Genomic DNA, 40,565 nt, shown 5'->3' with positions numbered 1-40,565 from the left:
AAACGCTCATCCGTGACTTTTCAAACAGGCTCTTATAAGTTTTGCGGTCATCTGCGTTTTTCCGTGCGTAAAAGTCAGAAGCGCGCTTATTTATGGAAATCTGATCATGAGGCAAATTGCGGTAATTGGCGCAGGGGCATGGGGGACGGCATTGGCCATCCATGCTGCCCGGACAGGTGCTACGGTTTGTCTGTGGGCGCGGGATCCTGCTTCTCGTCTTACGAATGGAGCCATGCCGCGTCTAAGCGCGCATCCTCTTCCTGCGACAGTGCGTGTTACAGATGATGTGAGGATCCGTGCAGATGTGACACTCGTTGCAGTACCCATGCAGCATCTGGCTTCGGTCTTGGAGCAACTGGAAACAACATCCCCGCTTGCCTTGTGTTGCAAAGGGTTAAAGCCAGAAAGTCTTCATTTTCCACTGGATATCTTGGCGGCAGTCAGGCCCGGTCATGTAGGTGCGGTTTTGTCGGGGCCGAATTTTGCCCATGAAGTTGCGGCAGGCCTTCCTGCGGCGGCAGTTATTGCCGCAAAAGAGCAAGGGCACGCGCGTGCTCTGGCAGATATGCTCGGGACTCCTGCTTTCCGGCTGTATGACAGTACAGATATCATCGGGGTACAACTTGGCGGGGCAGCCAAAAATGTTATCGCGATAGCGGCCGGGGTCACGATTGGGGCAGGGTTGGGGGAAAACGCCCGTGCTGCTCTTGTGACGCGCGGGTTGGGGGAAATCAGTCGTCTTGCTCTGGCACTCGGTGGCGAGGCGGCGACAGTATCCGGGTTGTCTGGGTTGGGGGACTTGCTTTTGACATGCACCGGCACATCTTCCCGAAATTTCCGTGTTGGCCGGGCGTTAGGGGAGGGGGCTTCGGTTGGAGAGGCGGCTGTCATTGCAGGTGGTGTTGCTGAAGGCGTAGTGACATCCCTCGCTCTTACCGAGTTGGCGTGCCGCTATCATGTGAGTGTGCCAATTATGGAAGCTGTAGCGGCACTTGTGACTGGGAGCGCTTCTGTACAAGACCTGATGGAACAGCTTTTGATGCGGCCTGTAGGCGCGGAAGCGTAAACTGTAACATTATACGCCATGCGTCGGAGTGGTTTTGAGGGCGCCTTAGACGTAAAACCACTCCGTCCGCATCTCCTCCAGATTATTGCTTAATCTGAACGTCAGCCAGCGCAGTGTTCAGCAGATAGGCCAGACGGACGCCTGCTTTCATAAGTTGGCGCGATACAACCGTTTGGGCCGCGGCATCATACCCGGCGGGGAGTTCAACCGGGGCACTGTCCGGGTCGCAGCCTGCTTTAACAGTGGTCAGATGATAAGCGTAGTCTCGGGCCAGACCAAAGCTTTCCTGCGCCCAGTCCGAGGGGGTGCCAGCCTGCCATGCCTGTTTGTCATCATACGTAATGTGCATGAACAGTGTGTCAGATAGGCTTTTGGCGTCGGGGTCCAGTTCAGAGACCAGTACAGTATCCCAGTAAGAATGCAGGTTGACCGTACGGGGACCGCCCAGCGCCAGCCGAACGCAGTTGCCGCCTTTGTCGTGGTTGTCCGCTGCATGAAGCGGCTGGTGCAGGTCACCTACAAAATGCACCAGATATTTCAGCGCCAGCGCACGTTCAGCAGGGGTGGTTTGCGGCGCACCTAGTTCCTTAGCAAATTCGGGAATTTTGTTAACAATGCAGTCTTTTGCCGGGCCTGTGCTTGCGGGGCCGTTCTGTGCGGGAAAGTTGTAGCAGGCTTGGGGAAGGTCAGGGTGGTCAAGCTCAATATCAACAAAGTGCCATTCCGCCGTTTCCTTGTGTCCTGCGGCGCGCCATGCATCAGCCCAGCTAGAGCGCGAGAGCAGGTCGGGCGGGGTGAGGGTGTCTTTATCCTGCTTTAGCAGCAGATCAATCTTATGCCGGACGTCCGGGGTCAGGTAGTCCCACGCCAGTGCAGCGATAACCTGATGTCCTTCACGCCCCCATGCCAGAGCCTGTGTATTGGTGGTGGCAAGGCCAAGCAGCATGCAGCCTGCTGCCGTAAGATTTTTTAAATACGCGCGCATGGAAAACACTTTCGAAAAATTCCAATTAACTTTGAGACGTATCGTTCTTTCAAAAAAATGTATCTATGCAAAAATGTAATATTTTTTTGTCCAACACTCTCTGTGCAGAGGCTCCAAAATCGGTTTTGTCTTAATCAAGGTGCTTGCCCATGGATTGGGACCAGTCTTAACGAAGGCGAGCGGAACGGTCAGCACAAAAGTGGTGCGACCCTTTGAAATCAAGAGGGCATGTATGTCGGTTATCGGACGCCGGGGACTTCTAAAGGGCGGAAGTGGGCTTGTAACGGCGGGCCTCCTCTCCTCCATTAACCGTGCGCTGGCTATTCCAGCGGAGCGTCGGACTGGCACGCTGGAAGACGTTGAGCACATTGTTGTGCTGATGCAGGAAAACCGGTCTTTTGATCACTATTTCGGCCATCTGAACGGTGTGCGCGGGGTGGGGGACCGTCATCCTGTCCGGTCCCCCGATGGCACGCCGGTCTGGTCCCAGCAGCGGGCAAAAGCGGGTGAGGGCAGGGTTCTGCCCTTTCAGCTCCGCACGCATGTGACAAGTGCGGAATGCGTGCTCGACCTCGATCATAATTGGATACCGACCCATGCGGCCATCAATGCCGGATGGAACGACCAGTGGCCCCGGCACAAGACCGACATGACCATGGGATATTACACGCGCGAGGATGTGCCCTACCACTACGCACTGGCCGATGCCTTTACGGTTTGTGACCATTATTTTTGCTCCACTCCAACGCAGACACACCCCAACCGTTTTTATCTGATGACCGGCACGGTGGACGGAGAGGGCGTGGGTGGAGGCCCGGTTCTGGATAATGTGGACTGGGTTGATCGGGCGTTTTACCCCAAGGTTCCGGGCCCATTTAATTGGACAACCTACCCGGAGCGGCTGGAAGCAGCGGGGGTTAGCTGGCAGGTTTACCAGCAAGGTCTTTCCCCCTCAGATGTGGAAAACGGAAATTTTGGCACAAACGTGCTGATGAACTTCCGCAACTATGTGGATGCCCCTGAAGGCTCTCCGCTGTTTCAGCGTGCCATGGTCAAGCGGACGCTGGATACGTTGCGGCAGGATGTTCTGGCGGATCGCCTGCCTCAGGTCTCATGGCTGTTGCCGCCTGCGGCTTATTCCGAACATCCGCGTTGGACGCCCGGCTACGGCGCAACGTACATTGCCCGTGTGCTGAATGCGCTAACCGCGAACCCGGATGTATGGGCAAAAACTGTTCTGCTCATCATGTATGATGAAAATGACGGATATTTTGACCATGTTCCGCCTCCGCAGCCGCCTACGCCTGTTCTGCCGGGAAAAAGCACGGTGGATACGCGCGGCGAGATTCATGATCGCCTTACTCCGTATGAGCCGACCCGCTACAAGGCTGATATGCTGCCGTATGGACTTGGACCGCGCGTGCCCATGCTTGCTTTGTCTCCATGGAGCACGGGCGGGTTTGTATGTTCAGAGGTCTTTGACCATACCTCTGTGCTGCGGTTTATTGAGGCACGGTTTGGGGTCCGTGAGAGCAATATCACGCCTTGGCGGCGTTCAGTGTGTGGGGATCTGACCAGCGCGTTTGATTTCTCGCGCAAGCTGGGGCTGAAAGGGAATCTGCCGGATACGGCGGACTATAAGAGTAAAACGGATCAATCCTGCAAGCTGCCGAACCCGGCTGTTCCGGTACAGAGCGCGTCGTCCGACATTGGAGAACAGGAAAAAGGCATAAGACCGACAAGGCCTTTGCCGTATGTGCTTGCTGTCAATGACGTGCATGGTCCGGCTGGTGCCTGCACGCTTCAGTTTGATAATCAGGGCACAACGGGTGCCTGCTTTTATGTGTATCAGGAACACTCTGAAGAAAAGCCGCGCCGTTATACGGTTGGTGCGGGTGCGTCTTTGCAGGACCAATGGCTAATATCGGAAGGGCAGACGCTCAAGCTGATGGTGCTCGGCCCGAATGGGTTTGCGCGCTACATCCATCGTCAGCGTCGGGCAGATGTGGGTGTTTCTGTGGTTGATCATGCCTCGTCAGGGGCTGTGCTCGTTAAACTGACAAACCATACCAACCGACCGCAAACCGTGTATGTGCATGACAATGCCTATGGGCAGAAAAAGCGCACAGTGGCACTGGCTCCGCATGGCGTCCGGCAAGAGCGGATTATGTTGGAACAGAGCGGCTATTGGTATGATCTGACGGTGTCTGTTGAATCTGAGCCTGAAAGCACAAGTCGCTTTGCAGGACATGTCGAAACCGGCAGACCCAGCGTGACTGACCCGGCACTCGGGAAACCCATCCTCTCTTAAAAGCAAATACCAGCCGCCTGCATGACATAGAGTTGTCATGCAGGCTAAGACTGCCGGGGTAGGAAAATAGGCCTGTTGTGCGACGGTTTTTTGCTTTTTCAGGCTTTTCTGACAATAAAAAATATAAAATTAAACAATGATAATTTTACGCATGCAGAAATTAAAATGCGTCAGTGACTGTCAAAACGTTCATAATGTGAATTTGCAAAGAGAATGACATTATTTTTAGAAAGAAGATTACAAAAAAGTATTGTTCCGATTTTGCGTTGTTGCAAAATAACATCAGACATTTTGTTTTTGCATGGCTGTCATAAAACTTTAAAATAAATTGGTTTTTACCAATGTTAGGGGAGGGCTGCGCTCAACATTATTTCTAACGGAACAGACTGAAAAATGCAGAAACTTTTGGCCACTTCCGCGTTGATTGGCTTTGCCACGCTCCCGTTCTCGGTGGCTTTTGCCGCAGCAGAACCTGACACGACGGAAAAGAGCGGCGGGCACAGGCACGCTGTTTCATCATCAAAAGTTTCCTCTGATCAGCCGTCAATGATGGGCTCGACCGCTCCGACGGATCAGGGGCCTGAAAAGGTTGAAGTGAAAGGCTCTCGTCACCGGCAGGTGGGTGGTGGTCTGATGGTTAAGGAAGATGCACCCAAGTCCCGCTCTACCATTACGTCAGAATACATCCAAAAACAGGCGACCGGCCTGACACCCATGCAGTTGATTGAAATGCTGCCCGGCGTGAATACCACCTCCACAGACCCGATGGGTCTGACCGGTGGCCACATGACCATGCGTGGCCTGACGGAAAGCCAGATCGGCTTTACCCTTGAAGGGTTTCCGCTCAACGATATCGGCAGTTATGCTGTCTATCCGGGGGAAATTGTGGACGCGGAAAACCTGCGTACCATCAATGTGGAGCAGGGCTCCGCGGATCTGGACAGCCCGCATATCAGCGCCACCGGCGGCGCCGTGAACATGTATCTTCTGAACCCGAAGGATCATCTGGGCGGCAAACTTGTTGCGTCTTACGGGAACTATAACGCTCGCCGTATCTTCGGGCGTCTGGATACCGGCTATGTCGGGAATACCAACGTGAAAGGCTATGTGTCCTTTTCCGATGCCGCTGAGCAGTCATGGCGCGGGCCGGGCGGCCAGACCAAAATGCATGGGGAAACCAAATGGATGAGCGAATGGGGGAAAGGCAACGTTGTGTCTTTCTCGCTGGTTGGTAACCAGTTGACCGGTGTTCTGTTCCCCACGACAAATATGGCGACATGGCAGCAGAAAAAAATTTACAACACTTATGAAAGTAAGTGGGACCCTAAACATCCAAGCGGCAACTATTATGAGCTGCACCGGAACCCGTTTACCAATATTTATGCCAGTGCGCCGTCCACCTTTACGCTGACTGATAACCTGACGCTGACTGAAACACCGTATTTCTGGTACGGTAATGGGAACGGCGGCGGTGCGTATAACGAAAGTCTGACTAGCCAGCAGTATGGTGAGCACACGGTATCTGGGTCCATCGGGCCATATAATCCGTCCAACACCAAATCTCTGCTTCTGTATAATCCGTCCAACACCGTGACCTATCGCCCCGGTGCCGTGACCAAGCTGACCCTGCATACAGGCATCAACCGCTTGACGGTTGGATACTGGTACGAATATTCAAAGCAGACCCAGACGGCGCCGTTCAGCCTGATTAATTATGACACGGGCAAGCCTGATGACCTGTTGGGCGGTGGCCCGAACATGGTCTATTCCAACGGTGTGACGGCTGAGTATCGTCATCAGCTGACGCAGACCCGTATTCACACCATGTTCATTGTGGACAGTCTGTCCCTGCTGAACAACCGCCTCATTCTTGAAGCTGGCCTGAAATATGCCGTGGTGAATCGCGACGGCCATAATTTCATGCCCGATACCTCCACCGGGCCTTACATTAAAGGGTCATGGCAGCAGCCGCTGCCTGCTGTGTCTATTCGTTACAAAATTAACGATGAAAACCAGCTTTTTGCATCTTCAACCACCAATTTCCGCATTCCCATGAATTATACTCTGTATGATTCAGGAGCCTACAAGCCAAAACAGGGCTACGGGACCAAAGGTAATCCCAACATGAACCCGGAAATTTCTATTTCCGAAGAATTTGGCTGGCGTTATCAGGGCCCGCTCGTTATGAGCTCCATCTCTTATTTCCACTATAACTTTACCAACCGTCTCTATACGCAGACTGTGATGACGGATGGCGGTTACTACTATAACCGGAGCATCAACGGCGGCGGGTCTCACGCTGATGGCGTTGATATGGAAGTCGGCACACGGCCTATTCTCTATCACCTGCGCCCGTATTTCTCAGCGGAATATATTAACGCTCGCACGGACAGCAATGTTGCCGCTGGCGGCACGAATGCCTACGTGTTCAGTAAAGGTAAATTTGCGCCGCAGACGCCAAAATATCAGATCGGCTTCAACCTTGATTATGATGATGGACATCTGTTTGGCGGTTATAGTCTGAAATATGTCGCCAAACAGTATTCAACATTTGTGAACGACGAGCATATCCCCGGTTATATGACGATGAACGTCACCGCTGGTTATCGCTTTAAGGACTGGGGCGTTATGAAGTCCCCCACTCTGCGTCTGAACCTGCGGAATATCACAAATCGTCAATATCTTGGTTTTGTGAATGGCACCGCTCCGAATGCGCAGACAACAACCGGGGTGGATGGTTCCAAGATCAAGGGAAGTAGCACGAATTTCAACGTTGCCTCACCGTTCATGGTGATGGGAACGGCCAGCGTCGATTTCTAAAAATTTGAAAATATCTAGTGTGGCAGAGGCAGTTTGTCTGTCTCTGCCACACCTGTTTTAAATCTTAGTGGCTGGATTTTGCCGGAGCCTTGCCGTTAGCGGGCATTTCGGTTTCCGCAAAGTTTTCAGAGACAAACACCAGACTGTTGAGAATCTCGTCAAGGGCTGCAACAGCATCGGTCGCCTGCTTGCCTTCGGTAAAGACCGTCGCGCGGTTTAGAGCGCCTTGCGTCTGGGCAAGTGGTGCCAGAGCGAGAATGAAATCAGCATCGTCGCCCACAACCTGCATTGTCTGGGCGGCCTGATCCGTCTGACCTGCCTTAAGCTGACCGTTTGCCGTGGCAACAGCCGCTTTCTTTTCAGGAGCGAGTGTTTCCGTCTCAATAAACTCGCCGCCAACCGGAATCCATGTGGTCGGAGCGGTTACTGCTGTGTGAGACGGAGAGACCGGGTGCTGCGGCGCAGGCTGGAGCTGGTTTTCCGCCGCATCAAATTTCTTTGCGGCCTTGCCCGCCGCCGTCAGGCGTTTCTGGGCATCGTACAGGGCCGGGATCGCGGCATCGGTCTTGCCAGCAGCAAGCGTATCACGCGCCTTCAAAATATCGACCAGAGCGCGCTGGCCGTCAGCGGAAAGATGGTGCAGGGCGCGACCAGCCTTGAACTGCTCCCATTTGGTGTGGAGGCTGCTGGCATGAGCCATGACCGGTGTTGCCGTTAACACAGCCAGAGCGGCCAGAGAGGCTTTTGTATTCAAACGCATTGGTGCGATCCGTTTCTTCTATAAGTAAGGGCGGTAATCAGGGATGCCCTTTTCTATCGCCTATATTGGGTGTGTTGTAGCATCCGACAACTCTCACTAGAAAAAATGACGCAGGGATGTGCGGACGAAACGAGTCGGTCCATCTGCTCCTCTGTGGGGTCAGAAAATGAACCAGTCAGCGAAGACGTTTTGCCGTCGCACTGCGGGAAGCGCTTGCTGATAGCGGATGCGACGGTTCAGAGCTGGGTCCTCATATGGTCGCGTAAAGTGTTGCAGCGTTTGGCGTATTGGGACGCTTTGGAGGCTGTGATAAAATTGATAAGAAACGCTGCTATCAGAGAGAAGAAAGACAGAACAGTGAGAAGCTCACCGGTAAAAGAGATGTCGTCATTATAATGCAGGGCAGAATACCAGAGTAAAGTAATGCTCAGAACAGCGCCCAAAAAACCAAACACTCCGGTCGATTTTATCAGGGAGTCCTCAATGCTTTCAAAGGCAGAGGTTTCTCGCCAGAGGTCGAAAAGTTTACGGTCCACCTCATCAATAGCATTGGCGTGGCTTACTTTTTGCGCCTCCGTACGCATATGGGGGTTTTTGCGGTGGATCTCCAGTTCCTGTCGCGCCTTGCTGAACACCCGACGCCGTTCCTTGATAGCTGGCAGGCTGATGTCAACAAAACTCAGAATAGCGACATTCAGGCCAGCAGAAAGCTGGACGACAGCCTGAAAGTCACCCCACGATATACTCATATTTGGCGGCCTTGTTTCTCAGCATCTTTAAAGACTGTGTCCTACTGAGAACCGCATCGGACACCAAGTGCTCTCAGGCATGTCAGCTATTCAGGAAGGGGGGCGCGTTATTCGGACTGACCGTCGCGTTCTGCCCCGTTCATGTCCCAGTACATTGCGAGAACAAAAGGAAGGGGCCACAGAAAAGGCAGGCTGCTTCTTAAGCTTAGCGCCATAGATGCCGCTGCGGCTCCCGCCAAAAAAGCGACCCAAGACAGGCCGGGAAGAAAAATAGCGGCAAGGGCTGGGCGAGCAATTTTGTGACCCGGCCAGAAAGAGAGCAGCCAGTTTGCAATCGCTGCGGCGCATTTCAGCAGATTGCTGGTCATGACAACGGGTTGAATCGCATTGCCGGAAAAACGCGAAAGCGTTTGTCCCTGTATGGCCATCAGGGCGGGCAGGATAACGCATTCAGACTGCATCTGAAGCGGTGTGCCCTGCATGCTTTGAGCAAGTATCAGGAGCAAGGCCATCAGCAGGAAACCATAGGCAGGTCGGACAATTTGTTTAAGGCCAGCCGCAAGGATGGCAGTCAGGAAAAACACCAGAAGGAGTTCCGCCACCTGCTGGCCATGTTGCCAGTTCCCGGCCGCAAAAGCAGCATCCATATGGATAGTGTTTCCGGTCATGGCACCAGCAAACAGCCCACTCAGATCAATAAAGCTGAGCGCGTTGATATAGCCCGCTATCATGCCAAGAAGCAGAAGGCGGCGGCTTGAGGCCAGTAAAGGAGCCGGTGCCATGAGGGAGAATTACCGAGTGCTGAAGAGACGGTCCCCCGCATCTCCAAGGCCGGGGCGGATATAGCCATGATCGTCCAGCCCGCGATCAATCGAGCAGGTCATGATGGGCACATCCGGATGGGCTTTTTGCAGGCAGGCAATGCCTTCTGGCGTGGAAAGCAGGCAGACGAACAGCAGCCGTTTTGCGCCCTCTTCTTTCAGGCGCGTAAGGGCCGCGGCAGCGCTGTGGCCTGTCGCCAGCATGGGGTCCACCACAATACACCGGCGGGAGGCAATCTGGGTTGGCAGTTTGAGGTAATATTCCACAGCCTCAAGGCTGTCCGGGTCACGATACAGGCCAACATGCCCGACAGGCGCGAAGGGCACGAGATCCAGCATGCCATCCAGCAGGCCGTTTCCGGCGCGCAGAATGGAAATAAAGCAGACATCCGGCCCTGCAAGCTGCTCGCCCTGCATGGTTTCAAGCGGTGTGGTGATTTCAACCGGCTCAAGAGGGAGGTCGCGCGTCGCTTCATAGCACATCAGCAGGCTAAGTTCGCGCGTAAGCCGCCGAAACCCCGCGGTAGAGGTTTCCTTACGGCGCAGATGGGTCAGCTTGTGCCTGATCAGAGGATGATCAAGCACAATGGGCGGGAGAGGGAGATTGGTTTCTGAAGTCATGAGGAAAGCATAACGATTGAAAGAAAATTCCGCTATATTCCATTGAACAGGAAAATTTTCCGCGTCGGAAATTGCCGGGCGGCCCGGACTAGTGGCAGAAGGGCGCTACAAGGGCCAAAGGTGGCTTACTGGCCGGGTGTGTCTGGCCTGATATCTATTTGAAGAGGACGTAGTGCCAGATGGCCGTAAATTACGCGACTGTCACGTGGGACCAGTTACACAGGGATGCGCGCATTCTGGCAGAGGCTCTCGTGCCGAAAATGCCGTTTAAAGGTGTGGTTGCCGTAACGCGTGGCGGGTTGATCCCGGCAGCAATTGTTGCGCGGGAATTGAACTGCCGTTTGGTCGAGACCATTTCCGTCGTCACCTATGATGAAGAAGAACGCGGCAAGCCGACCATCATCAAATCCCCCGATGCCGCTGGGGATGGCGAGGGCTTCCTTGTTATTGATGATCTGGTGGATTCTGGTGTGACTGCCCGTATTGTGCGGGAACGGCTGCCCAAAGCTTATTTTGCCTGCCTGTATGCCAAACCTGTTGGCATGAATCTTACCGATCATTTTGTGGTTGAAGTGCCGCAGGATACTTGGGTTTTGTTCCCGTGGGATACCGCGCCGCTGTTCGTTCCCCCCCTTGCGAGCAAGGTTATGAACAAGGCTGACTGATTTTTTACCGGAATGGGCTTGCCACGCTGCCGAATGCCGCTTAGGTTCCGCTGCATTCGGGGCGTGGCGCAGCCTGGTAGCGCGCGTGTTTTGGGTACACGAGGCCCCCGGTTCGAGTCCGGGCGCCCCGACCACATGATATCTGGAGGCATAACCATGCCGGCACGGATTTATAAGCAGCCTAAACCGGCGGGGCAGTCAGGACTAGCTGGCACCCGTGAGTGGGTTTTTGAGTATGGGCAATCAGCGCCACGCCATCAGGATGCGCTGATGGGCTGGACTGGAAGTCAGGATACGCAATCCCAGCTTCGTCTGTATTTTTCCTCATGCGATGAGGCTGTTGCGTACGCCCAGCGTGAGAAAATCAGCTACGAAGTCGAGACTCCTGCAGAGCGTATCCGCAAGCCCAAAGTCTATGCTGACAATTTCCGGTCTGACCGGATCCAGAACTGGACCCATTGATTTTCCGGATATTTCCGACTATCGCAGGGTGCAGAGTACGCGCCCTTAGCTCAGTTGGATAGAGCAACAGCCTTCTAAGCTGTGGGTCGCTGGTTCGAATCCAGCAGGGCGCGCCACATTTTTTCTGATAAAACCAATTTCTCTCTTCGCTGCTCCAGTTTGCCCTAGAGTGAGGCTGAGAGTAGGCGTATCTGATGGGAACGCTATTTTTGCTAAGGCTGCGCAACAGCGAATTATGCTGAAGCCACGTCTGGTTTTGTCGGGAGCTGAAAATTTGAAATCATTCTGCATTGTGGGTGCCGGATTTAGTGGCGCAATTATTGCCCGGCATCTGGCTGAACGTGGTCATAAGGTGACTGTTGTGGATGAGCGCCCGCATATAGGCGGGAATTGCCATACTGAGCGGGATGCAGAAACTGGTGTGATGGTCCATAAATACGGGCCGCATATTTTCCATACCGCCGATAAAAGAGCGTGGGATTACGTTCAGCGCTTCGGAAAATTTCAGCCTTATGTCAATCGTGTGAAAGCGATTTCTAAAGACCGCGTCTATACGTTGCCGGTTAACCTTCTGACGATTAATCAGTTCTTCGGCACGACCATGGGGCCGAAAGAGGCCCGTGCGTTTATCGAAGATAAAGCTGATCGTTCCATTCAGGCTCCACGTTCTTTTGAAGAGCAGGCGTTGAGCATGATTGGCCCGGAACTTTATCGCGCGTTTTTCCATGGCTACACCCGCAAACAGTGGGGGCTTGAGCCGACTGAACTCCCTGCGTCCATTCTGAAGCGTCTGCCCTTGCGCTTCAATTATGATGATAATTACTTCAATCATCCGTATCAGGGTATGCCGGAAGACGGTTACACCAGCATTGTTCAGAATATTCTGGCGGTGGAGGGCATTGATCTCCGCCTTGATTGTTCCTTCGAGAGTCTGGAAGAGAAGTACGATCACGTTTTCTATACGGGACCGATTGACCGCTATTTCCAGTTCCGCCTTGGTCGCCTTGGGTATCGCACACTTGATTTTGAACGGTTTGTTGACGAGGGCGACCATCAGGGTACCGCCGTTATCAATTATTGTGATGAAAGCGTGCCTTTCACGCGAATTTCCGAGCACAAGCATTTTGCGCCGTGGGAGCAGGAGAAATTCTCCCAAACGGTGTGTTTCCGTGAATATAGCCGTCTGGCCGGTGAGCAGGATATTCCCTATTACCCAATCCGGCTTGTAAACGAAAAGAAGATGCTGGACAGCTATATTGCATTGGCGAAGTCAGAAAGCGGCGTTTCTTTCCTTGGACGTCTTGGCACGTATCGATACCTCGATATGGATGTGACCATCACGGAAGCTCTGAGCGCGTTTGACCAGATTGACGCTCTTTTGCAACACGACAACTCGGCTTTGCCGTCTTTCTTTGTTGACCCTTCATAATACAGAGATAAGCTATTAGATAAATTTGAATATTTTTCCTGAAAACGGTACTATAGCTACAGGCTGTAGATCATTTTTGGGAACATTTTATGTCGGGTATGGATGTCTCTGTTATCTTGAACGTTCATGATGAGCAGGATCTCCTTTACCCGACACTTCGTTCATTGTCTGATACTGTTGATCATGCTCATTTGCATGGCATTCAATCAGAACTTGTTGTTGTTGCGGATTGTGTTGATGAAACAACACAAAAAATTATAGATGAGTATGATTATTCCTGCTTTGATGCGGTTAAAATACAATATGTTCAGGTGGCTTCACTAGGGCTGGCGCGCAATATCGGTATTCAGGCTGCATGTGGCACTTATATTGTACCTGCCGATGCGGATGATCTGGTTTCAAGAAATTTTATCTATCAACTTTACCAAAAACATCAAAATTCAGATAATCAGAAAATTATTTGCTTCCCAGAATATTATCACGCTTTTGGTGATGAAAATTACCTGTGTCGCTTTTACCCTTTGGCGCAGGTCGGCCTCTATAGGCTGGCAGGAGAGCATACCTATGTGTCCCGCTTTATGGCGCGACGAGAGGCTCTCCTTGAGGTGCCTTTCAGAGACTGTACTAAGCATTCCCTTTACGCCTATGAAGATTATGATCTCAATATACGCATGGTCTGTGCTGGGTTTGATTTGGTCGTAGCCGAGGATACTATTGTTTTTTACCGCCAGAGATCAGGAAGTATCATGGCTTCTCTGGGTAAAGAACAAAAGCATATGGGGTTTAATTCCGAATTTTTTCATGGCCCGGAATTTCTTGCACTGCTTAAGCAGCATGATAAAACGACAATTATTCCACAACAGCATCTCGATTTTAAAAAATACTATACTCAATCTTCATATATCCGTGAATTTATTCGTCTGGCTAATAAGATGGAACCTGAAATACATCCACGACTTCTTTGGGATGCGAAATGTTTTACAAATGTAGGGCTTTCTGAAGCATTCGGGCGTGTTTATGAAAAAATCTGTCAGTCTCTAAAAAATAAGCAGTATACGGACGTATTTTTTCTTCCTTTTCTTTCCAAAGGGGGCGGGGAAAAATATGTTCTGAATTTCATACAAACAGCAATGAAAGAAGAAAAGAAATCCTGCTTGCTGGTTCTGGGGCAAAAGCTTCCCCCTTCTAAAGGGCAATGTCGAACCCCAGAAAATTTGGATGTTATTGATCTCCCAGCATTGTTTGCTGAAGATCATGTAGAGCATCAACTTATGGATGATCTCCTGCCGCAAATGGTTGTGCGGATGATGGAAAATTTTGCTGTTGACGCTAGAATTTTCATGGTGTTTTGCCCATTTGTTGTGTCCCTTATGAAGGCGTATCCAAAATATTTTGGTGAGCATCAACTGATATATTTTTATTTTTGCAATAGTTATTATATTCTGGATGGTGCTATTTATGAAGATGGCGACCATTATCGCTTTCTCTTCGACTATAAACGTCATATAAATTATGTTGTTTCTGATCATCGTGCCAATCTGGCGCAGTTAGAGAAACAAATTCCGCTCTACCAAGGGAAAACGAAAACCCTTTACACGTATAGTCAGGCACCTGATTTCACTCTTCAGCCCCATGCGTGGCCGCGGCGTTTAATATGGGCGTCGCGTCTGGATTCACAAAAAAGACCGGATTTATTGCGTGCAATCGCTAGTAAGTTACGTTCTGAGGCGAATGAAACAGAAATTTATGTTTATGGAAGTTCTGTTCTAGATAATATTGATGAAGACTATTTTAGGGATTATCCAAATATTATTTATAAAGGTAAATTTTCTGGGTTAAGTAGTATCCCATTCACGGATAAGGACGCTTTTTTATATACATCCCTGTTTGATGGGCTTCCAAATGTTCTTCTTGAAGCTGCGCAAATGGGTGTTCCAGTTATTACCACTGACGTGGGCGGAGTTCCCGAACTCGTATCTGATCAGTCAGCATTTGTGGTGCGGAATTGTGTTGATGATGTCGAGCTTGTAGAGCGTTATGTTGTTAAAATTAAAGACTTTCTCAATGCGCCAGAGCATGAACTTCAGGAAAAGTCTCGTCTCCTGAAAGAGTGCTTTGAACATCAGCATGCGTATTTATTATATGAGCAGAACGTTTCGGCCTTTTATACCAGTCTTGAAGAGCAGCGCGCGAAGGAGGTCATGCAATGAACGCGAACTTTAAAAATATCAGACAGACCGTTCGTGAAGAAATCAGGCAACATCCGGTCTTGATTGACGCTCTGAAACGTTTTGCTGACCATAATGCTGTTTTTTACCCCGGATATGGCAATCTGGGAGATGCATTGATTGCAGTTGGCACGGCTGATCTGTTCGACGATCTCGACTGGGCTCCTGAACATATTTATGGCAGTCACAAGGGCGTTTTATCTGGCCATAGCCACGTTGTCATGGGTGGGGGCGGTGGCTGGGTCAAAGGGCTATGGGAAGGGTATCGTGAGCAGACGCTTGAATTTTTGCGGAACGGCGGGCAGATGCTCATTCTTCCTTCAAGCTTTGCGGGGTTTGGTGCCGAGTTCGTTCCTTATGCTGATCAACTTCTTATCTTCTGCCGTGAACAGTGGAGTTATAAGGAACTTCTCCAGCAAGGAATGCCGGAAGAGCGGGTTTTTCTTTGTTCTGACTTAGCGTTTTACACCAAGGAACACCATTTTTCTGATCTGGATAGAAAGGGTCACTATCCACTTCTGAAAATTTTAAGACGTGATGAAGAGAGCGCCTGTAAAAACAGACCACGGGATTCTGTCGATCTGCCGTTGCTATTTAACGGGATTCAATGGGCGAAGTTGGATGAATGTTTGCCGCCTCTGCGTGCTGTTGCCGGGATTATTGGTCAGTTTGAATGTGTTGAAACTGACCGTTTGCATATGGCTATTCTTTCGACACTTCTGGGGCGTATTGTAACGGTTGAGCCGTCAAATTATTTCAAAATTAAGGGTGTTTTTGAATATACCTTACATCGTTTCCCAACTGTTTCCTTTCAGGAGACCGTCGTGGATCAGCCTGTCGCAGAGTTGAGCGAGGTAGAGAGTATTCGGCAACTGAAGCGCGAGTTGCAGGCGGAGTGGGAGCAGCGCACAATTGTCTTGCGGAGAAATGATGCTCTTTCAGAATGTGTTGAAAGTCTGCAGGGGCGACTGAATGAGGCGGTAAAGCAGACTGAGGCTTTATCAGAAGAAAAGCGGGACGAAATCAGGCAAAAAGAGGATATTGCGCATCGCCTTCATTGCTTGGAGGAAGATCAGAAGCGTAAGGACTATGAGTATGGGCAGGTCTGTCAGACCTATGAAGAGGTTTGTCAGGAAAAAGACCGGCATTTTGAGCAGATTTGTCAGGAGAAAGACCAGTATCTTGCACAGGTTTGTCAGGAGAAAGAGTTACAGTTCAATCGGGCCTGTCAGGAGAAAGATAGGAACTTTGACCAGATCTGTCAGGAATTGGCCAGTCTGAGCCAAAAAAGGAACAGGGACTTAGAAAATGCTCTCTTTGAACTGGAGAAAATCCGTTCCTCGCGTCTGCATCGGTTGAATGAAACCTATTACGCGCTTTTTAACCTGCCGGGAGTGGGTTTATTGCTGCGCGGAGTCAGGAAAATTCTTATCGGGTTTAAATGAGACAAATTGGGAGGTTCATGACTGAGCCTCCACTTTCTGTTGCCTGATGGGTGAGTTGAGTAAAGTATTTTTCTGAAATAGAGACGCAGAGAGTGCAGGAGATCCTTATGGGATCTCCTAAGGTTTCTTTGATTACTGCCTGAGTTTGGCAACGAGTTTGCCGACACCAGCATTGCGTAGCCCCATGCGGATGGTCCGTATTGGTCCGGGCTGGTTTACGCTGTCATAATATCTATGCACAAGATGGACCAGCCTGCCTTCGCCCTGTTGCGGGGCGATAGGAGTTGGAGCAAGGGGGCGGCAGGGGGAGCTTGCTGCGGGGAATGTCGGGTTGTGGTACTGCGTATTTGGGCCGTTGGCGTTCAGGAATTTGATCATTTCACCGTAACAGCCTGCTAATTGCGCCTGATATTTCGTAATGATGTCATTGTAAGTGATGGTCAACAATCTGGCGCTCTTTTGGCTAGCGGCGTCTTCGCGCACACGGTCTTTAAAGAGCGGGTGAGGGATCATGACGCCACGGATGCCGTTGAGCACCATGGAGAGTGTTGAACCCCAGTTATCAAAAAACTGGCCAAGGTCCGGGTCTTGCTGACCATGTGCAAGGTAAGCGTCCCGACGAATGACCAGCCCCTGACAGGGGGCGGTGTCCATAATCGCATGGAGGGGAATTTCAGGGTTGAATGTCGGCCAGATCTGGGAGCGGCCATGCTGGGTGAAGTTCTCGGTCCATGCGCCAACAAAGCCGATATTGTTGTACTGGTTCAGAAGTCTGAGGGCCGTTTCATAATACGTGGCGCACACCATATCGCCCGCGTTCAGAAGAGCGATATAGCCCGTTGTAGCGTGCTGGACGCCAAAATTTTTGGCGTCTGCCGCCCCGGACTGTTTCTTGTAAAGAACTGTGACGTCTGTGTAGCGGGTTTCCAGAGATTTTAGGGTAATAACGGCTTCTTTGTCTGTTGAGCCGTCATCCACAACGAGAATCTGGATACCGGTAAGGCTGCTGAATTTAATGCTTTCGATCGTTTCAAGAAGCAATGCGGCAGTGTTGCGGTGTGGGATGATAACTGTCAGAGCGGAACTGCTTGTGGAGGCTGGATATGTCAGTTCTTTGCCGGACGTAAAGGGAAAGGCCACAGGATGTGTCGTGCGGTTAATTGCCGCAAGAACCTGCTCTTTCTGGGCCAGAACTGTTGAATAGGAACAGGTTTCTTTAATGGTTTCAATAGCGTTTTCCGCAAGTGTGTGCCGCTGTTTGTCGTCAAGAGCGTCAATTTTCAGAATGATATCCTGAATAGACTTTGGCGAGTGCGGGTCAAATAGAAATCCGTTTTCGCCACTCTGAATGAATTCTGCCTGACCACCGCTTAGCGATGCCGCAACAAGGCCGCCTTCGGCCATATGTTCGATAACGGAATAGGGATAATTCTCGAACAGGGACGGATGAAAGAGCGCTTTAAGCTGCTTTTTTATAACAAGAATTTCTGAATGTTTTTTTAGACCCGCAAATCTGAGAAGACCTTTTTCAATCCATTTTCCATATTTCGTGCTCAGAATATCAGTAAAGGATTGATTGTTTTTAAAATGCGCTGTGTCGGATCCGTAAATGGAAAGGGAAGACTGGCCTCCAGTGCTCCAGTACAGATCAAACCCGGCCAGCGCGTGTTCTATGCCTTTCCAGTAGCACACTCTGGAGGCAATGGCGTAGTCCGGTCGGTCATGCTGCGGAGCGTCGTGAAACGCAGCTTCTGTCGTTACCAGAGTGGTAGAGGGTTTGTTGTAAGGGTTCGGGACAACATCAATCGCGACTTCTTTTTCCAGAAATTCTGCAAGCAGTTTCTTTTTCAGGAACAGGCTGGGGGAGATGACTTTATCCGCGGCCTGAAAGCAGAACTGCTCCATATATTTTGTAAAATATGTTGGCAGTTCATAAATATTTTTTTTGTCCCAGTCATCAATCATGGTGACGGGCGTATGGGCTGTGACCAGCACTTTCAGGTCAGTGAAGGGGGCTTCAAGGCAGAGCTTTCTCTGGAGCGTGAAATAACCCAGTCCAAAGCCATCACACACCTCAAGCCAATCCGGTTTGAAGCCTTCCGTGATGATTTTTTTGACCTGATTGGAGAACTCGTAGCTCATGGCCGCCCAGTGGCCCATGTATTTAAAGGACTCACCGGCGGACGGATTAAAGCGGACTACCTTCACACACCCAAAATAGGTGCAGACTTCATCCTGCACATTGAAATCAGCCGTCAGAATAACGGTTGGCTCTCTCCGTTCAATTTTCGCGCTGATATATTCCTGAACATACGTGCATAGACCGCCGCCTGTAATATCAGGGGGGCATTCAAAAGTGAGCAAAAGTGTTTTCATGATGTCTCTGGTCTGGGCCGTAGAAAATGAGGTCGATTAAAGGTGTCGAAGTGGTGTGAGGTATATCATTTTTTTTATTATTAAGGGATAAATTTTTATAGTCCGCTGGTGTTTTGCTAATTTTACTACGTAAGTAACGACTGCGGCAGAGACTTGAGAATACTCATCGGATTGTCTCTCTAGAGTTGATATGGCCCGGTGTCTCCGTGAGGGCCGCCTACACAGAGGTCTATAAGGTCTATTTTGTGCCTTGACGCGCCCGGCTTCCCGCAGCATTGCTCCGAGTATGCGAGTAGCTGCCATTCTTCTGGCTGCCGGAACAGGTAGCCGTTATGCCGCAACCAGCGGGTCCGTAACGCCTAAGCAGTATGTGCTGCTGGCGGGCCAGCCGGTTATCCGCCATGCTGCGGAAGCCCTTTTGCCTCATGTAAGCTGTGTCCAGCCGGTGGGTGACCCCACAACGCTGGCGCAGGCGCTAGACGGCGTAGCCGTTTTGCCGCCGGTGGCGGGCGGGGAGACCCGGCAGGCCAGTGTGCTGGCTGGGCTGGAGGCGCTGGACGCCTTGCCGGAAAGCGAGCGCCCGGATCTGGTCTTGGTGCATGATGGCGCGCGCCCTTACGTGACGCCAAAGCTGGTCCAGAATGTTGTGTCCGCTCTGGCAGAACATCCCGGTGCCATCCCGGCCGTGCCGGTCGCGGATACCTTAAAGCGGGAAGAGGGCGGCGTTATTGCTGGCACCGTGCCGCGTGACCATTTGTTCCGCGCGCAGACGCCGCAGGGCTTTCGTTTTGGCCTATTTATAGACCTGCATCGCTCTGCAGGCTCCGCAACGGCCACTGATGACGCAAAACTGCTGGAAGAAGCCGGGTTCAGCGTGGCGCTGGTGCCCGGTGATGAAGATAACATCAAGCTCACTTATGAGGAGGACCTCGTGCGCCTTGAACGACTGATTGGTCCCTCTCTCCTGCCCCGTGTTGGGCTGGGGTACGATGTTCATGCGTTTGAAGAAGGTCGTCCGCTGATTATCTGCGGCATTACCGTGCCGCACACCAAGGGGCTGGCCGGACATTCAGACGCGGATGTGGGTATTCATGCCTTGTGTGACGCCATTTATGGCGCGCTGGCGGAAGGGGATATCGGGACGCATTTCCCGCCCAGCAAGAACGAGTGGAAAGATGCGGATAGCGCCCGCTTCCTTGTTCACGCCGGGCAGCGGATTCGGGAACGCGGCGGGATGCTGATCAATGCGGACGTGACGCTAATCTGTGAGCGCCCGAAGATTGGCCCCCATGCGCACGCGATGCGGCAGCGTCTGGCGGATTTGCTGGAAGTGGATGTAGGCCGGATTTCGGTTAAGGCCACGACATCGGAACGGCTTGGTTTTACAGGCCGTGAAGAAGGGATTGCCTGCACGGCGGCGGTGTCTGTTCTGGTGCCCTGATCTGTCTGCGCGGTGAGCGCATGAACGCAAAGAGTTGAGGAAGGCCGCGCATCAGGGTGATGGGCGGCCTTTTTTATGTGCTGGGCGTAAGGTAGGAGCGGTGAAAAAGCATTTTGCTGAAATGCACAGGGCAAGTGTGAGGAATCGCCGGAAAGTAGGGATTTTCACGCTTTACGTGACGGAAACGTTACGGATATAAAAAGATTGATTCTAGAATCTGAAATGCGTATAGCTGCCTAAATCATAGGCAAAGTGGAAAAGACTGTGCAAACGCAACCGTTAGTGCGGCCGATTGATCTGGGCGATGTCCGTCTGGAAACGCCCGTTATTCTCGCCCCCATGTCCGGCGTGACAGACCTGCCGTTCCGCCGTCTGGCGCGGAAGCTGGGAGCAGGGCTTGTTGTTTCCGAGATGATCGCCTCATGGGCCATGGTGCGTGAAAACGATACAACGCTGCGTATGGCCGAAGTTGCGGATGCTGGTGGCCCGAATGCTGTGCAACTGGCCGGGTGTGACCCGGATGCTATGGCCGAAGCCGCGCGGATTGCTGTTGGGCGTGGTGCGGATCTGATTGACATCAATTTCGGCTGCCCCGTCAAAAAGGTTGCGGTCGGCCAGATGGCCGGGTCCGCTCTGATGCGGGATGAAGTGGGGGCCGCGCGTCTACTGGATGCGGTGGTGAAGGCCGTCCCTGTGCCCGTCACGTTGAAAATGCGGATGGGGTGGGACCATGCGCACCTGAACGCGCCCGTGCTGGCCCGTATTGCGGAAGAGGCCGGTATCCGCATGATCACGGTGCATGGCCGGACGCGGCAGCAATTTTATAACGGCACGGCTGACTGGGCCTTTGTCCGGAACGTGAAAGAAGCTGTCGGACTGCCGGTGATTGTGAATGGTGACATCCTGACGGTTGAGGATGCCCGCACGGCTCTGGCGCAGTCCGGTGCGGATGGCGTGATGATTGGTCGTGGCTGTTATGGTCGCCCGTGGTTTCTAGCGCAGGTCGCGCATGCGCTGATGACGGGGGAAGAGGTGCCGGACCCGACTCTGGAGGCCGAAAAGGCCATTGTGCTGGAGCATTACAGACTGATGCTGGAGCATTTTGGGGAGCGCCCCGGCCTGCGGCTGGCACGCAAGCATGTCTCTTGGTATTCCGCCGGTCTGCCCAGTTCCGCCGGGTTCCGTGCTGCGGTAAATCGTGTGGATAATGCGCCGGAAGCCATTGCCATGATTTCCGATTTTTACGATCAGCAGATTGCGGACGGTGCGGTGCGGGAACCGCGAGCCTCCCGCCATGCCGATGCGCAGGCGCATGCGGCATGAAACAGGCTGTATGAAGCCGCCACCATCGCCTCAGGATGGTAGCCCGTCCGCTGCTCTGCTGCTGGACAGTTTGCCTGTGCCGGTGTTGGAACTCGGTCCGTCCGGCAAGCTGCGTTTTGCCAATGCGGCGGCGGAAGAGTTTTTTGGAACGTCACGGCATCAGCTCTGTCAGGGCACGCTGGAAGATCTGGTGCCGGGAGATCATCCGCTTTTTTTGCTTGTGCAGCATGTGCGCAAGGACGGCGGCAGCATTACCGAGCATGAACTGACCTTCAGCAGCCCGCGCTTTCATCATGAAGGGGTGACGGTGCAAGGGGCGGATGTGCTGGACTACCCCGGCTCCATTCTGCTGACATTTCATGATTCTTCCGCCGTGCGGGTGTTGGACCGTCAGCTTGCATTTCGCTCGGCGGCGCGCAGCGTGTCTGGTATGGCGGAAATGCTGGCGCATGAAGTGCGCAACCCGCTTTCCGGCATTAAGGGAGCCGCACAGATTCTTGAAAATTCTGTGGAGGAAAGTGACAAGGAACTCGCCACCCTGATCTGTGATGAAGTCGACCGGATTGATGCGCTGGTCGAACGCATGGGGATTTTTGGCGCTGCTCCCGCGGAGTTTCGTTCGCTCAACATTCATCGCGTGCTGGAGCATGTGCGCCTGCTGGCCAGCAAGGGGTGTGCCGCGGGGCTGCGCATTGTGGAGCGGTATGATCCCTCTCTGCCGCATGTATGGGGGAATCGGGACCAGTTGGTGCAGATGCTGCTCAATCTGGTCAAGAACGCCGCCGAGGCCATTCGGGAGACGGACAAGCCGGGTGAAATTACGCTGAGCACCAGCTACCGCCCCGGAATCCGGCTGACCGTACCGGGCACCGCGCAATGGCGACACCTGCCGCTGGTGGTGACGGTACGGGATACGGGGCCGGGCATTTCGGAAACAATCCGCCCGCATCTGTTCGAGCCGTTTGTCACCACCAGAATGAGTGGAAGCGGGCTGGGGCTGGCGCTTGTCGGCAAGATTATGGATGACCACGGCGGTGTGATTGAAGTGGAAAGCCGCCCCGGACGTACGGAAATCAGCCTCTATCTGCCAGTAGTGCCTGAGGGCAGCGAAGGCGTCTGACCTCTTCGTTCTTTTTTTGTAATGATATTTTTAGTCCTGAGTGTAATCTGACCCCTATGACACCTTTGCCGACCATTCTTGTTGCTGATGATGACCGCTCCATCCGTACCGTGCTCGGGCAGGCGCTGGGGCGGGCCGGGTATCAGGTTCAGTCCACCCCGAACGCCGCAACACTCTGGCAGTGGGTTGAGGAAGGCGAGGGCGATCTGGTGATTACCGATGTGGTGATGCCTGATGGCAGTGGGCTGGATCTGATTCCGCGCATCAGGCAGGCCCGGCCGGACCTGCGCATTATTGTTATGAGTGCGCAATCCAATCTGGTGACAGCGGTGAAGGCGACGCAGCGCGGCGCGTTTGAGTATTTGGCCAAACCGTTTGACCTGAAAGAACTGCTGAGTGTTGTGGCGCGTGCGTTGGTGGCTCCGGCGCATGAGGTCGATAAGCCTGTGGCGGTGACACCACAGGAAGAGCGGTTGCCGATTATTGGTCAGTCCCCGGTCATGCAGGGGATTTATCGGAGCATCGCGCGGCTGACGACCTCCGACCTGACCGTGATGGTGAGTGGCGAAAGTGGGACCGGCAAGGAACTGGTGGCACGTGCTTTGCATGAGTATGGGCGCAGGCGCGGCGGGCCGTTTATAGCCGTCAATATGGCCGCTATCCCGCGGGACCAGATTGAAAGTGAACTGTTCGGGCAGGAGCGGAGCCCCGGTGCCCCCACGGGCCGCAGCCCCGGCCGCTTTGAGCAGGCCACGGGCGGGACGCTGTTTTTAGATGAAATTGGCGATATGCCCCCAGAAGCACAGACGCGGTTGCTGCGTGTCTTGCAGGAAGGGGAGTTTACCACCGTTGGGGGGCGTGCCCCAATCAAGGCGGATGTGCGGATTATTGCCGCAACGCACCGTGACCTGAGGCAGGCGATCCGGGCCGGGACGTTCCGGGAAGATTTATATTACCGTCTGAATGTCGTGCCGTTGCGTTTGCCGCCCCTGCGCGAGCGGCTGGAGGATATCCCGCTTCTGGCGCGCCATTTTCTGGCGCTGAGCCGGGAAACGGGAGCCGGTGCCCGAAGGCTGGACGAGGGCGCTATTGCCCGCCTGCAATCATGGCGTTGGCCGGGCAATGTGCGTGAGCTTGAAAACCTCATGCGGCGCATTGTAGCACTTTACCCGCAGGAGACTATCAGTAGTGATCTGATTGATGCGGAGCTGGCCGAGCCGTTGGCGCATGAGGTGATTGCGGAAAAAGCGACAGTGGAAGAACCGCTGTCTGATGCCATCTCCCGGCACATCATGCGGTATCTGACCGCTGGGCGGGAGGGGATGCCCTTGCATGACCTCTATGCACGCGTGATTGCGGAGGTGGAACGTCCCTTGATTCAGATGACATTACTGGAAACGCGCGGCAACCAGATCAAGGCGGCGGCCATGCTGGGGCTGAACCGGAATACGCTGCGCAAGAAAATTCGCGAACTTGAAATTCCCGTTGTGCGCGGTGTGGTCTAACCTGCCTGCATGCAGCGCTTTCTGTCCTCCCTGAGCACTCTTCTGGCCCGCACGCGGCTCCATTGGCTTTTGCGGTCTCTGGAACGGAAGAGCGTGGCGCTTACTCTGGCGGCTCTGGCGCTGGGCCTCGGCTTTGCGACATTTGTGGTGCTGTCCGGCGGGATGTCCTTCGGCCATTATGCGGTAATCGAGCGGCTGGTGGTGGTGCTGAACGGTCTTGTGCTGGGCCTGCTGCTGCTGGCAGTGGCCATGCGCGTGGGGCCCATGCTGGTAGAGCACCGCAAAGGGCTGGCTGGAGCCAGACTCCATGTGCGGCTGGTCACGCTGTTCGGGATTGTGGCGGTGGCGCCCACGCTGGTGGTGGGGGTGTTCGCCACCCTGTTTTTTCACTACGGGATTCAGATCTGGTTTTCAGACCGGGTGAATACGGCGCTGAATGAGGCCATGGAGGCCTCCCGCGGGTATCTGGCGGAACATAATGCCAATATCCGGACAGATGCGTTCTCCATGTCCAACTACATCATGAGTGCGCAGAACGAACTGGCAGCCAGCGGCATGAACCTGTTGCAGGATCACGATGCGTTGGCGGAAATGCTGGACAGTCAGGCCACCGTGCGCGGGCTGACCGATGCGCTGGTGTATGACCCGATTACCAATAAGATTGTCGCTTCTGGCGGCCTGATGAGCCGTGCGGGGGATCAAGCTCTGCCGCCTCCGGCGGCGACGATGATGGCCCGTTCCAACGAAGTGGCTATTCTCGATTCTCCCGATGAACATACGGTCCGCGCGGTGGTGGAACTCTCCCAGACCCCGGCGCTGATGCTGGTGATTACTCGTCTGGTGGACCCCACCATTTTGGAACACATGCATCGCACGGAAAAAGTGATTGCCGATTACCGGCGGCTTAACGGCAACCGGGCCAAGATTCAGTTCACTTTTGTCATGATTTTTGCGCTGGTGGCACTGCTCGTGCTGGCGTCGGCGGCGTTGATCGGTCTGGCTCTGGCCAACCAGATTGCCAAGCCGCTTGGCCTGCTGATTCTGGCGGCCCGCCGGATCAGTGAGGGCGATCTGGGCGTGCATGTGCCCGAGGCCAACCGGGATGATGAGGTTACAAGTCTCTCCCGTGCCTTCAACCGTATGACAGAACAGTTGGCCAGCCAGCGGTCCGAACTGATGGTGGCCTACGGGCAGATTAATGAGCGGCGGCGCTTTACGGAGGCTGTTCTGTCCGGCGTGTCCGCCGGGGTGATCGGGCTGGATGTGGAGCAGAGGATCGAACTGCCCAACCGGGCCGCGAGCCTGCTGCTGCAAACAGACCTGATGGATGCCATTGGTGAGCCGCTGGCCATCCGTGTTCCGGAATTTGCGGAATTGCTGGCTGATGTGCGTTCTGTGCCCGATCAGGTGATTACGCGGGAAGTGCAGACCGGACCAGAAACCAGCCGGCGTATCCTTCTTGTGCGTATTGGTGCGGAACTGCGCGGTACGGTGACTGAAGGCTACGTGATGACGTTTGATGACATCACGGCGCTGCAACAGGCCCAGCGCAAGGCGGCATGGGCAGATGTGGCGCGCCGGATTGCGCATGAAATCAAGAACCCGCTGACACCCATTCAGCTTGCCGCTGAGCGGCTCAAGCGCCGCTTCCTGCGAGAAATTACGTCAGACCCGGAAACATTTGCCCAGTGCGCGGATACCATCGTGCGGCAGGTGGGGGACATTGGCCGTATGGTGGATGAGTTTTCAGCCTTTGCCCGTATGCCGCAACCGGTGATGACTAATGAGGATCTTTCCCGCATTATACGAGAAGTTCTGGTTCTTCAGCGCAACGCCCATCCGGAAATTACCTATCATGTTGCTCTGCCGGACAGAGGCCCGGTGGTGCGGTGTGACAGGCGGTTGATCAGTCAGGCGCTCATCAACCTGTTGCAGAATGCAGCGGATGCCATTGCCATGACAGCAAAACAGGGTGATGTTGAGGGAAATGGTGCGCATGTGGCCAGTGCGGTATGGATTGGCCTGAAGGAGTGGGAAGGCAACATCGAAATTTCTGTTGCAGATAACGGCGTCGGTCTGCCTTCGGGCGACAGGCACCGGTTGACCGAACCATACGTGACGCACAAGGCTAAGGGCACCGGGCTGGGTCTGGCCATTGTCAAAAAGATTATGGAAGACCATGGGGGAGCGGTGCGTCTGGAAGATAGGGCGGAGGAAACAGGAACTGTGGCTATTCTGATTTTGCCGATGAAGGACGACCATGGCTCATGAAATCCTGATTGTTGATGATGAGCCCGATATCCGGATGCTCATTGAAGGCATTCTTGAAGATGAGGGATATGAAACGCGCGTTGCGGCGACATCTGATGCCGCAATAGCCGCCTTTCGCGCGCGCAGACCGTCTCTGGTGATTCTGGATGTCTGGCTGCGGGATTCCCAACTGGATGGGCTGGGTATTCTGAACGTCCTGCATGCGGAAGAACCCTCTGTGCCGGTCATTATGATTTCCGGGCACGGCACGATTGAAACCGCAGTCGCAGCGCTCCAGCACGGTGCGTATGATTTTATTGAAAAGCCGTTTCAGGCCGACCGCCTTCTGGTTGTGGTGCGGCGTGCGCTGGAAGCCTCCCGTCTGGCGAGAGAAAACGAGGAACTGCGCCTGCGCGCCGGGCAGGACACAGAACTGTTTGGCAACAGCGCTGTCATCGCGGCTGTTCGCGGCCAGATTGAACGGGTCGCCCCCACGGGCTCACGTGTGTTGATTACAGGTGGCCCCGGCTCGGGCAAGGAAGTCGCGGCTCGGATGATCCATGCGCGGTCTCGCCGGACAGATGGACCGTTTGTGGCGCTGAACTGCGCCATTCTGGCTCCCAACCGGTTTGAGGAAGAACTGTTCGGGCTGGAAGGGGCTGCGGACGGCACGGGGCGGCGCACCGGCGTGCTGGAACGCGCCCATGGCGGCACACTGGTGCTGGATGAAGTGGCGGATATGCCGCTGGAAACACAGGGCAAGATTGTTCGCGCCTTGCAGGACCAGACTTTTGAGCGGTTGGGTGGTTCAACCCGTGTCAAGGTGGATATCCGGGTTCTGGCGACCACCAATCGGGATTTGCAGGCCGAGATCATGGCCGGGCGCTTCCGGGAAGACCTGTATTACCGGCTGGCGGTTGTGCCGTTGCGTCTGCCGGGCCTGCGGGACCGGCGGGATGATATTCCGGGCCTTGCGGAACTGTTTTTGCGTCGCGCTGCGGAGATGGCTGGTCTGCCCCAGCGTGAACTCTCAGCGGATGCGGTAGCCGCCCTTCAGGCGTATGACTGGCCGGGGAATGCGCGGGAGTTGCGCAACCTGATGGAACGCGTGCTGATCATGATGCCGGGTAACAGCGTGGAGCCAATCCGCGCGGAAATGCTGCCTTCCACCATAGGTGAGGGGGCTCCGGCTCTGCTGAAGTTTGATGCGTCCGCTGATGTCATGAGCCTGCCCTTGCGGGAGGCGCGTGATATGTTTGAGACGCAGTATCTACAGGCGCAACTGCTACGTTTTGGCGGAAATATCAGCCGGACGGCAATTTTTGTAGGCATGGAGCGCAGTGCGCTGCATCGCAAACTCAAGCAGCTTGGTGTAACCTCTGAGGAACGAGGGGTCGGCTAACGTGTTTGCACTCCTGAGTGCAAGCCTTCGTCCGGCTGTAACAAAAAAAAGAGAATAGGGCCTCTACCGTGGATAAGGACACCGGATACAATGTGCAGGATGCGTTTCTGAGCCAGATTCGCCGCTCGCGTTCATCTGTGACAGTTTTTCTCGTAAATGGCGTGAAATTGCAGGGCAATATTACGTGGTTTGATGATGCGACTGTTCTGCTGAAACGCGATGAGCAGACACAGCTGATTTACAAGCATGCCATCAGCACGGTCATGCCGACTGTGCCTATTAATATCTTTGAAGCACCCCATTCTGGTGCCCAGACAGACAGAGAGCCCACACTTGGCGACGATTTTATCTGATACAAAACCCGTGGCTACCCGAGGCGCGGTTATTCTTCCTTGGGAAAAATCAGCACATGATCAGGATGTAAGGGCGGCGGAAGCCCGGCTGGAAGAAGCGGTTGGACTGGCGGCGTCCATCGGGCTGGTGATCGTTCTTCAGGCGACCTTGCTGCTGCGGGCCAGACGGTCCGCCACCCTGCTGGGTAAAGGGCAGGTCGACTCGCTCAAAATAGCCGTTCAGGCTGAGAAAATCGACGTGCTGGTGGTCGATGCGCGGCTCAGCCCTGCCCAGCAGCGTAATCTTGAAACGGCTTTCGGCTGCAAGGTTATTGACCGCACGGGTTTGATTCTGGACATCTTCGGGGCACGTGCGGCCACGAAGGAAGGTACGTTGCAGGTCGAACTGGCGCATCTGGAATATCAGCGCTCTCGGCTTGTGCGGTTGTGGACCCATCTGGAGCGGCAGCGCGGGGGCTTCGGCTTCCTTGGTGGTCCGGGTGAAACACAGATTGAGGCCGACCGCCGGATGATCGGGGACCGCATTGTGCGGCTCAAGAAAGATCTGGAACAGGTGCGCCGCACCCGTGGCCTGCACCGTCAGGCTCGCAAGCGGGTGCCGTTTCCGGTGGTGGCGCTGGTGGGCTATACCAACGCGGGCAAATCCACGCTGTTCAATGCGCTGACAGGGGCTGCGGTTTACGCAAAGGACCAGCTTTTTGCAACGCTGGACCCAACAATGCGCGCCATCACGCTGCCATCTGGCCGCCGGATCATTTTGTCCGACACTGTGGGTTTTATCAGTGATCTGCCGACAGAACTTATTGCGGCGTTCCGCGCAACGCTGGAAGAGGTCGCGGAAGCGGACATTATCCTGCATGTGCGCGACATTGCGCACCCCGATAGTGCGGCCCAGAAAAAAGACGTGTTCCACGTTCTGGATGGCATGGCGCGGGACAACATGATTGAGCCAGACTGGTCTAGCCGCATGATTGAAGTGCTGAACAAGGTGGATCTGCTTGGCGGGCCAGAGGAACTGGCCCAACTGGGGGATGCCACAGCCATTTCCGCCATGACGGGAGATGGTCTGCCAGAACTGATGGCGCTGATTGACCGGCAGATGACGGAAGCTATGGAAGAGGTGCGTTACCGCGTGCCGCTGTCCGATGGGGCCGCTTCCGCTTGGCTCTATCAGCATGGTGAAGTGCTGGACCGCACGGATGATGAAAGCTGCGCGAATATTTTTGTGCGCATCAAGGCGGAAGACCGTGCGCGTTTTGAAATGCTGTTTAAGCAGGTTGAGCCAATTCTAGCCTGAAAATACGCTTAAGCCGCCATGACCATACGGTTATGGCGGCAAGGCAGAGGACCAGAATAACTCTTGCCGGTGTTCTGCTGTCATGCGTGAACGATGTTTCTGCACTTTTTGAAGCAACTTTACCGTTCTGGCTGCGCGGCCATAAGAGTCTCTACGGTCTTCCAGTCTGGGGCAGCATCCGCGGCACCGTGACGGGTGGTGGCCAGCGCGCCGCAAGCCGAGGCAATGCGGACGGCTTTTGAAAGCGGCTGTCCCTGAGCCAGTGCAAAGGCCAGTCCCGCGTTGAAGCAGTCTCCCGCCGCGACCGTATCGACGGGTTGAACGCTAAATGGCGCACAAAGCCCGCTCTGCGTTCCGTCATGCCAGAACACGCCACGGCTTCCCATTTTAACCAGAACGGCTTTGACACCCTTTGCCAAAAGCAGGTTCGCAGCTTTTGCGGCATCGTCTGCGCTTTCGGGCCGGATGCCCGTTAATTGGAAAGTTTCGCTTTCATTGGGTGTGAGAATATCAATTTCCTGCCAGAGCTCGTCCAGAAGACCCTGCTCTGGTGCTGGGGCAGGGTCCAGCACCACGATCGCGCCTGCTGCTCTGGCTTTGCGGGCTGCGGCCAGAACGGCTTTCTGCGGCACTTCCAGTTGCAGCAGGAGGACGGATGTGCGCTCCAGCCATTGGGCGGCGGCCTCAACATCCGTCTCATCCACCGCCATGTTTGCGCCACCGACAACGGTAATGCAGTTTTCGCCGCTGCCATCAATGCCGATCAGGGCAACGCCGGTTGGGTTGGCGGCATCTTCCCGTAACGGAGAAAGGTCCACGCCAAAGCGTTCAAGCTCCCGCCGTGCCTGCGCGCCGAAGCTGTCCTGCCCGATACGCCCGGCCAGAGCAACCTGTATGCCGGAGCCTTCTGCCAGCCGTCCCGCCGCTGCCGCCTGATTGCTGCCTTTGCCACCAAGCATGACGGCATAGCTTTCCCCATGCACCGTCTCACCGGGGCGTGGCAGGCGGGCCGCCCGCGCGGTAACGTCAATATTGATGCTGCCAAAGGACAGGATCAGGGGTTTCGGGTTTGGCATGGCGTGTCTTCCGGTCAGAGTCAGCGGCACGTATTTTAGCATAAAAATGCGGCTGTAGAGGAGAAGCGTCTGGTCCGGGTAGCTTTGGAGCTTACCCGGTGTCGTATGAGATATATGAAGCGCCAGTCTGTCGATATTGCGAAAGAAAGTCGGGCGCGCGGTTCTGTTAAAACAAGAGCAGCGTCAGTCGAACTCGGTTGGCAGGGCTGGGGTTGCATGGTGCGCAAAGAGGCGTTCAATCTGGTGCGGGAGAATGCGACCGGTTGAAAGATCCTCAGGGATTTCATCATGAGCGAAAAAGCGTACTTCGCTGGTTTCAATACTGGTGGTGGGGGTGCCCCCAGTCAGTTCTCCAAGGAAAAACAGCTTGGTCACGCTGAATGCTTCGGGCGGCTGATGCCCCTGCGTGGCGCGGTCCAGCGCCATGGCGAGTTTGGTAATGCGCACGGTATAGCCGGTTTCTTCCCAGACTTCCTTGGCGGCGCAGTCTGCGGCGGTCAGGTTCACATCGCTCCAGCCGCCGGGCACGGTCCATTTGTTCTGGTCCAGCACTTCCCGCACCATCAGAATGCGGCCATCCTTGTCAAACACACCGACGCGCACTTCCAGTTTTGGTGTGGCGTAGCCGGAATGTTCCTGAAAAATGGTTTCGATTTTTGCGGCGGGTAGGCCGCTGCCTTCCGCCATCATTTTTGCCGCAAGGGTGCGCAGCATTTCATAGCGTTCTTTGTCAAAAGGGTCTTTGGCATAGGTCAGGCCAGTCTGGGAAATGCCCTGAAGTTCACGGGCCCAGATCAGCCAGTTGGGTTCAGCCATAAGGAAACTCCCTTTGTCATGCGCGCAATAAAAAACGGGAAGGCCTGAGCCTTCCCGTGTCCGTTGTGCCTGTTTGCAGGGTGATCAGGCAAGAGCCGCAGCGGCGTCCTGACCGTTGATGAGCAGGCCGTCTCCATTGGCAGAGATTTTAACCTCTTCCCCGTCATGAATGGTGCCTTGCAGCAGCAGTTCCGCCAGCGGGTTCTGGAGGCTGCGCTGGATAACCCGTTTGAGCGGACGGGCACCATACACAGGGTCATACCCCTCATTGGCCAGCCAAGCGTGAGCCAGATCGTCCAGTTTGAGAACAATCTTGCGTTCATCAAGCAGGCTCTGAAGGCGACGGATCTGGATATCGACAATCTTGGTCATGTCCGCTTTTTGCAAGCGGGAGAACAGGATGATCTCATCCAGACGGTTCAGGAATTCCGGCCGGAAGTGCTCGCGCACCACCTTCATCACCTGTGCCTGCACCATGTCGGTCGATTCACCGTCCGGCTGATGGGCCAGAACATCGGAACCAAGGTTGCTGGTCAGCACAATAATGGTGTTGCGGAAGTCCACCGTGCGCCCCTGACCATCCGTCAGACGCCCGTCGTCCAGCACCTGAAGAAGAATGTTGAAGACATCCTCATGTGCTTTTTCAACTTCATCAAACAGGATGACCTGATAGGGCCGACGCCGCACGGCTTCTGTCAGCACACCGCCTTCTTCATACCCCACATAACCCGGAGGGGCGCCAATCAGGCGGGCAACTGCGTGTTTCTCCATGAATTCACTCATGTCGATACGCAGAAGAGCCTTTTCATCATCAAACAGGAAGCGGGCCAGAGCCTTGGTCAGCTCGGTCTTGCCCACACCCGTCGGGCCGAGGAACAGGAAGGAGCCAATCGGGCGATTGGGGTCCTGCAAGCCTGCACGCGCCCGGCGCACAGCGTTGGAAACCGCCTTAAGCGCTTGTTCCTGCCCAACCACGGATTTACGCAGGTCATCTTCCATACGCAGCAGTTTGGCGCGTTCACCTTCCAGCATGCGGTCCACCGGCACCCCCGTCCAGCGGGAGACAATGGAGGCCACGTCCTGATCCGTCACAGCTTCCGACACGAGGCCGCTTTTGCCTGCGTCAGACTGGGATTTCTGCGTTTCCTCTTCAATCTGCGCCTGAAGATTAGGAATGACGCCATACATCAGTTCGGACGCTTTCCCGAGGTCACCCTTGCGCTGCGCCACTTCCACTTCGGACTTTGCCTGATCAAGCTGTTCCTGAAGCTTCTGCACAGCATTCACGCGGTCTTTTTCCGCGTGCCATGCGGCACTCATGGCGTCAGATTTTTCTTCCAGATCGGCCAGTTCCGCTTCTACGGCTTCCAGACGGTCCTTACTGGCGCTGTCACTTTCCTTACGCAGGGCTTCTCGCTCAATTTTGAGCTGAATGACGCGGCGGTCCAGTTCGTCCAGCTCTTCCGGCTTGCTGTCAATCTGCATCCGCAGGCGGCTGGCGGCCTCGTCAATCAGATCAATCGCTTTATCCGGCAGGAAGCGGTCCGTGATGTAGCGGTTGGACAGCGTAGCGGCGGAAACCAATGCGCCATCCGTAATCCGAATGCCGTGATGCAGTTCGTACTTTTCTTTGATGCCGCGCAGGATGGAAATGGTGTCCGCTACAGAAGGTTCACCCACAAAGACGGGCTGGAAGCGCCGGGCGAGTGCGGCATCCTTCTCGATATATTTGCGGTATTCATCCAGTGTGGTCGCCCCAATGCAGTGCAGGGTGCCGCGGGCCAGTTCCGGCTTGATGAGGTTGGAGGCATCCATGGCCCCATCCGTCCGGCCAGCGCCAACCAGCGTGTGCATTTCATCAATAAAGAGAATGACCTGCCCTTCGGCGGATTCAATTTCTTTCAGAACAGCTTTCAGGCGTTCTTCAAACTCACCACGATATTTGGCACCTGCCACCAGTGCGCCCATATCGAGCGAGAGCAGCTTTTTGTTCTTGAGCGCCTCCGGCACGTCACCGTTCACGATGCGCTGGGCCAGACCTTCCACAATGGCGGTCTTACCCACGCCCGGCTCACCAATCAGCACCGGGTTGTTTTTGCTGCGGCGGGCGAGAACCTGAATGGCGCGACGGATTTCCTCATCACGGCCAATAACCGGGTCCAGCTTGCCTGCCAGTGCCACTTCCGTCACATCGCGGGCATATTTCTTCAGTGCGTCAAAATTGGCTTCAGCGTTTTCGCTGGTCACAGTGCGTCCTTTGCGGATGGTCGTGATGGCTTTGTCCAGAGCGGCAGGTGTGGCGCCATTGTCTTTCAAAGCGCGCCCTGCGGAAGAGTCCGAGGCGGCAATGGCCACCAGAAGACGGTCCTGCGCAACAAAGGAATCACCGGCTTTCTGTGCCTGCTGCTCGGCAGCGTCCAGCACACGGACCAGATCTGGCGTGGCTGAAGGCTGACCAGCGCCGCCGCCCTGAACTTTGGGCAGTTTGGCCAGAGCCTGTTCATTCGCGGCTCTTACAGCATCGGGGTTGCCCCCGGCCGCACGAATCAGGGAGGAGGCAGCGCCTTCCTCATCATCCAGCATGGCTTTGAGCAGATGCTCCGGTGTTAATTGCTGGTTAAAATCGCGGATGGCGATAGTCTGTGCGGCCTGCAAAAAACCGCGAGAGCGTTCTGTAAATTTTGCGATATCCATAATTTCCCTCTTGTCCCTAATACTCAGGCGACTGAAGGCCTTGTCCCCATCCCATTATGGCAATGGCGGCATGGTCTTTTCTCGTCTTTAGAGATTGGAGTGTCTGTTGTGACAATCAAGAGGCAGCAGGCGGTCAGGCATAAAAAAACGCCTCCGGTGAGGGAGGCGTTCTTTCCGGGCTTTGAGGAGAAAAGCCTCAGGCAGCGTTAAGCTGAGCTTCAGCAAATTCGTAGTTAGCCAGCTTGTCCAGATAGTTGGTGATGTAGTCCGGACGACGGTTGCGGAAGTCCAGATAGTAAGCGTGTTCCCACACATCCAAACCCAGCAGCACTTTGCCCTGACCTTCAGCCAGCGGGTTGGAGCCGTTGGCGGTTTTGGTTACGGCCAGCTTGCCGTCCTTGCCCAGCACCAGCCATGCCCAGCCTGAACCGAACTGTGTGGTTGCGGCCTTCTTGAATTCCTCTTTGAAGGACTCAACGCTGCCAAAGTCACCGTTGATTTTTGCAGCCAGCTTGTCCGGAATTGCGCCACCGTTGGCAGACAGGTTCTGCCAGAACAGGATGTGGTTCCAGTGCTGCCCCGCATTGTTGAAAACAGGAGCCTGAGCGCTGTCACCCTTAACGGCCAGAATGATCTCGTCCAGAGATTTGCCCTGAAGCGCCGGGTTGGCGTCAACAAAGTTGTTCAGAGCCGTAACATAGGCCTGATGGTGTTTGTCATGATGGAGTTCAAGCGTTTCCTGACACATGCCGCGAGCGGCAAGGGCATTGTAGGAATAGGGAAGTGCAGGCAGTTCAAAAGCCATGACATACTCCATAATGGTAAAAATGCGCGGACATGCGCCACAGTCCAGAGCTATGGACCTCAGGCCCATGCGTCAAGGGACAGAGGTATGACAATCGTGCATTTGCTTTGGCAGGTCACACACTGTTGTCCCTGACTAGATCGGTGTTGAAGGCTAACGTGCCATGCAGAAAAAAGATCCCGCGAGGTTAGGCTGCGTCTGTGCTGTTCCCGCCAGAGGCATGCGGTGCCGCGTACGGCGGCGGCGTGATGGCGTGGCAAGAGGAGCGGGTGGTTCCCGGGGCTGGCTCACAGAGTCTATGGACGCAGACTGATTACGCCGCTTGTAACGTGGCCGGAGTGAAGTGGATGAGCAGAAGCGAGCAGGGCACACAGCAGGCAGCCTCGGCAGGGGATCGTCAGGTGGAGGCCCTCGTGCGGCAGGCGGACCCGGACCGGGCTTTATGCGCGGGATTTCTGCCAGCCACGGTGCGCCCCGATGTTATGGCGCTTCTGGCGTTCCATGCGGAATTGACCCGTGCCCTTGCTCCCGCGCGTTCCGCAGCGATAGCCGGACCCATTGCCGGGCTGATCCGACTCCAATGGTGGCGTGAGGTGCTGGAGGGGACGCGGGCACCGGATCATGCGCTTGCTCCGGCTGTTTTATCGGCCCTTGAGCGCGGGGTCTTTCGCAAGGAGACGCTGTTGCGTGTGCTCAGCGCACGGGAGGCTGAACTCAGCCCGTCCCCCGATGTGAGCGTCTGGCGGCAGATGATGCTGGATGGTGCGGGCAGCCTCCAGCGGGCAGTGGGTGAGGCGCTGGGCGTGCGGGATGATGCCGTATTGGCCCGACTAGAAGCCTGCGGTGCCGCTTACGGGGCTGGCGCTATGGCGCGGCACTGGCCGCGTTTGCACGAGAGCGGCCGCTACCTGTTTCCCGGAGAGGAAGACGGATTACGACGGGAAGGAGAGGCGTTTTTGCAAGCCTGTGATGTGCGCTCTTTACCATCCCGCTGTGCATTGGCTGCTCTGCCTGCCGTGCTGGCTGGCCGGGATTTGGCCCGGAGCAGTGCGCAGGCCGGGCAACCGCGTGGGCTAACGGACCGTCTGGCCGTTATCCGTGCAGGGTGGAAAGCGGCCCGCGCGTTTCAGCGCACGGAAGCACTTGCTTCATAAAGGGCCAATCATACACCGGAAAATTTCTGGTCTGCTGGCGCGCTTTCCGGTGTGGGGTGACATCCCACCAGTTTCGGGCCTCGCTTGTGCAAGCCTGATAAATGGCTGCGGCAAAGACATCATGCACACAGCGGTCAGGGCGCTGCTGCGTTTTTTGGCAAAGAGCCAGATAAAGAGCATCCGGCTCCTGTTGCGCAAGCTGCGGCACTGACTGGATACCCAGCACGGCGAAATCCGCCAGCGCGGCCCTACCAATATTGCGGAGGCTGGCAAGGCCGCCCGGCTCAGCAGCTACGGCAGTAGGTCTGCCGTAGCGTTTTGAGGCGTTGCCTCAGGCATCATTCGCGACAATATGCTCCATCACGCCAATCAGCGCGGAATAGTCCTCATTCGCGGCGGCGCGCCGGGTTAGAGAGAGTTGCTGTGTTGTGGCGGCCATGGTGGGCATGGGGACAGCCTGCCGGGCTGCGGCATCCAGCAGCAGGCGCATGTCTTTCTGCATCAGGCGGGTGGGGAACTGCGGCGTGAAATCCCCCTCTTTGGCAGCACGAATTTTGCGTTTGTGATGGGGAGAGATAACGGCCACTTCGCCCAGCGCATCAAACAGCATGGAGCGGTCCAGACCGGCGGCAAGGCCATAGGCGATGGTTTCTGCCACGGCCGCCAGCCCGGCACCCATAATGCCGTTAATCACCAGCTTTAAACGCGCCCCGCTACCGGACGGGCCTGCATGGATGGTGGTTTTCCCAATGCAGTCAAACACAGGTTTGGCGCGGGCAAGAAGAGCATCATCACCACCGGCCAGAATTACCAGTGCGGCGGCTTCCGCTTCCGGCGTGCTGCCGGACACGGGGCTGTCGATAACGCAGATTTCTTTGTCCTGCCCGGCTTTTTGCAGGGCATCGGTCGCTTCGGGTGAGACGGAGCTGGTGTTTAGCAAAAGCTGGTTGGCGTGCATGCCTGCCAGCGCGCCGTTTTCGCCATACATGGCGGCGGCGAGGGCTTCATCATCCGGCACGCAGACAAGGACGATATCGGCTTTTTTCGCAACGTCGGCAGGGGACGGCAGAAAAGGCGTGCTGCCATCCCCACCCTTGCCGGAGGGCGTATAGGCAACCAGAGCGTATCCGGCTTTTTTCAGGTTATCGCCCATGCGGCTGGCCATGGCGCCAAAGCCGATAAATCCAATGGTCTGCTGTGTGGTCATTGTGCAAATCCCTGTCATGTTGCGTGCGGTCAGTATGGTAGCCTTAGTATGGCAGAAACGATCGGGCTTCTCATGTGGTTTCCTGCATGGTTCCGTTGCGCGAAATGCCGGAAAGAAAACCGGATGATACGCGGAGGGGGTGAATCCGCTGCGCGCCCCTACGGCAGTCTGTCCGTCTGACCGCAGCACCTGCGGCAAACCCGCTTCCTGCAAGGGGCCGGTTTTTGTGTCATTTTTTTTCATATACATTCCCGGTGCTTTGCTTTTCACTCCTACAAAGGTTCGGTTCAGGCCTGAAAAGGAAGGGGTTTTCCATGGCTGTGTATCGCTATCCTCGCCCGGCTTCCTCGGATATTACGCCGCGCCAGTTGTTTTTCTCGCGCCGTGCAATGCTGGGTGCGGCAGCAGGTGGTGTTCTGGCGGGCGGGCTGGGCTCCGGCAGGGCACGTGCTGATGCGCCTGTTGCGGAGCCCACGCGTGGATGGCCTGCGAGCGAGAAGCCGACACCACGGGACGATGTCACGCATTATAATAATTTTTATGAATTCGGGTTGGAGAAGAGCGATCCGGCTGAGCTTTCCGGCTCCTTCCACCCACGCCCTTGGCAGGTTCAGGTGGATGGGCTTGTTGAACACCCCCAGAGTTGGGACCTTGATGCGTTGACTGCCCGGTTCGGGCATGAAGACCGGCTGTATCGGATGCGGTGCGTTGAGGCTTGGTCCATGGTTATCCCATGGCAGGGGTTTGAGCTGGGAGCCTTGCTGCGGGCCGCTGGTGTTAAGGCCGGGGCAAAATATGTTGCGTTTACCTCAGTCGTCCGGCCATCTGAAATGCCCGGCCAGCGAGGCGGATTGTTCTCCTTGCAGTGGCCATATAGAGAAGGACTGCGGCTTGATGAGGCTATGCATCCGCTTACCCTGCTGGCGACTGGTGTGTATGGGGACTCTCTGCCTGCACAGAATGGCGCGCCAATCAGGCTGGTGGTGCCGTGGAAATATGGCTTTAAGGGCATTAAATCCATAACCCGCATTACCGTGACAGATCAGCAGCCGCCCACAAGCTGGAACCGAATGGCCCCTAACGAATATGGGTTTTACGCCAACGTGAATCCGGATGTGGACCACCCGCGCTGGAGCCAGTCGAGCGAGCAGATTATTGGGGAAGGCAGTCTGTTTAAAACCGCCCGTCGTCCAACGCGGCTGTTCAACGGGTATGCGGAGCAGGTGGCCGATTTGTATCGCGGTATGGATTTGCGAAAGGATTTTTAAAGCAGATGGCTCCAGACGCTTCAGGCAGACGGCGGCGTTCCCGTTTCTCCCCGCTGACACGGCAGGTTTTTCTTTATCTGTTTTGCCTTATCCCCGCCGTATCGGATATTGCGCAGGGTATGGCGAACCGCCTTGGGCCAAACCCGGTCTCTGCCTGCTTGCATGATTTCGGGCTCTGGGCGTTCCGGTTTTTGCTGCTTTCACTGGCTGTCAGCCCGTTAAGGCGCTTTGCCAAGCTGGACTTGACGGTCTACCGCCGCCCGCTCGGCTTGCTGGCCTTTACCTACGCGGCCTTGCATGTGGTATTTTATGCGGGTGTGGCCCGGCATTTTGATCTGCATGTCCTGTGGAAGGATTTTACCACGCGCCCCTTCCTGACCTTTGGTTTGCTCACATTTTTAATCCTGCTGGTGCTTGCCATGACCTCAACCCGCAAGGCGATCATGGCGCTCGGGCGGCGGTGGGCACGGCTGCATAAGCTGGTTTACATTGCCATGATTCTGGCCTGTATCCATTACGCTCTCTCCTTCAAAACATGGCATACGGAGCCGTTTATTTATGCCGCCATTGCTGCGGGCCTGCTGGCGTTACGGCTTGTGCCCAAACAGGGGAAGCGTGTTGTTGGCGAGTAGGCTAGAGCTGCGCCTCATCCAGAAGAGTCTCATGCCCCAAGGCTGAGAGAAGTTGGGCTGCGCGGGCATCTGGATGTAAAATCCGCACGGTCTTGCCGCGTCCGTGCAGGCGGGAGACGATTTTCTCCAGCGCATCTGCCGCGCTGATGTCCCACAGTCGGGCGTCTTTCAGGTCCAGCACGATATGCGTCGCTGTGTCCTGAAAATTGATGGCGTCTGGCAGGAGGCTGGCGGAGGCGAAAAAGACCTGCCCCTGCACATAATAGGTGCGGGTGGTGCCATCTGCGCTGAGGCTGTCAGGTATTTTCAGAAGTGTCATGACCTGAAACGAGAAGAACAGCCCGCTTAGCAGCACACCACAGGCAACCCCGGCAGCAAGGTCATGCGTCAGCACCACCACCAGAACCGTGACCAGCATGACAGTGGATGACAGGCGCGGGTGGCGCACGAGGTCTCGTAGGGACGACCATGAAAATGTGCTGACAGACACCATGATCATGATGGCGACCAGTGCCGCCACCGGCACCCGGGCAACAAAGCTATGGCATGCCACCAGCAGCAGAAGCAGGAAGGCGCCTGCGGTAAAAGTGGAAAGCCGTCCGCGCCCGCCATAGCGGAGGTTGCCGACTGTCTGGCCAATCATCCCGCAGCCTGCCATGCCGCCAAACAGGCCGACAAAAATGTTGGAGATACCAAGCCCGGTGCATTCCATGCGTTTGTTGCTGTGCGTGTCTGTTAGTTCATCCACCACTGTGGCGGTCATGAGGGATTCCAGCAGGCCGACCATCGCCATGGCAAAAGCATAGGGCAGCACGATTTTAAAAGTTTCCCACGTCATCAGCACATGCGGCAGAGTGAGGGGCGGGAGGTCGGTAGGAAGAGCCCCGAGGTCAGACACCACATGCACCGGCATGGGCACGGCCATGGTCAGGCCGGTTAGCACCAAGATGCAGATGAGGGGGGAAGGGATTGCTGTGGTGAGGCGCGGCAGCAGGTAAACAATTGCCAACCCAAGCGCAATGAGCGCGTAGGTATGCCATGTGACATGCAGCATTTGTGGTATCTGGGCAGAAAAAATCAGCACTCCAAGCGCGTTCACAAAACCCGTTTCCACCTCGCGCGAGACAAAGCGCATCATGCTTTGCAGCCTGAGCAGGCCAAAGACAATCTGGAACGCGCCCGCCAGCAGGGTGGCCAATAGGAGATAGTCAAACCCATGCCCATGCACGAGGTCCGCCGCGACCAGCGCAACAGACCCGGCGGCCCCGGAAATCATCCCCGGTCTGCCTCCGGTTATCGCAATGGCAATGCTGATAACAAAGGAGGCGAACAGCCCGACCGCAGGGGCCACGCCTGCTGCGTAGGAAAAAGCGATGACTTCCGGGATAAGGGCAAATGTTCCAACCATTCCGGCCAGAACGTTTTTAACGGGGTTGTCCGTCCATTCCCTGAGAGCCTGTTTGAAAAGTCACGGATGAGCGTTT

General features: G+C 55.1%; 31 protein-coding genes, 2 tRNA genes and 1 pseudogene. 21 read left to right on the top strand and 13 right to left on the bottom strand.

Annotation, left to right across the window (positions count from 1 at the left end; translation table 11 throughout):
- Positions 1–106: 106 nt before the first annotated feature.
- Complete coding sequence (locus AD949_RS02470; RefSeq protein ID WP_048836335.1) at positions 107–1,066, top strand: NAD(P)H-dependent glycerol-3-phosphate dehydrogenase; 960 nt, start codon at positions 107–109, stop codon at positions 1,064–1,066.
- Positions 1,067–1,148: 82 nt separating this feature from the next.
- On the opposite strand, the gene AD949_RS02465 is transcribed toward AD949_RS02470, so the two are convergent.
- Positions 1,149–2,051, bottom strand: a complete 903-nt coding sequence (locus AD949_RS02465; protein ID WP_052944578.1) for a S1/P1 nuclease — start codon at positions 2,049–2,051, stop codon at positions 1,149–1,151.
- A 232-nt stretch (positions 2,052–2,283) separates the two neighbouring features.
- On the opposite strand from AD949_RS02465, the gene AD949_RS02460 reads away from it, so the two are divergent.
- Together AD949_RS02460 and AD949_RS02455 are read left to right on the top strand one after the other, a co-directional pair.
- Entirely contained in the window at positions 2,284–4,362 is a 2,079-nt protein-coding gene (locus AD949_RS02460) for a phosphocholine-specific phospholipase C (protein WP_052944579.1), read from the top strand.
- A 393-nt stretch (positions 4,363–4,755) separates the two neighbouring features.
- Positions 4,756–7,182 (top strand): TonB-dependent receptor, encoded by a 2,427-nt coding sequence (locus tag AD949_RS02455; RefSeq protein WP_048836336.1) that lies wholly within the window; start codon positions 4,756–4,758, stop codon positions 7,180–7,182.
- A 64-nt stretch (positions 7,183–7,246) separates the two neighbouring features.
- On the opposite strand, the gene AD949_RS02450 is transcribed toward AD949_RS02455, so the two are convergent.
- The 4 genes from AD949_RS02450 to upp all read right to left on the bottom strand — a co-directional run bounded on the left by AD949_RS02450 (position 7,247) and on the right by upp (position 10,133).
- Positions 7,247–7,936: a YfdX family protein gene (locus tag AD949_RS02450; RefSeq protein WP_371277385.1), complete on the bottom strand. Its 690-nt coding sequence runs from the start codon at positions 7,934–7,936 to the stop codon at positions 7,247–7,249.
- 242 nt (positions 7,937–8,178) lie between these two features.
- On the bottom strand, positions 8,179–8,691 hold the full coding sequence (locus AD949_RS02445; RefSeq protein WP_048836338.1) for a hypothetical protein: 513 nt from the start codon (positions 8,689–8,691) through the stop codon (positions 8,179–8,181).
- A 107-nt stretch (positions 8,692–8,798) separates the two neighbouring features.
- The gene (locus tag AD949_RS02440) at positions 8,799–9,473 is read right to left on the bottom strand and encodes a DUF1275 family protein (protein ID WP_048836339.1); all 675 of its coding nucleotides are present in this window, start codon (positions 9,471–9,473) and stop codon (positions 8,799–8,801) included.
- Between the two features lie 9 nt (positions 9,474–9,482).
- On the bottom strand, positions 9,483–10,133 hold the full coding sequence (upp, locus tag AD949_RS02435) for a uracil phosphoribosyltransferase (RefSeq protein ID WP_048836340.1): 651 nt from the start codon (positions 10,131–10,133) through the stop codon (positions 9,483–9,485).
- Positions 10,134–10,312: 179 nt separating this feature from the next.
- Here upp and gpt point away from each other — a divergent pair, with 179 nt between their 5' ends.
- The 7 genes from gpt (at position 10,313) to AD949_RS02400 (ending at position 16,362) form a co-directional block, all read left to right on the top strand.
- Positions 10,313–10,798 (top strand): xanthine phosphoribosyltransferase, encoded by a 486-nt coding sequence (gene gpt / locus AD949_RS02430; protein ID WP_048836341.1) that lies wholly within the window; start codon positions 10,313–10,315, stop codon positions 10,796–10,798.
- 57 nt (positions 10,799–10,855) lie between these two features.
- A tRNA-Pro gene (locus AD949_RS02425) sits at positions 10,856–10,932 on the top strand.
- A gap of 22 nt (positions 10,933–10,954) precedes the next feature.
- Positions 10,955–11,260 carry an ETC complex I subunit gene (locus AD949_RS02420; RefSeq protein ID WP_048836342.1) on the top strand — a complete coding sequence of 102 codons (306 nt, stop codon included), beginning with the start codon at positions 10,955–10,957 and terminating at the stop codon, positions 11,258–11,260.
- A 39-nt stretch (positions 11,261–11,299) separates the two neighbouring features.
- Positions 11,300–11,376, top strand: a tRNA-Arg gene (locus AD949_RS02415).
- 158 nt (positions 11,377–11,534) lie between these two features.
- Complete coding sequence (gene glf / locus AD949_RS02410) at positions 11,535–12,689, top strand: UDP-galactopyranose mutase (RefSeq protein WP_244463405.1); 1,155 nt, start codon at positions 11,535–11,537, stop codon at positions 12,687–12,689.
- Positions 12,690–12,778: 89 nt separating this feature from the next.
- The gene (locus tag AD949_RS02405; RefSeq protein WP_082064785.1) at positions 12,779–14,899 is read left to right on the top strand and encodes a glycosyltransferase; all 2,121 of its coding nucleotides are present in this window, start codon (positions 12,779–12,781) and stop codon (positions 14,897–14,899) included.
- The gene (locus AD949_RS02400) at positions 14,896–16,362 is read left to right on the top strand and encodes a polysaccharide pyruvyl transferase family protein (protein ID WP_048836345.1); all 1,467 of its coding nucleotides are present in this window, start codon (positions 14,896–14,898) and stop codon (positions 16,360–16,362) included. The genes AD949_RS02405 and AD949_RS02400 overlap by 4 nt, the downstream gene beginning before the upstream one ends.
- Before the next feature lie 132 nt (positions 16,363–16,494).
- On the opposite strand, the gene AD949_RS02395 is transcribed toward AD949_RS02400, so the two are convergent.
- Positions 16,495–18,738, bottom strand: coding sequence for a glycosyltransferase (locus AD949_RS02395; RefSeq protein WP_048836346.1), 2,244 nt, complete (start codon positions 18,736–18,738; stop codon positions 16,495–16,497).
- 286 nt (positions 18,739–19,024) lie between these two features.
- Between AD949_RS02395 and ispF the strand changes: the two genes are divergently transcribed.
- From ispF to hflX, 8 genes are all read left to right on the top strand, one after another.
- A complete protein-coding gene (ispF, locus tag AD949_RS02390; RefSeq protein WP_048836347.1) occupies positions 19,025–20,179 on the top strand; it encodes a 2-C-methyl-D-erythritol 2,4-cyclodiphosphate synthase in 1,155 nt (384 codons plus the stop codon).
- Between the two features lie 264 nt (positions 20,180–20,443).
- Complete coding sequence (gene dusB / locus AD949_RS02385; RefSeq protein WP_048836362.1) at positions 20,444–21,502, top strand: tRNA dihydrouridine synthase DusB; 1,059 nt, start codon at positions 20,444–20,446, stop codon at positions 21,500–21,502.
- Positions 21,503–21,512: 10 nt separating this feature from the next.
- Entirely contained in the window at positions 21,513–22,622 is a 1,110-nt protein-coding gene (locus AD949_RS02380) for a two-component system sensor histidine kinase NtrB (RefSeq protein ID WP_048836363.1), read from the top strand.
- 56 nt (positions 22,623–22,678) lie between these two features.
- Positions 22,679–24,127 (top strand): nitrogen regulation protein NR(I), encoded by a 1,449-nt coding sequence (gene ntrC, locus AD949_RS02375; RefSeq protein ID WP_048836348.1) that lies wholly within the window; start codon positions 22,679–22,681, stop codon positions 24,125–24,127.
- Positions 24,128–24,136: 9 nt separating this feature from the next.
- On the top strand, positions 24,137–26,398 hold the full coding sequence (locus AD949_RS02370) for a sensor histidine kinase NtrY-like (protein WP_048836349.1): 2,262 nt from the start codon (positions 24,137–24,139) through the stop codon (positions 26,396–26,398).
- The gene (ntrX, locus tag AD949_RS02365) at positions 26,388–27,779 is read left to right on the top strand and encodes a nitrogen assimilation response regulator NtrX (RefSeq protein WP_048836350.1); all 1,392 of its coding nucleotides are present in this window, start codon (positions 26,388–26,390) and stop codon (positions 27,777–27,779) included. The genes AD949_RS02370 and ntrX overlap by 11 nt, the downstream gene beginning before the upstream one ends.
- Positions 27,780–27,847: 68 nt before the next feature.
- The gene (gene hfq, locus AD949_RS02360; protein ID WP_048836351.1) at positions 27,848–28,132 is read left to right on the top strand and encodes an RNA chaperone Hfq; all 285 of its coding nucleotides are present in this window, start codon (positions 27,848–27,850) and stop codon (positions 28,130–28,132) included.
- Positions 28,086–29,429, top strand: a complete 1,344-nt coding sequence (gene hflX, locus AD949_RS02355; protein WP_174766794.1) for a GTPase HflX — start codon at positions 28,086–28,088, stop codon at positions 29,427–29,429. Before hfq ends, hflX begins: the two co-directional genes overlap by 47 nt.
- A 119-nt stretch (positions 29,430–29,548) precedes the next feature.
- Here hflX and rbsK read toward each other — a convergent pair whose 3' ends face one another.
- The 4 genes from rbsK to AD949_RS02335 all read right to left on the bottom strand — a co-directional run bounded on the left by rbsK (position 29,549) and on the right by AD949_RS02335 (position 34,820).
- A complete protein-coding gene (rbsK, locus tag AD949_RS02350) occupies positions 29,549–30,505 on the bottom strand; it encodes a ribokinase (RefSeq protein ID WP_048836353.1) in 957 nt (318 codons plus the stop codon).
- Positions 30,506–30,688: 183 nt separating this feature from the next.
- Positions 30,689–31,321 carry an NUDIX hydrolase gene (locus tag AD949_RS02345; protein WP_048836354.1) on the bottom strand — a complete coding sequence of 211 codons (633 nt, stop codon included), beginning with the start codon at positions 31,319–31,321 and terminating at the stop codon, positions 30,689–30,691.
- An 84-nt stretch (positions 31,322–31,405) separates the two neighbouring features.
- Positions 31,406–34,015, bottom strand: coding sequence for an ATP-dependent chaperone ClpB (gene clpB / locus AD949_RS02340; RefSeq protein WP_048836355.1), 2,610 nt, complete (start codon positions 34,013–34,015; stop codon positions 31,406–31,408).
- Between the two features lie 196 nt (positions 34,016–34,211).
- Positions 34,212–34,820, bottom strand: a complete 609-nt coding sequence (locus tag AD949_RS02335; RefSeq protein WP_048836364.1) for a superoxide dismutase — start codon at positions 34,818–34,820, stop codon at positions 34,212–34,214.
- Positions 34,821–35,167: 347 nt separating this feature from the next.
- Between AD949_RS02335 and AD949_RS02330 the strand changes: the two genes are divergently transcribed.
- The gene (locus AD949_RS02330) at positions 35,168–35,974 is read left to right on the top strand and encodes a squalene/phytoene synthase family protein (protein ID WP_048836365.1); all 807 of its coding nucleotides are present in this window, start codon (positions 35,168–35,170) and stop codon (positions 35,972–35,974) included.
- Here the strand turns inward: AD949_RS02330 and AD949_RS02325 are convergent.
- Positions 35,913–36,236 (bottom strand): annotated as a pseudogene (locus AD949_RS02325) (helix-hairpin-helix domain-containing protein); the annotation flags it as partial. The gene AD949_RS02330 and the pseudogene AD949_RS02325 sit on opposite strands and share 62 nt — an antisense overlap.
- A 69-nt stretch (positions 36,237–36,305) precedes the next feature.
- The gene (locus AD949_RS02320) at positions 36,306–37,181 is read right to left on the bottom strand and encodes an NAD(P)-dependent oxidoreductase (protein ID WP_048836366.1); all 876 of its coding nucleotides are present in this window, start codon (positions 37,179–37,181) and stop codon (positions 36,306–36,308) included.
- A gap of 314 nt (positions 37,182–37,495) precedes the next feature.
- Here AD949_RS02320 and msrP point away from each other — a divergent pair, with 314 nt between their 5' ends.
- Both msrP and AD949_RS02310 read left to right on the top strand, forming a co-directional pair.
- Positions 37,496–38,449 carry a protein-methionine-sulfoxide reductase catalytic subunit MsrP gene (gene msrP / locus AD949_RS02315; RefSeq protein ID WP_048836357.1) on the top strand — a complete coding sequence of 318 codons (954 nt, stop codon included), beginning with the start codon at positions 37,496–37,498 and terminating at the stop codon, positions 38,447–38,449.
- A 5-nt stretch (positions 38,450–38,454) separates the two neighbouring features.
- Positions 38,455–39,081 carry a protein-methionine-sulfoxide reductase heme-binding subunit MsrQ gene (locus AD949_RS02310; RefSeq protein WP_048836358.1) on the top strand — a complete coding sequence of 209 codons (627 nt, stop codon included), beginning with the start codon at positions 38,455–38,457 and terminating at the stop codon, positions 39,079–39,081.
- A gap of 1 nt (position 39,082) precedes the next feature.
- On the opposite strand, the gene AD949_RS02305 is transcribed toward AD949_RS02310, so the two are convergent.
- Positions 39,083–40,498: a SulP family inorganic anion transporter gene (locus AD949_RS02305; RefSeq protein WP_048836359.1), complete on the bottom strand. Its 1,416-nt coding sequence runs from the start codon at positions 40,496–40,498 to the stop codon at positions 39,083–39,085.
- Positions 40,499–40,565: the final 67 nt, after the last annotated feature.

The sequence above is a fragment of the Acetobacter orleanensis genome (assembly GCF_001581005.1).
Taxonomy (GTDB): Bacteria; Pseudomonadota; Alphaproteobacteria; order Acetobacterales; family Acetobacteraceae; genus Acetobacter; species Acetobacter orleanensis.
This window is presented reverse-complemented; position numbering and strand designations above follow the sequence as displayed.

What these genes read in the sequence shown, in the direction of transcription:
- AD949_RS02470 (WP_048836335.1), top strand. Translation starts at nt 107, where the DNA reads ATGAGGCAAATTGCGGTAATTGGCGCAGGGGCATGGGGGACGGCATTG.
- AD949_RS02465 (WP_052944578.1), bottom strand. Translation starts at nt 2,051, where the DNA reads ATGCGCGCGTATTTAAAAAATCTTACGGCAGCAGGCTGCATGCTGCTT.
- AD949_RS02460 (WP_052944579.1), top strand. Translation starts at nt 2,284, where the DNA reads ATGTCGGTTATCGGACGCCGGGGACTTCTAAAGGGCGGAAGTGGGCTT.
- AD949_RS02455 (WP_048836336.1), top strand. Translation starts at nt 4,756, where the DNA reads ATGCAGAAACTTTTGGCCACTTCCGCGTTGATTGGCTTTGCCACGCTC.
- AD949_RS02445 (WP_048836338.1), bottom strand. Translation starts at nt 8,691, where the DNA reads ATGAGTATATCGTGGGGTGACTTTCAGGCTGTCGTCCAGCTTTCTGCT.
- AD949_RS02440 (WP_048836339.1), bottom strand. Translation starts at nt 9,473, where the DNA reads ATGGCACCGGCTCCTTTACTGGCCTCAAGCCGCCGCCTTCTGCTTCTT.
- upp (WP_048836340.1), bottom strand. Translation starts at nt 10,133, where the DNA reads ATGACTTCAGAAACCAATCTCCCTCTCCCGCCCATTGTGCTTGATCAT.
- gpt (WP_048836341.1), top strand. Translation starts at nt 10,313, where the DNA reads ATGGCCGTAAATTACGCGACTGTCACGTGGGACCAGTTACACAGGGAT.
- AD949_RS02420 (WP_048836342.1), top strand. Translation starts at nt 10,955, where the DNA reads ATGCCGGCACGGATTTATAAGCAGCCTAAACCGGCGGGGCAGTCAGGA.
- AD949_RS02405 (WP_082064785.1), top strand. Translation starts at nt 12,779, where the DNA reads ATGTCGGGTATGGATGTCTCTGTTATCTTGAACGTTCATGATGAGCAG.
- AD949_RS02400 (WP_048836345.1), top strand. Translation starts at nt 14,896, where the DNA reads ATGAACGCGAACTTTAAAAATATCAGACAGACCGTTCGTGAAGAAATC.
- AD949_RS02395 (WP_048836346.1), bottom strand. Translation starts at nt 18,738, where the DNA reads ATGAAAACACTTTTGCTCACTTTTGAATGCCCCCCTGATATTACAGGC.
- ispF (WP_048836347.1), top strand. Translation starts at nt 19,025, where the DNA reads ATGCGAGTAGCTGCCATTCTTCTGGCTGCCGGAACAGGTAGCCGTTAT.
- AD949_RS02380 (WP_048836363.1), top strand. Translation starts at nt 21,513, where the DNA reads ATGAAGCCGCCACCATCGCCTCAGGATGGTAGCCCGTCCGCTGCTCTG.
- ntrC (WP_048836348.1), top strand. Translation starts at nt 22,679, where the DNA reads ATGACACCTTTGCCGACCATTCTTGTTGCTGATGATGACCGCTCCATC.
- AD949_RS02370 (WP_048836349.1), top strand. Translation starts at nt 24,137, where the DNA reads ATGCAGCGCTTTCTGTCCTCCCTGAGCACTCTTCTGGCCCGCACGCGG.
- ntrX (WP_048836350.1), top strand. Translation starts at nt 26,388, where the DNA reads ATGGCTCATGAAATCCTGATTGTTGATGATGAGCCCGATATCCGGATG.
- rbsK (WP_048836353.1), bottom strand. Translation starts at nt 30,505, where the DNA reads ATGCCAAACCCGAAACCCCTGATCCTGTCCTTTGGCAGCATCAATATT.
- AD949_RS02345 (WP_048836354.1), bottom strand. Translation starts at nt 31,321, where the DNA reads ATGGCTGAACCCAACTGGCTGATCTGGGCCCGTGAACTTCAGGGCATT.
- clpB (WP_048836355.1), bottom strand. Translation starts at nt 34,015, where the DNA reads ATGGATATCGCAAAATTTACAGAACGCTCTCGCGGTTTTTTGCAGGCC.
- AD949_RS02335 (WP_048836364.1), bottom strand. Translation starts at nt 34,820, where the DNA reads ATGGCTTTTGAACTGCCTGCACTTCCCTATTCCTACAATGCCCTTGCC.
- AD949_RS02330 (WP_048836365.1), top strand. Translation starts at nt 35,168, where the DNA reads ATGAGCAGAAGCGAGCAGGGCACACAGCAGGCAGCCTCGGCAGGGGAT.
- AD949_RS02320 (WP_048836366.1), bottom strand. Translation starts at nt 37,181, where the DNA reads ATGACCACACAGCAGACCATTGGATTTATCGGCTTTGGCGCCATGGCC.
- msrP (WP_048836357.1), top strand. Translation starts at nt 37,496, where the DNA reads ATGGCTGTGTATCGCTATCCTCGCCCGGCTTCCTCGGATATTACGCCG.
- AD949_RS02310 (WP_048836358.1), top strand. Translation starts at nt 38,455, where the DNA reads ATGGCTCCAGACGCTTCAGGCAGACGGCGGCGTTCCCGTTTCTCCCCG.